The sequence below is a fragment of the Yersinia sp. SCPM-O-B-9106 (C-191) genome (assembly GCF_026183365.1).
GTDB classification, from domain to species: domain Bacteria; phylum Pseudomonadota; class Gammaproteobacteria; order Enterobacterales; family Enterobacteriaceae; genus Yersinia; species Yersinia rochesterensis.
This window is the reverse complement of the sequence record NZ_CP110791.1, coordinates 1,958,115-2,015,785: the sequence shown is the minus strand read 5'-3', so window position 1 is coordinate 2,015,785 and position 57,671 is coordinate 1,958,115. Positions and strand designations below refer to the sequence as shown.

Below are 57,671 nucleotides of genomic sequence, written 5' to 3'. Positions count from 1 at the left end.
CATTCCCGCGATAGCCAAGGGCCTGAACAGTAGCGAGTCACTCATTCAATCCACCATCGCCCTGTTTATTCTGGTGCTGGGTATCGGCCAACTGATCGCCGGGCCATTGGTTGATAAATATGGCCGCAAGCCTATTGCCATCATCGGTATCATCCTTTACATGCTAGGTGCCGCGATGGCCGCACTGGCTGTCAGCCCCTTGATGTTTGTCAGCTCGCGTCTGTTGCAAGGCGTGGCGGTCTGTTGCACGGCGGTGGTGGCATTTAGTGGTGTCCGTGACCGCCTCAATGGCAATGAAGCTGCCCGTGCTTTTGGCTTCCTCAACGGCACATTAAATATCGTCCCGGCGCTGGCTCCCTTATTGGGCGGATTGTTGGCCGAAGCCTTTGGCTGGCGAGCGCCATTCTGGTTCCTGGCCTTGTATGGGTTGTTGGTATTAATCTTGGTGATTTTCTTCCTACCGGAAACCCGCCCAGCCAATACCCAGCCAGTGAAAAGTTTGCCGATAAAAAACTATCTGCGCATTTTACGTGACGACCGTTTTCTGACTTTCGCACTGGTGAATGCCGGCGCGATGGGGATGGCATTAACTTATGTTTCGTTGGCACCCAATGTCCTGATGGTCGGCGCGGGGCTAAGCCCGCTGCAATTTTCCTTAGTCTTCGGGGCGAATGGTTTTTGGATCATGGCCGTCAGCTTTTTGGCGAACCGGATTATCCAGAAAGTGGGCCGCCCGGCCTGCTTGATGACCGGTAGTGTATTGATGGCGCTCGGCTGTTTCGGCCTGCTCTATGGCTTGGGATTATCATCTGAGGTACAGCAACATTGGCTGGTTTACATGTTGCCCGTTGCCAGTGCTTGCGCCGGTTTAGCCTTTATGATGGGCCCGGCCACCAGCTATGCGCTGGAACCTTACGCCAATGAGGCCGGTGTTGCCTCAGCCTTGGTGGGGTTTGTGCAAATGGCGGGCGGTGCTGGATTAGGCCTGTTGGCCATGGCCTTGCCAATTGAACCTAAATTATCATTGGCTATCGTGATGTTAACGGGCTGCCTACTGGCGTGGCAGGCACGCCGAGCCAGTAAACATGTGCGCGGTAACTTGCAGAAAATAAACTAACACGCCACTTCAATGGTAAATAAGAAACCGATTAGCCATATGAATTGGCGTTGTAGCAAGGCAGCAAACGAATGAGACCCGATGAGCTGACATGAGTCAGTGATTCGGGTGACAAATCTGCTGGAAGCAGATTTGAACGCTGCTTGCAGCGGCCTCGCAGAGGCGAGGCCCATGGACGGGCCGAATAATGAGAGCCGCTAACACCGCTACCGAGTCAAGTCAGAAGGGTAACGCGACTTGCCAGCGCACACATCAACTCATATCCCACCGTTCCCGCAGCCTGTGCCACATTATCAATCAACACATTTTCGCCCCATACCTCGACTTTGCTGCCAATCTGCGCTTGTGGGCAGGGCGTTAAATCCACTGTGAGCATATCCATCGAGATAGCCCCCACCGTGTGAGTTACGATGCCGTCCACCATTATCGGGGTTCCACTGGGTGCAAGTCGTGGATAACCATCGGCATAACCACAAGCGACCACCCCAATGCGCTGCGCCCCACTGGTGCAATAGCGGCTGCCATATCCTACACTTTGCCCCACAGATAATGATTGCACCGCAATAATTTCACTGCATAAACTCATCACCGGGCGCAGACCAATACCCGCAATATCCGCAATATCGCCACTGGGTGACGCGCCATAAAGAATAATCCCCGGCCGCACCCAGTCATAATGAGTCTCAGGATTGCGCAATATCGCCGCCGAATTAGCAAAGCATCGAGCCGCCGAAATATGCCCCGTGGCCTGTTGAATCTGAGCAAACTGTTCATCTATGCCGATAGGATTATCTGCATTGGCAAAGTGGCTCATTAATGTCACTTCGCCGACATTGCTAAGGCTTTTCGCCCATTGCCACACCGCCGGTGCTTGCCCAACAGGGAACCCCAAACGATTCATACCGCTATTGAATTTCAAATAAATATTGAGCGGAGCTGTCAGGCGGGCCGCTTTAATGGCTTCCAGTTGCCAATCACTGTGGACCGTCGTGGTCAGACGATAATGATCCAGCAGCACTAAATCTTGCGGCTGGAAAAAGCCCTCCAGCAGTAAAATTGGCCCTTGCCAGCCCTGTTCCCGCAGCAAAATAGCTTCGTTTAAATCCAGTAAAGCAAAGCCATCCGTGCCCGCCAGCCCCGGCCAAATACGTGCTAAACCATGGCCATAAGCATTCGCTTTGACCACTGACCAGATTTTAGCTTTTTTGGCTTGTTGGCGAACAATACTTAAATTATGGTGCAGTGCAGATAAATTCAGCGTGGCAGATATCGGGCGAGGCATGCTTATTCCTTCCAAAACAATATTCAGTTGTTATTATCAGTAAACTATTATCATCAATAGGATTGTATTAGCGCACGGGATGAATATCTTGCAATGGCGTCATATTCAACGGCCGAAAACCGGCGCTATAGCGGAAGACCGAAAGATCATCAGCAAAAATAGCAGGACGCCGACCATACATGATATCGGCCAATAATTGGCCTGAACCGCAGGCCATGGTCCAACCCAAGGTGCCGTGGCCGGTATTGAGGTAGAGATTTTTCAGTGAAGTTCGCCCCACAATCGGCGTACCGTCCGGCGTCATCGGCCGCAGACCGGTCCAAAATGTGGCCTGACTGATATTGCCGCCATCGGGATACAAATCGCCGACCACCATTTCCAGTGTTTCTCGCCGTGCCTGTTCCAGTTGGGTATTGAAGCCCACGATTTCCGCCATGCCGCCCACCCGAATACGGTCATCAAAACGGGTAATGGCAATCTTGTAGGTTTCATCCAGCACGGTAGAAAATGGCGCAGAAGCCGGGTTAGTGATGGGAATAGTTAGCGAGTAACCTTTTAACGGATAAACCGGGATCGACACCAACCCCGCCAGCAGCGCGGTAGAATAAGCGCCAAAAGCCACGACATAAGCATCGGCTGTCATAATATCGTCGCCGCACAACACCCCCGCAATTTGATCGCCATCCACCAGCAATTTATCCACTGAGCGATTGAAGATAAATTTCACCCCCGCCTGCTCGGCCATTTTTGCCAGCCGCTCAGTAAACAATTTGCAGTCGCCAGTTTCATCATTAGGGAGACGTAAACCGCCGGCGAGTTTATGTGAGACTTTTGCCAATGCCGGCTCCACGCTGGCCAGTTGGTCCGCAGTTAATAGTGAATACGGCACCCCCGCGTCATCCAATACCGCAATATCTTTGGCCGCATTATTAAATTGCTGTTCAGTTCGGAATAATTGCAGAGTTCCGCCCTGACGCCCTTCATATTGAATACCTGTGTCTTCGCGCAGATCTTTTAAACAATCTCGGCTGTATTCAGCCAGGCGCACCATCCGACTTTTGTTAATCATATAGTGGGAAGTGTCGCAGTTTCTTAGCATTTGCCACATCCAGCACAACTGGGCGGCGCTGCCATCAAGGTGAACAGCCAATGGCGCATGGCGTTGGAACATCCATTTAATGGCTTTTAATGGGACTCCGGGGGCGGCCCAAGGGGCGGCGTAACCCGGTGATATTTGGCCCGCATTACCGGCGCTGGTTTCCTGAGCTGGCCCGTCCTGCCGGTCAATCACCGTAACATCATGCCCATCTTTCGCTAAGTACCAGGCACTGGCGACACCCACCACACCACTTCCTAAAATGACAATGCGCATATCATCTCCCACACCAAAAATGCATCAAAAGCATAATATTCCGTTGACAGAAAATTAACCCAGCAGAAAAAACTATCCAACATATTAATGATAGATTGTGATTACATTCACAATTAATTTACGCCGCAATAACTTTTCAATTCAATAGCGGGAGGAAAATAGCGATATGATGCTGCTTTTAGCGAGTTATACGAAAGAATGACTGAACAACGCCCTAATTATCCCTATTAACAGCATGAATAATCAGCATGTTGCGGAAGTCAATTTTATTAGTTTTATATTCTAGCCAGGCAGTGGTTGTTCAGAATAATAATCCAATAAAATCTTTTTTAAGATTGTTGATTCTGCCGGTAAAAAATAATCTAAATTAAAATAGATAAGAGTCGTCAAAATACCTGTCGTGTGAAAGATAACGGATATTCATTGACATAAGGTCAAGACAGGCCTCAATTTGTTCATATTGAGCTAGGATTATTGAAGTGACCAGTATTTTGCAGGGTTATAAACCGTGAGGATGCGCTAATGACAACTTCAACATCGAAAAACACCGCGCAGGATAAGCGCCTGACTGACGGCCCGGACTGGACATTTGAACTGTTACAGGTCTATCTGGATCAAATCGACCGAGTGGCAAAACATTACCGGCTTGATACCTACCCCCATCAGATAGAGGTCATCACCTCAGAACAAATGATGGATGCCTATTCAAGTATTGGTATGCCGATTAACTATACCCATTGGTCTTTCGGTAAAAAGTTTATCGAAACCGAGCAAAAATATAAGCACGGCCAGCAAGGCTTAGCCTATGAGATTGTGATTAACTCCAATCCTTGTATTGCTTATTTAATGGAAGAAAACACCATTACCATGCAAGCCTTGGTGATGGCTCACGCCTGTTATGGTCATAATTCTTTCTTTAAGAATAACTATTTATTCCGCGCATGGACGGATGCCAGCTCCATTGTTGATTATTTGCTGTTTGCCCGCCATTACATCAGTGAATGCGAAGAACGCTATGGTGTAGAAGAAGTTGAGCGGCTGCTCGATTCTTGTCATGCACTAATGAATTATGGCGTTGACCGCTATAAACGCCCGCAAAAAATATCATTAGTTGAAGAAACTGCGCGCCAGAAAAGCCGGGAGGAATATCTGCAAAGCCAGGTCAATTCATTGTGGAAAACATTACCACGAAAAGACCGGGAAGAAGTGCAAGCCCAAGCACAGCGCTACCCCAGTGAGCCGCAAGAGAACCTGCTTTACTTTATGGAGAAAAATGCCCCACTGCTCGAATCATGGCAGCGGGAAATACTGCGAATTGTGCGTAAAGTCAGCCAGTATTTTTATCCACAAAAACAGACCCAAGTAATGAATGAGGGCTGGGCGACTTTCTGGCATTACACCATTCTTAACCATTTATATGATGAAGGCCGGGTCAGTGATCGCTTTATGATGGAGTTCTTACACAGCCACACCAATGTTGTGTATCAACCGCCGTATAACAGCCCTTATTACAGCGGTATTAACCCTTATGCTCTTGGGTTTGCCATGTTCCAGGATATTAAACGCATCTGCCAGTCTCCTACCGAGGAGGATTATTACTGGTTTCCGGATATTGCCGGTAAAGATTGGCTGGATACTCTGCATTTTGCTATGCGCGATTTTAAAGATGAAAGTTTCATTAGCCAGTTCTTATCACCGAAAGTGATGCGTGATTTCCGTCTCTTCACGGTGTTAGATGATGACAAGCATAACTATCTCGAAATTTCGGCGATTCATAATGAAGATGGCTATCGTGCTATCCGCAATGAATTGTCTGCTCAATATAATTTGAGTAATCATGAGCCTAATATTCAGGTATGGAATGTTGATTTACGCGGGGATCGCTCTCTGACACTGCGCTATATCCCTCATGACCGCGCACCATTGGATAAAAGCCGCCAGCAAGTGATGAAACATATCCACCGCTTATGGGGATTTGATATCCATATGGAGCAACTCAATGATGATGGCAGTATTGAATTGCTCGACAGCGTCCCACCCAGAGCCAATAAGCTCTAATATTGGCCGTCTTATTGAATAAGAATTGTAAAAAAGGGGCTAATAGCCCCTTTTACTTTTCTGCTTCACCGCGTTTTCGTCTAGCGGCGGACTTCCGTCAAATCACTTGGCATGGTGCTTTGCATACTGTGCCAGATAGCTCCGCTGTCTTTACCGTAAGTTCGTAGGCAGTCCAACACTTGGTCGTAGGCTTTCTCATCACAAAGTGTCGATAACTTGCTATAAAATGTCAGTGCCAACTTACGCGCTTCTGGATTCGAGAAATAATAACGGCCAACACGGGTATAAAGCCCTTTCAAACCATTCAGGATTAAACCATAGATTGGGTTACCCGAAGCAAAAGCTAAACCACGGAAAATACCGTAATCCAGTGCGGTGAAAGACTCAGCGTTATCATCAACTGTTTGCGCTTGCGCCAGAATCTCCTGCGCCTTTTCCGGATGATTGCGAATAGCCGTCCGGACAAAGATGGTAGCGATATTAGTTCGAACAGCCAGTAAGTTGTCTATCAATTGTGGCACGCTGTCGTGGTCAAGCCGCGCCAGTGTCTCTAGAATATTAAGGCCGGATGTTTCCCAAAAGTTGTTTACTTTCGTCGGTTTACCGTGCTGAATAGTAAGCCAGCCATCGCGGGCTAACCGTTGTAACACTTCGCGTAATGTTGTGCGAGTGACTCCAATCAGTTCTGAAAGTTCGCGTTCCGCGGGCAAAATAGTGCCTGGAGGGAAGCGATTATTCCAAATACTTTCAATAATATACTCTTCCGCGAAACCGGCAGGACTTTGCGCCTTTATAACCATATTTTTTGACGTTCCGTAGCGATACATATCAGCAATTTAGTGCGCTCATCATACCAGACGACTGTATTGCGATATAGCTCCAGAGCCGAACAAATGGTGAAAGCAGTCATAAAGTTGCAAAAATGGCGCAGATGTAATGATGAACAGATTATACCTATTGCTTTTAGGCAAATAACGTAAAGTAAAATGTAACATTGGGCAGTAATAACACCATAATAACTTATTAAGGAGACCGTGACTCACAATGGAAATGACCATTAGACAGGCCGTACTGAAAAATTTTCTGGGGAGTGCACCCGATTGGTACAAGCTGGCAATTATAGCGTTTCTCATTATTAATCCGCTGGTATTCTTCTTTGTCAGTCCTTTTGTTGCCGGTTGGATGCTGGTTATTGAGTTTATTTTTACACTGGCAATGGCCCTAAAATGTTATCCATTACAACCCGGAGGCTTATTAGCCATTCAAGCCGTCGCTATCGGGATGACCAGCCCGAATCAGGTAGCCGAAGAAATTGCCAATAACCTCGAAGTCCTGCTGTTACTGGTGTTTATGGTGGCGGGCATCTATTTTATGAAGCAGTTATTACTGTTTATCTTTACCAAACTGCTGCTGAATATCCGCTCAAAAATCGCTCTATCATTAGCATTCTGTGTTGCGGCTGCTTTCCTTTCAGCATTCCTGGATGCGCTGACCGTTATCGCCGTCGTCATTAGTGTCTCCGTTGGTTTTTATACTATTTATCATCACGTTACATCAAATCATTCGGATAAAGACATCAATGATGATAGTTGGATAGACAGTCAGGAAAATCGCAAAACACTGGAACAATTCCGAGCATTCTTGCGCAGCCTCATGATGCATGCTGGCGTGGGGACGGCGCTGGGGGGCGTAATGACCATGGTGGGTGAGCCGCAAAACCTGATTATCGCCAAAAGTGCCGGTTGGAATTTTGGTGATTTCTTTATGCGGATGTTGCCGGTCACTCTGCCAGTGCTGTTTTGCGGACTGTTGGTCTGCGTGTTGGTCGAGCGTTTTAAGCTGTTTGGCTATGGTGCGGAGCTACCTGAGCGAGTACGCCATGTTCTGACGGATTATGACCAACAAGCTAGCGCCAAACGAAATCGGCAGGAAAAAGTGAAGCTGCTGGTACAAGCATTAATTGGCGTCTGGTTGGTGCTCGCGTTGGCATTACATTTAGCTGAAGTGGGCTTAGTGGGGCTGTCGGTGATTATTCTCGCCACCTCTTTCTGCGGCATCACCAGTGAACATGCGCTGGGTAAAGCATTTCAAGAAGCATTGCCTTTCACTGCGTTGCTGACGGTGTTTTTCGCCGTGGTCGCAGTAATTATTGAGCAAAATTTATTCACCCCAATTATTCAGTTTGTTTTACAATCCTCACCGTCAGCTCAATTATCCCTGTTTTATTTGTTTAACGGCTTACTGTCCTCGGTCTCTGACAATGTCTTTGTCGGCACGGTGTACATCAATGAAGCACGGAAGGCATTTGAATTGGGTATTATTTCACTCCAACAGTTTGAATTATTGGCCGTCGCTATCAATACCGGTACCAACCTCCCCTCTGTTGCCACACCTAATGGGCAGGCCGCGTTTTTGTTCCTGTTGACCTCAGCACTCGCCCCATTAATTCGCCTATCCTATGGTCGAATGGTGTATATGGCCCTGCCTTATACTATTGTGATGACAATTGTCGGCCTGCTCGGTGTTGAGTTCTTATTAGTGCCAGCAACAGAGTGGATGGTACAAAGTGGCTGGATAAGTTTGCCTCATCTCGTTGCGGGGGTTAGCATTACACACTGATGACTTAAATTATCGTCTGTACCCGCCCATTCCAATCCCGTATAAAGGGGCTAAAATGGGCGGGTAAAACAAACCAATATCTCACCCAAAGCAAAATTGATGATCGTGATGGCTGATATTCGCGAGAAATAGCTGATTTTTGTCTAATTTTACCTTTGGGTAGCTGGCAGCAAAGATGAATTGGTTTACACTGCCGGTACAATTGCTTACTGCATGGAAAATAAAGATATGTTGCAATTCCTTAACCGCTGCTCTAAAGGGCGCGGTGCTTGGCTGTTAATGGCCCTGACTGCACTTGTATTAGAATTAGTTGCGCTCTATTTTCAACACGTAATGCTGCTTCAGCCTTGCGTAATGTGTATTTATGAACGGGCCGCATTATTCGGTATTCTTGGTGCATCACTGCTAGGTGCTATCGCGCCTAAATCCCCTTTGCGCTATCTGGCTATTTTCATCTGGATTTACAGTGCATGGCGAGGCATTCAGTTAGCTTGGGTACATACGATGCTGCAGTTGCATCCATCACCTTTCACAACCTGTGATTTCTTTGTCAGCTTCCCGTCATGGTTACCGCTAGACAAATGGTTCCCTGCTATCTTTGTTGCCAGTGGCGATTGCGCAGTAAAACAATGGGAATTCCTGTCACTGGAAATGCCGCAGTGGTTAGTCGGCATTTTCGCCGCTTATCTGCTTATGGCAGTATTAGTGCTAATTAGTCAATTTGTTAAGCCGAAAAGACGCGATCTGTTTAGCCGCTAGCTTTTATTTTGACTGACAATTTTTACACATATCTTTATCTATTTAAGGCGCCCAAAATGGGGCGCCTTTTTATATTCTGACCGCCCCAAGCCATTGGGCTAACAGCTTTATTGATTAACGAATAATGCCGCGTGCAGAGCGACTGAAAAATGGCTGATAAGGCAGTAATATTTGCCACTCTCTCGCCAATATTTCAATTTCTTTATTTACCTCTGCCACCCGCTTTCCTCGATGATAAATAAGTTCGTAAGCACCTTTAACCGCCTGCTGATCATTGCTGTCTAGCCAATCATCGCGGACTCCTGTACCTCTTATTCCGACAGGCACTGCGCGATTCCCTTGTGCAATAACATAAGGCGGGACATCCTGCACCACGCAAGCCCCCATATTCACTAAAGCATGAGTGCCAATAACACAAAACTGATGCACCGCACTGCCAGCACTAATAATGGCAAAGTCATCAACTTCGACATGCCCAGCCAATCCCACATTTGATGCCAAGAAACAATGGTCGCCCACAATGCAATCATGTCCAATATGAACATGGCTCATCAGATTATTATCATTACCAATATGTGTAACTCCACCGCCCTGTAAAGTACCGCGATGAATAGTGACATTTTGCTGAATCAAATTGCGACTGCCAATGACAACTCGCGTGCTCTCGCCCTTGTATTTAAGATCCTGACTAACCTCTCCGATGGAGGAAAATTGTCCAACATAATTGTCACATCCAAGCTCGGTAATACCATTAATCACAATATGCGATTTAAGCACCGTGCCGGAACCAATAGTGACTTGAGAACCAATGTAACAAAAGTGACCAATATGTACATTCGCACCAATCACCGCCCCCTCCTCAATGATTGCAGAAGCAGAAATTATCGCGGTGTTATCAATCAAGCTATTTAATTCTCCTGGTGGAGGACTCACTTACTGCTTTGTGGGTAACTTCAAGGCTGCATAAGGACTAATCCATCCATTGGTTTAATCGGATTTACTGGCAAAAAATAGGTAGGAATAAGAGAGTGTGGCCGTCATGCTGACTCAATCGGCCATATAAAAACCCCGGTAATAACCAGGGTTTGAAAGGATGCCGGTACTTTCCCGGCCGTCATGTTATGGTGTAAGCGTCCGTCGTACACTCCAACATTACACAGCCTAAGCACGACCATTGCATAACAGAGAAACACACTGTAAATATCCTTAATGCGCTTTTCTGTTAAACATCTTATCCCGTAACCCACTAACTGTGATAGACAAAAATACTGTCATACTTTAACTTCATACGATTAATAATTATACAGTTTTATAATATTTCATCAAGGGAAATTGAACATAATTTTCCATTTCAGATGAATCTGGATTCTTTATTTCTTGCCAATAAGGAGCAAATAATTAATCTACCCGTGACATAACTAAAAAAGGCCGCCCTATGGCAGCCTTGTTTCAGATTATTATCCCAGTATTACGCTTTGCTATGAGTACAAATATATTGGCTCGCTTGCTCACCATCGACAATCGCCAAACGAATGGGCATGGTGGAGATGTTAAGAGCCGCAATAACATGTTCCTGGTTATTCGACTTCTGGAAGATCAGCGATTCACCCTGACCTTCCGGATTAACTTTAACAAACTGAAATACTGATTTATCGATGGTCAGCTGTTGATTCGGCCCATCCAATACGGCAGAGAGGCTGCCGCCCTCTTTCAATTCGCAGTCAAGATTAATTAATGAAGCCCCAGCGGCCTGAACCTGATGTGAAACACCACCTAATGTGGTGAATATACCGATGATAACAGCGGCTAAAGTAGAATATTTCATTTTTTTAAGTTTCTTGGTTAAATTTCGGCGCTAGTATGCCATATTTGGCTGCTTATCGTGACGAGTTATCTGGCCCACTGTGGTTTATTCAAAATGTGGTCTTGCCAGTCGATCACTTCACTCTCGCGCACCGCAATATGACGTACTGAAATTCGCTCACCGTGCATGGCGGATTTTGAACCCGATAATAATGGGTGCCAATGGGGTAAATCATGACCTTCGCCAATTAAGCGATATGCGCAGGTAGGCGGCAGCCATTCAAAAGTCACCAAGTTTTCGCGAGTTAACTTGATGCAATCCTCTTCTAATTCAAAGCGGCGCTCATAATTACGGCACTGACAGGTTTTGAGATTGAGCTGATCACAGGCCACATTGGTGAAATAGATTTCATCCGTGTCCTCATCAATCAGTTTATTCAAACAACATTGGCCGCATCCGTCGCACAGTGATTCCCATTCACTGTCTGACATCTCAGCAAGTGTTTTTTGTTGCCAAAAAGGAGGTTGTGACATAACGGTATCCGCTGTAATTGAAAAATATAGAGTTGAATGAGCGGGTGTTTATAGACGTTTTGGCTACCAGATGCAAGTTTTGCCGCCCGAGCAATGGCCCAAGCGGCAGACATTCACTTAGATTATGCGGGTGTTCAATGTTTTACCATTTAGCATAATTTTTAGCATATCACCCGACTTCATCGGGCCGACACCTTGTGGTGTCCCAGTCAACACAACATCACCAGGACGCAACGTAAAGAAACGACTGATATAGCTTATCAATGGAATGATAGGCGTTATCATATCGCGGGTATTGCCCTGTTGACGGATTTCATCATTGATGGTCAGGGATAAATCAACCTGTTGTGCATCGCCAAACTCGGCCACAGGGATAAAACCCGAAATCGGGCACGAACCATCAAAGGCTTTGGCTTTCTCCCAAGGCTGCCCCGCTTTCTTCAAACCGGCCTGCAATTCACGCAAGGTTAAATCCAATGCCACACCATAACCCGCAATAGCACGAGCCACTCTATCTTCAGTGGCTTGTTTTAACGGTGTCCCGATCAAAACAGCCAGTTCAACTTCATGGTGTACAGCACCTAAATCTTTCGGGATCGAGACCGGTTGGCGAATATCACACAGGGCTGTTTCCGGTTTCATAAATAGCACTGGCTCGGCTGAGGCTACACTTCCCATCTCTTTAATATGTTCGGCATAGTTACTGCCTACGCAAACCACTTTACTCACTGGGAAATCCAGCAAAGCCCCTTGCCAGTCTCTATGTTGATACATACTGCCTCTCTTGAATTTATATCCTGATAGACACTACACCGCAGGCATTATTGACTAATGCTATCCGCCATCATACCAATGCTGATAGCAAAATAGTAAGAACGGTTCCAGTGCATTATGGTTCGGAAATTATCATAAACCAGAAACGCTCGCCCTTGTACATCATCGGGCACAATCACCCAAGCACGCAAATCAGGGTTAGCCACACTGCCTTTAGGGATAACGCCAAGCTGCTGCCATTGTGCGACTGTCTTGGCTTGGCTATCTTTCAAACCGGCAAGTGCAACATTAAAGCTCTCAGGCAACTGAGCTTCCTGACCCCACTCCATGCCCGGTTTCCATCCCTCAGTAGACAGATAGTTAGCGGTTGAAGCAAACACATCATCAATATTATTCCAAATATCGACTTTCCCGTCACCATCACCATCAGCCCCATAAGTCAGGAAAGAACTGGGCATAAACTGGCTTTGCCCCATGGCTCCGGCCCAAGACCCTTTCAATTGCGGATCTTCCACGCGACCTTGTTGAATTATTTCCAGTGCGGCCATCAGCTCTTTGGTGAAAAATGCCTCGCGCCGCCCTTCAAATGCCAATGTCGACAAAGCCGAAATCACATCTTCTTTACCTTGAATTTTACCAAAGCCACTTTCCATTCCCCACAGTGCCACAATGTAACGTTCCGGCACGCCATAGCGCGCAGCCACGGGCGATAACTGGGGCTGATAGCGCTGATAAATTTCTTTGCCCTGCGCTATTTTACTCGGAGTCAGAACTTTGGCGAGGTAGTCATCCAATGTGACTTTTTTTTCTAACTGGTTACGATCCGATTGAATAACCCTGTCAACAAAATGAATATTGGCGAAAGCGATATCCAGCGTGGCGTCACTGATCCCCTTCGCGCGGGCCTGAGATTTTAATTTTTCAACATAAGCGGGAAATTGCGCCGGATCCCGCCCCTGTTCGGATAACATTTTTTTGCTGTTGGCGGCAGCGGCTGGGCTCGGTGCAGATTGCAATGCAGCAGCTTGTGGTTGCATTGGAGCAGCTGTGTTCTTTTTGGCACACCCCATAGATATTACAGCCGCAATGGCGACTGTAATCATTGACAATTTCATCGACGCGTTCCTTTATAAAGCCATCGCCAGCGAAAAAACTAGGCTTTCGTTTCACCCAAATGCATTTTCAACAAACTTTCTGGTGGTGGCGGGACTTGCAGATAAAAGCCCTGATCAACGAGCGCGTTCTTCACTTTTTCGATATCCGCCGTTGCCAAGCTTTTTCGCTCATTGAGTGAAAGCAGCATCGCAAATTGCGGTTGACCAAAACTGGCGAGTAACTCAGCAGGCACTCTCGAAAAATCATCTTTCTTTTCAATATAAAGGTAAGTTTGATCCCGTTTAGGGCTTCTGTAGATAGCACAAAGCATGTTTTGGACTCTAGTCGATAAATTCAAGGGTAATATACCCTAAATAATTCGAGTTGCAGGAAGGCGGCCAACGCACATGCAGCTTGAAGTATGACGGGTATAGCTGATGATTATAACACGCCAGGCTATATCACATATCTGAGATATCAATAGACGGGGATCTTGACCTCTATCCTGGCAGCACAAGGATCGGGGGTTAAATAGGAATTTCTGGCATTATCCACTCGCGGGCGGGGTTGATGTTCTTGCCGTTGGCATTTCATCTGTTTTTCTTTTTCATCCCTGGCGACATCAGCATCTATTCGTGCTTTTTCCTCATCTAATTTCTGTTGCCATGATTCAGCATCATGAACCGCCCCCCTCAGTGCTTTGCGTTTTTCCAAGTAATCGGTAGAAACCTGACTATCTTTTGGTAATTCAGCGTGATAGCTAAAATCAGCCCCAGCATGAAAAGGGGTTGATAGGGCAATAACACAGATAAATGATAGTGGGACGAAATTCCTTTTCATCATTGACTTCCTTTAGACTAGCTGATGCAGAAAGCACAAAATATCACAAAATAATTATCATTCTCAATAAACAATCATTAAATATAACATTGATTCATGTCGTTTATAGTAAAAGAAAAAACTCCTACGTTTTATGGCTCATCCATTTACTCGGCATAGTGCGCAGATTGACAAAGTATTGAGTGAGATTGCTCCGAAATAATATTGCGCGGTATTTCACTGAACCAATAATAGCCGCATTCCATTTCCCATTTTATCGCCATCTTAAAAGCCATAATAATGGTCTACCATTACCTCATTTTATAAAAAACAACTTCACTTGATAAAAAAATGACCACATTTGATAGAAATTAATGGTTTTTATGGGCGCAGCCGTACTGACATAACGCCAACTTTATTGCTGAAAAAATACACAACTCAATCACCGCAGTGATATACACCAAATATAGGCTGGTCGGGGCTAGCGAATAAGCAGAAGTTATGCTGTAATTTCTGGCAAGTTCGGCGTCATTATGGCGTTATAGTTTCAATATATTGATACGGATAGATTTCTTTTTATATTACCTATAACATGCTTGGGAACATCAGAATATTGTACCCCGGATGATATTTCGGGGATTAACGCAGCTGAAACTGAGTCAGGATAGATGTCACAATCGCCAATTGAGTTAAAAGGCAGTAGTTTTACCCTATCGGTCATTCATTTACATGATTCACGACCGGAGGTAATCCGTCAGGCATTACAGGAAAAGGTAGATCAAGCGCCCGCTTTCCTGAAAAACGCCCCTGTTGTGATTAACGTTGCAACGTTACCTAACGGTGCTAACTGGAAAGATCTCCAACAGGCTGTCACTTCAGCGGGTCTGCGTATTGTTGGCATCAGTGGTTGTCAGGATGAACGTCAAAAACGTGCAATAGCACGGGCAGGTTTGCCGTTACTGAGCGAAGGTAAAGGCCAGAAAGTGGCACCAGAGCCAGTTATCAGCCCGCCGGAAAATGTTCCTACCAAGACACGAATTATCAACACGCCTGTCCGTTCCGGCCAACAGATTTATGCCCGTAATTGCGATTTGATTGTTATCAGTAGTGTCAGCGCCGGAGCTGAATTAATTGCCGACGGCAATATTCACATCTATGGAATGATGCGAGGTCGTGCGCTAGCAGGTGCATCCGGTGATGCGCAGTGCCAGATTTTTTGCACGCATCTGGGTGCTGAACTAGTCTCTATCGCAGGGCAGTACTGGTTGAGTGACCAGATCCCAAGTGGTTATTTTGGTCAAGCTGCGCGTTTGCATCTGCTGGATAACGCATTAACTATACAACCTTTAAATTAAGCCCTTTTGACAAGGAATCCATTTCATGGCACGCATTATTGTTGTTACATCGGGTAAAGGGGGCGTTGGCAAGACCACATCAAGCGCGGCTATCGCAACCGGCTTGGCCCAAAAAGGTAAAAAAACCGTGGTTATCGATTTCGATATCGGTCTACGGAACCTGGATTTGATTATGGGCTGTGAACGCCGGGTAGTTTACGATTTTGTTAATGTGATTCAAGGTGACGCCACCTTGAACCAAGCATTAATAAAAGATAAGCGTACAGATAATTTGTATATTCTGCCCGCCTCTCAGACCCGAGACAAAGACGCCCTGACCAAAGAGGGTGTTGAAAAGATTTTAAACGATCTTGGCGAAATGAATTTCGAGTTCGTAGTGTGTGACTCGCCAGCGGGTATTGAAAGCGGCGCGTTGATGGCGCTGTACTTTGCTGACGAAGCCGTCATCACCACTAACCCTGAAGTTTCCTCAGTTCGTGACTCAGACCGTATCCTTGGGATATTGTCATCCAAGTCACGCCGGGCTGAAAGAGGCCAGGAGCCAATTAAAGAACATCTGCTGTTGACCCGCTACAATCCAGGGCGTGTTAATCGCGGCGATATGCTTAGCATGGAAGATGTCCTCGATATTCTGAGGATCCCACTGGTTGGCGTTATTCCAGAAGATCAGTCAGTACTGCGCGCCTCGAACCAAGGTGAGCCAGTGATTCTGGACAAAGAGTCAGATGCCGGTAAAGCTTATGACGATACCGTTGACCGTTTGCTAGGAGAAGAACGCCCCTTCCGCTTCATTGAAGAAGAGAAGAAGGGCTTCCTGAAACGCCTTTTTGGGGGATAAACCATGGCTTTGTTAGACTTTTTTCTGTCCCGCAAAAAACCGACAGCCAATATAGCCAAGGAACGGCTGCAAATTATCGTCGCTGAGCGTCGTCGTGGGGACAGTGAGCCCCATTATTTGCCTGACTTGAAACGCGATATTTTGGCGGTTATTTGTAAATATATTCAGATCGATCCTGAAATGCTGCATGTGCAATTTGAGCAGAAAGGAGATGATATTTCGGTGCTTGAACTTAACGTGACATTGCCGGAAACGGAAGAAACACCTAAATGATGTCTTCGCAATAACTATCCCCTGTATTTATTTACAGGGGTAGTTTCTTTTATTTGACTGTATATATATCCAGTCACACTCTCGTTATATTCATCCACTATAAATATACCCACCAAGACAAGATCATTCTTCTTCTCTATTTGGGCTATTTATAAACGAGTGATAAATTAAAACTCAAACACCCAGAGTGAAGTCTCCCCCACCCTGAATATCCATTAATATTGCTGTAAAATCTCAGTCAATTCCGGCGACAATAATTCACCGCGCCAACCACTTAATAATTCAGGCTGAGTCTCTGTTAATTTCAATTTCCAATGCCAACTGAGTAATTGGTTTATTTGGCGGCGTGATGCCAGTAACTCACTACTTAGCCCACTGCGCTCACTAACAGATGCAATAAGTGCTTTAATATCTTTAAATACTTTCTTGTAACCCGGCTGGTCAATCAGATTAATAACCGGTGGCGGCAGTTGATCCTCAGGGACGGCATTACCTTCAGCCACCAGCGCCAGTAAGGTGCGGCCATGATAGCGAATCTCTTGCCCACTTAAGCCTAGTGAGTCCAGCTCACCCAGCGAGGTTGGCTGATAACGGGCGACTTGCCATAGGTTTTCTTCGCGAACGACAAAGTTCACCGCCAGATCGCGCTCACGAGCTTGACGTAAGCGCCATGACGCCAGCTTTTGCAGACAAGCCAACTGACTGCCACGCAACTGCCAGGCATTGGTGATTTCGCGATAAGCTAATTCAGGGTCAAGTGTTTCACTGCGACGGCGGCACAGCAGCTCACATTCGTCGATAGCTGCATCCATACGCCCGGCAGCTTCAGTCGCCTCAACCAATTTAGCGGCCAACGGCAACAAATAAAATACGTCCGCAGCGGCATAGTCACACTGTTTTTCACTTAACGGCCGAGCAATCCAATCTGTCCGAGATTCACTTTTATCTAATTCGACACCTTCAAACTCATTCACCAGCATGGCAAAACCGCAAGATAACGTGCGGCCAGAAAATGCAGCCAATATCTGAGTATCAATCATCGGCGTGGGCATTATTTCAAAGGCATTTAAGAATACTTCGAGATCTTCACTACCCGCATGCAGATATTTCACCACATTCAAATCTTGGAGCAACTCACGGAAAGGTTGCCACTGCGTAATGGGCAAAGGATCAATAAGTGAAAGTTGTTCACCGTCATACAGTTGAATCAGGCCCAACTGAGGGTAGTAGGTGCGGGTTCTGACAAACTCTGTATCCAGCGCAACATGGGCATGTGTTCGGGCTTGTTCGCAGACCTGCTGCAAGGCACTGTCGGTCGTGATCAACTGATAATTCAAAACATGATTCTCTATAAGTCGTTAGTGCTATGGCAAACACAACAACGCCGGTGATAACCGGCGTTGTTGATGATGATGGAGTGACTCCCACATTAAGTTAAGCCGCGTTTTGTTCGCTGACTTTGGCCTTAATCTGTTCGTCACGCAGTTCTCGACGCAAAATTTTACCGACATTCGATTTCGGCAACTCGTCGCGGAACTCTACTATTTTCGGTACTTTATACCCTGTTAGGTAGCGGCGGCAATGGGTTAACAACTCTTCCTGCGTCAATGAGACATCTTTTTTCACGACAAACAATTTTACTGTCTCACCGGAGACCTCATTAGGCACCCCTACAACCGCAGACTCCAACACTTTCGCATGTAACGCCACCACATCTTCAATCTCGTTGGGGTAGACGTTAAAACCGGAAACCAGAATCATATCCTTTTTGCGGTCAACAATTCGCAAGAAACCTTGTTCATCTATCGTCGCGATATCACCTGTTGCCAGCCATCCCTGTTTTAGGACTTCATCGGTCGCTTCGGGCCGCTGCCAATAGCCTAACATAACTTGAGGCCCACGCACCCACAGTTCGCCCGGTTCCCCCAAAGCAACATCGTTACCCTCATCATCAACCAGCCGAACATCGGTAGAGGGCACAGGCAGGCCGATACTGCCGCTGTAATGCTTCAAATCATAAGGGTTGCCAGTGACTAACGGCGAACACTCGGTTAAACCATAGCCTTCCAGTAAATGTTTCCCGGTTAGATTTTCCCACTTTTCAGCCACGGCTTTCTGTACTGGCATCCCGCCGCCGACAGAAAGGCGCAAAGTGGAGAAGTCTAATTGGGTGAATTCCTCATTATTTAACAGCGCATTAAATAATGTGTTCACCCCGGTCATCGCCGTGAATGGGTAGCGACTGAGCTCTTTCACCATGCCCGGTATATCACGCGGGTTAGTTATCAATAAACTGCGGCCGCCCAGTTCTATGAATAGTAGGCAATTCATGGTCAACGCAAAAATGTGATAGAGCGGTAGCGCCGTCACCACCAGCTCATGGCCCGGTTGTAACAATGGGGCATAGGCCGCTTTGGCCTGTTCCAGGTTCGATTGCATGTTACGGTGGGTCAACATCGCCCCTTTCGCCACGCCAGTTGTACCGCCGGTATATTGCAAGAATGCCATATCTGTATTGATGACATCCGGCTTCACATATTGCATCCGGCGGCCTTTCTGTAATGCCGTGCGGAATGAAATGGCATCAGGCAAATAGTATTTCGGCACCAGCCGCTTGATATATTTCACCACGAAATTGACCAGTGTCCCTTTTGCCGTCGACAGCTGATCGCCCATACGCGTTAAAATAACGTGCTTAACTTGGGTCTTAAACACGATTTTTTCCAGTGTATGGGCAAAGTTGGAAACAATAACAATAGCCACTGCGCCACTATCATTGAGCTGATGCTCTAGCTCTCGTGGGGTATACAGTGGATTAACATTCACCACAACCATGCCAGCACGCAGAATACCAAATAAAGCAATAGGATATTGCAGCAGGTTGGGCATCATCAATGCAACGCGATCGCCTTTTTGCAATCCCAGACCTTGCTGTAGATAGGCGGCGAAAGCACGGCTACGCTCTTCCAGCTTACGGAAGGTCATCACCTCCCCCATATTGATGAACGCAGGTTGGTCCGCATAACGCAACGCGGCATTCTCAAACATTTCCACCAAAGAAGAATAGCGATCCGGGTCAATTTCTGCGGGGACATCTGCCGGGTATCGCTTTAGCCATACTTTTTCCAAGGTAGCGCTCCTGAAATTATTATTAGTCACCAGATAGGCTGGCAAACTTATTTACACCAGAACTTTAACAATATTTTAACTCAGCTTACCAGTTTGCTTTTAAACAATTTTGAGGTTGGGATATACATCACTATTTTCTGGCGTTGAGATCATAAAAATAATCAAGTCAGTTAATGACTGACAAAAAAATAACATTAAAATCAATTAGTTAAACTAATTTAATGACATTCTCCAATCTAACTAATTGATCATAAATAACTTTTACATACCCGCAGCTTACCGCAAATGTAAAAGGGCGCTGAATTCAGCGCCCTTCTTGATTAACCCTATGGTCTATATATCGCCCAACAGTGATGGAGAATTCTCCCTACTCCGTCACAATGGTTTGTATCGGTGCTGGCCCCGGATTGTACCACCCCCCCCATCCTGGCCCCCACATTCCAGGGTAACGATAACCCCAAGGGTCCATCATAGGTGGCATTAACACTTGCTGTTCAATATGCCAACGCTTATAACCCGTGGCATTCATTACCACGAAATTATAAGGTGTCTGGCCAATTTTACCCGCTTCAACACCGGTAATCGGCCCAACAACAGTGACAAGATGCCCACGGAAATCGGCGGGCTCAAGGAAACCATTCACATAAGCAATGACTCGGCCCTGTGAAGGGTCGCCCAAAATAGGTCTGGCTCCCGAATCTAGCGGTACACTGACAATCTCAAGCCGGGTGCGATGCGCTTCGTTGGTCACATTGATCACTGTTCCGCCAAAACGTGCTTCCTGACCAATAAAGGCCTTGGGATCAGTCCGAACCAAGTTAAGATTTTGCTGCGGTGTCGCGGTGGTGCCCTGAATCGCCGGTGGGATCGTGACACAGCCGGAAAGTAGCAAAGCGCCCAATCCTAGCCAACCACAGCTCCATTTACGACTTCTGTTCTGGGTAGATTGAGTCATTGATGTGTTTATCACCATAGCATGCCACTCCTTATCCTATCGCTATCTTAATATTTTAGACTCTAATCAGGATAATAAGTTATTAAATATTTCAAGCTATCGCGATGTTGGCTAGTTCTAGCGGCCCGGTAGTTTTTTCCAGGTCACTTCATTGCGCAAGTAGACTGGCTCAGCATTTTCTACACGAACAACCTGCCCATTCGCCCATGATGATAACGCCAGCGGCAACATATCTTCAGCATGCGGCAAGGTTATTTCGCCGTCAGTCAGCACCACACCGCTGCCGCTAATCAGGTCAGGATACGTCTGCCAGCCAGTGCCCACAGTGGCCCAAGTGCCACTCAAGGCTTGAGCATGCTCCAGCGCTTGTGGCGGTGTCATCACCGCTTCACTCGCGTCACCGAGCCACTGCCCTTGGTCATTGCGCTCAAACTCGCCCCAATAAACCTCGCCCATGCGCGCATCTATCGCCGCTAAGACGCGGGTGCTACCCGTCAAGCGAAACGCCCCTTGAGCCATGGTTTGCAAGGTGGAAACGCCAATCATCGGTAAGTCAGCGCCCAATGCCAGCCCCTGACCAATCCCAATACCAATTCTTACACCGGTAAAACTGCCAGGACCGCGGCCAAAAGCCAGTGCATCGAGTTGTTGCAGTGATAAACCCGACTCCGCCAGCACTTGCTGCACCATCGGTAAAATTCGTTGGGTATGTTCTCGTGGACAAAGCTCAAATATGGCCTGAACTTCGCCGTTGTTCCAGAGTGCGACAGAACAAGCTTCTGTTGCGGTATCGATCGCTAAAATTCGCGTGGACATGCCAACCTCGGCAGGAAAAGAAGATGAATTCAACACAGGGCGCGCATGATAGCACACCCCTCCTCGCTTTTCCCTCAATCGCGCTGCTTGAGAAAAGCGATAGCTTTCGCCAAATCACGGGTTCGGGGTGCGGGTGGTAAACTATTGAGGAACATCGCGCCATAAGGGCGCATTACCAGCCGGTTATCGCAGATAACCAGCACACCGCGATCATCAATATCACGAATCAAACGCCCGACACCTTGCTTCAGAGTTATCACTGCATCGGGTAATTGCACGTCATTGAACGGATCGCCGCCGCGCAGACGGCAATCTTCAATGCGCGCTTTCAACAAAGGGTCATCCGGCGAGGTAAATGGCAGTTTGTCGATAATAACGCAAGACAGGGCATCACCGCGCACATCGACCCCTTCCCAAAAGCTGCTAGTCGCCACCAATAGCGCATTACCTGCCGCCACAAACTGCGCCAGCAGTTGCCCTTTGCTGGTTTCCCCTTGCACCAATACCGGCAATGTCATGCTGGCGCGGAACTCTTCGGCCAACCCACGCATCATCTGGTGCGAGGTACACAGGAAGAAACATCGCCCTTTGTTAGCATCAATCAAAGGCTTTAGCATCACAGCCAGTTTGCGTGCTGCCCCCGGCTCATTGGCGGAGGGCAAATTCCGCGGCACACACAATAATGCTTGATTGGCGTAGTCAAATGGGCTGGGCAGCAACAGCGTCTTGGCGTTGGTCAGCCCCAGCCGTGAAGTGAAATGTGATAATTGGTCATTCACCGACAGAGTGGCCGAGGTGAAAATCCAGGTTCCAGGTTTTTCTTCGATTAACTCGCGAAAGCGGTCAGAAACGGACAGTGGCGTGAGTGCCAGCACAAAATGCCGTGAATTACATTCATACCAATAACTGTAACCGGGGGTGGTGACATCTTTTAATCGTTTCAGACGGTTGCGATACACCGTCGCCCGCTCAAAGGCCGCATCCAACATGGCGCTGCGCCCCAGTGAAAGCTTCATCACGTCGTAGCACAGTTCCAGCGCATCATCGAGCAACAACAGCGCCCGTTGAATAGCGGGTTGCTCCATCACATCGCGCAGATTGCCGCGATAGCCGGGATCCCCCAGCACCAAACGAAAATCTTGGGTACTTTGTGTCAACCGGTCAGCACTTTTTTGCAATTGCGCCGAGTCACGCACTTCTGTGCGATAAGCAATAATGATGTCTTTCGCCAGATCCATCAGTTGCCTGCTGGTCAATTGCTGGCCGAAATATTGGCTGGCAATATCAGGTATTTGATGGGCCTCATCGAAAATCATCACATCGGCGGTGGGGATAAGCTCGGCAAAGCCGCTCTCTTTCACCACCATATCCGCCAGGAATAAATGGTGGTTAACTACCACCACATCGGCATCCATCGCCCGGCGGCGAGCTTTCACCACAAAGCACTCTTTATACAGCGGGCAATCACTCCCCAGACAGTTATCATTGGTGCTAGTCACTAACGGCCAGACAAAACTGTCTTCTGCAACCTCACCACAAGTGCTGATATCCCCGTCAACGGTTTCTGCCGACCAGCCGCGTAAGCGCACTAAATCCACTAATGTTTCACTGGCCAACTCGCCGCCCGCCAGTGATTGCTGTTCAAGCCGCTCCAGACACAGGTAGTTTGATCGGCCTTTGAGTAACGCCAACTTTCCTTTATATTTTAAGGCGGTAGCGACAGTGGGCAAATCGCGGGAATACAGTTGATCCTGCAATGCTTTGGAGCCAGTGGAGATAATGACTTTGCAATCAGCCCGTAATGCGGGTGCCAAATAAGCAAATGTTTTACCGGTACCAGTACCGGCCTCAACCACAAGTTGTTGTTTGGCATCAATAGATTCACTGATGGCCGCCGCCATTTGGCGCTGAGACTCTCGGGGATTAAAACCTGTAATGGCCTGCGCTAATGCGCCGTCTGTTGCAAAATCGTCTGTCACACTTTCTCTTCCGGGCGAAATCAGCGGTGATTATGCCAAGCCTAAGAGCCCGCGACCACACATTCTCGCGACAAGCTATGCTACCCTGATAGTCATTGACATTTACACAAAGGGGCGAAAATGAGTATTGAGCGTATTAATCCAGAAAAACGGTGGTCAGACGCAGTTGTATTCAACAATACAATCTATTACACCAGCGTTCCAGAAAATCTGGATGCAGACGCCACTGCGCAGACAGCAAACACACTGGCAGCCATTGATATGATGCTGAATCAACTTGGCTCAGATAAAGGCCGTATTTTGGATGCGACTATCTTTTTGGCCGACAAAGCAGATTTCGCGGCAATGAATGCAGCGTGGGATGCTTGGGTGGTGGATGGCAATGCACCGGTACGCTGCACGGTCGAAGCTAAGTTAATGAATCCGAAGTATAAAGTTGAAATCAAAATCATTGCGGCTATTTGATTTTGCGATCTGCTTCAACTAAAAAATGTCACTCGATATACCCAAAGTAATTGGAGTTGCAGGTAGGCGGCCAGCAAACAAATCCCGATGAGCTTACACTGGTAAGTGATTCGGGTTTGCGCGCGCAGCCAACACCCCTGCAACTTCAAGTACAAAGGGGATATCAGGATAGCTTAATCATTACCATGCCGGCCAAGAGCAAGATCAGACCAATCCAACCTTTATAGTTCAGCCGCTGATTGAACAGAATCCAACCCGCGGCCACAGTGGCGGCGATACCGAACCCACCCCATAAGGCATAAGCCACTGATAATTCAATGCCTTTTACCGCTTGCGCCAAAGCACTGAATGCCCCTAGCACTGACAACAATGATAAAATTCCCAACCATACCCGGCGAAAACCATCTGACATTTTCAGCAAAATATTGGCGATTATCTCCAGAATCACCGCCAATATCAGAAAGGCAATATGATAAAACTCAAGCTGTTGCATGATGCTCACCCGAATTTCGGCTCGGACTGTTTGGTTTCTTTGGCTTACGAGTCCCTGATTTCACTAACATTATGCCGCCGATCAAAGTCACTAAACCGGCAATTTTCAGTGGCGATAAGCTTTCATCAAACCACAACACACTGAAAACAGTAATAATCAGGATACCAATCCCTTCCCACAGAGCATAAGCCACCCCTAACGCGACTTTCTTTACCGCCAGCGCCAGCAAGATATATGAGCCGGTTATCATAAAATACATCACGATATGCCCGGTCATCTCACCACTGACACTGGCGTATTTCATTGATAATGTGCCGATAATCTCAGCAACAATCGCTAGACCTAAAAATATCCAATAAATCATCATTCTTCTCCTAACACGCATAAACGCACGCTAAGGTCTATTTGTTACGGTTATCCTCACTCGGCACCCCATTCACAGGGAATAGACGTGCGCAGGCCGTAAGAAATAGAAACTCACTTGGCGTATAAACTTTTTGTTAAATTTATTAACTACGGAAGAAGAAAGGCGCTACAGCTCGCTGCACCAGTGATGCTCACTGGCCAGAATGGCTGACAGGAAGAGTTGGGATGTAGAAGGCTTGAAAGTAATTCCATTAGTTTTCATCATAATATATCTCTTTTTTTTAGCTACACACGTTTTGGTTACATTCTTGTATGCCAAACCCAGTGCGATACGCCTAAAACCCTCATCAAATTGGAATAATTAACTGCTGTATTTTTACCACAGTCAATTTTATAAAGCAAACCATCAATTATATAAATAGTTTATAAAAAGAGATTAAAAAATAATAAGTTAGCCTTTCTAAAAACAACAAAACCCCTGCATTGCAGAGGTTTTGTATTCAGCATAACTGCCGGGTTCTCCCAGCAGTTCATGGAGTTAGAGCAACTTATGCCGTAGCGCCCGCGACAGCTTGTTTGGCTAATTCAGTAATGCGAGCGTAATCACCTTTTTCCAACGCATCAGCCGGAACCAACCATGAACCGCCGATACACAATACGCTTTTCAGCGCCAGGTAATCGCGATAGTTGTTCGGTGTGATACCGCCAGTTGGGCAGAAACGCACTTGAGAGAATGGGCCGCCGATAGCTTGCAAGGCTTTAACACCACCATTAGCTTCTGCCGGGAAGAATTTAAACTCACGCAGGCCATAACTCATGCCGAGCATCAATTCAGAAACTGTGCTTATTCCTGGGATCAATGGAATATCACCTTCGGTTGCCGCTTTGAGAAGTTCATCAGTCAGCCCTGGGCTAATGGCAAATTGAGCACCTGCTTCAACCACGTCAGCCAGTTGCTGCGGATTAAGAACCGTACCCGCCCCCACAATGGCCTCAGGAACTTCTTTGGCAATAGCGCGAATAGCCTCAACAGCACAAGGGGTGCGCAACGTCACTTCCAGCACCCGAACACCACCAGCCACCAAAGCTTTTGCTAGCGGTACCGCCTGCTCGATCTTATTTATCACGATCACCGGGACGACAGGGCCTGCGGTCATTACCTGCTCTGCGCTCATTTTCCAGCTTTTCATTCGTTGTTATCTCCACTTATGCCGGTTGGCATGGACTCACCCGAAGGTGTCAGTTGAAAGATGGCTGGCAAAACATTGACGATGAGGTTCCGCCAGCCATAAAGAATCACAATGCGAGCCAGCTAACGGCTCTTTATTATTGCACCTGAGTGGGCGCTGTTATCGGGCAATATACCCGTCATACTTCAAGCTGCATGTGCGTTGGCTACGCTCAATAACCCGAATCACTTACTGATGTAAGCTCATCGGGACTCTCTCGCTTGCCGCCTTCCTGCAACTCGAATTATTTAGGGTATAGTCATAACCTAAATAGTTATTCGAACTCATTCCATGAACGGCCATCACGAGTAATCATGGCAACAGAGGCTACTGGCCCCCATGTCCCAGATTGATAAGGCTTTGGAGCCTCATTATCAGCAGCCCACGCATCCATGATGGAATCGACCCACTTCCAGGCTTCCTCCACCTCATCACGGCGCACAAACAGGGCTTGAATACCGCGCATCGTCTCCAACAGCAGACGTTCATAAGCATCCGCAATATGCTGTTCGTTAAAGGTTTTGGAGAAGCTGAGATCAAGCTTGGTGGTTTGCAGACGGTGTTTATGCTCAAGACCGGGCACTTTATTCAGCACTTCAATTTCGATGCCTTCATCTGGCTGCAAACGGATGGTCAGTTTGTTCTGTGGTAATTGTTGATAAGACTCACGGAACAGATTCAGCGCAGGGTTTTTAAAGTACACCACCACTTCAGAACATTTGCTTGGCAGACGTTTACCGGTTCTCAGATAGAACGGCACACCGGCCCAACGCCAGTCATCAATATCGACCCGGATAGAAACGAATGTTTCGGTATTGCTGCTCTTATTCGCCCCTTCTTCTTCCAGATAGCCGGGGACTTTATTGCCCTGTACAAAGCCGGCCGTATACTGACCTCGAACCGTGGTTTCGCGGACATTGGTGTGGTCAATACGGCGCAGCGAGCGCAGCACTTTCACTTTTTCATCACGGATACGGTCGGTACTCAAATCTGCCGGTGGTGACATGGCAATCATGGTTAGGATTTGCAGCAAGTGGTTCTGGATCATGTCGCGCATCTGACCGGCCTGATCAAAATAGCCCCAGCGCCCTTCAATCCCCACTTCCTCTGCGACAGTAATCTGCACATGATCAATGGTGCGGTTATCCCAGTTCGACGCAAATAATGAGTTAGCAAAACGCAAAGCCAACAGATTCAATACTGTCTCTTTACCTAAATAATGGTCGATACGGTAAACCTGGCATTCGTTGAAATACTCAGCGACCTGATCATTAATCACCCGTGAGGAAGCTAAATCTTTCCCCAAAGGTTTTTCCATTACCACGCGTGCTGGCTCTTTATTCAGCCCCGCTTCACCCAATCCTTTACAAATTGCGCCAAAGGTATTCGGCGGCATCGCGAAGTAGTTGATGGTTGTGCGATTTTTTTGATCCAACATTTTGCCCAATTTGGCAAAGTGTTTGCTGTCATTGACGTCTAAATTACAGAAATCGAGGCGAGAACTGAGTTTTTGCCACAATTCATCATCCAGCGTCTCTTTCATAAAGGTATCGAGGGCTTCCCTTACCACGGTTGTGTACGCGTCTTTGTCCCAGTCGGCACGGCCTACGCCGATAATCCGAGTATCAGGGTGGATGTGACCCGCTTTCTCTAATTGGTAAAGGGAAGGCAACAGTTTCCGACGCGCTAAGTCGCCCTTAGCGCCGAAAATCACCAGATCACACGCCTGGGCTGCCTGGGCTGTATTAGTTACCGCCATGTTATACTCCTCGTTGCAGGATATTTGTAATTTTCTTACATTACTAATGTACTCTCTTTGACTATAGCCAGTAAACCCAGATAAAAGTGGACCAAAAAAGGTTAAAAAACACTCAATGGAGTGGCAGGCCGCGTCAAATCAGGCGGTGCAACTTTAAAATGTAATTTTATGACGTTTTTGACAACTATTTACCATTATGAAAATTAGACACAGGTCATATTCTGGTGAAAAAGAGTTGTTTCCAACCAGATGTCTCTGCCAACGGGTTCCAGCTCGTAGTATATTTTCATTAAACCGACATAGATTTCTCCTTTAAATGAAATCGGTAAAACCCATGGGTGACTCTCGTTATATGAATACGCTGGAAAATATCCAAAATAATCTGGACCTCCTGAGCAAATCGGAAAGGAAAGTCGCCGAGGTGATCCTCGCTTCCCCACAAACTGCCATCCACTCAAGTATTGCCACATTAGCCAAATTGGCGAACGTCAGCGAACCCACGGTAAACCGCTTTTGCCGTCGACTAGACACCAAAGGTTTCCCTGATTTTAAACTTCATTTGGCACAAAGTCTGGCAAATGGCACACCTTATGTGAATCGGAACGTCGAAGAGGATGATAGTGTAGCCGCTTACACTGGGAAAATATTTGAATCGACCATGGCCAGTTTGGATATGGCGAAAAATAATTTAGATATTGCCGCGATCAACCGAGCAGTGGATTTATTGACACAAGCGAAGAAAATTTCGTTCTTTGGCCTTGGTGCGTCGGCCGCTGTAGCCCATGACGCAATGAATAAATTCTTCCGGTTTAATATCCCGATAATTTACTTCGATGATATCGTGATGCAACGCATGAGTTGCATGAATTCCAATGAAGGTGATGTGGTGGTATTAATATCACACACTGGGCGGACAAAAAGCCTCGTTGAGCTGGCACAGCTCGCGCGTGAAAACGATGCCACAGTGATTGCCATTACCTCGCGTGATACTCCGCTGGCTAATGAAGCAACATTACCTCTGTTGCTGGACGTGCCGGAAGATACTGATATGTATATGCCGATGGTATCGCGAATTGCTCAATTGACCTTAATTGATGTCTTAGCGACCGGTTTTACTCTGCGCCGAGGGGCTAAATTCAGGGATAACCTAAAGCGGGTTAAAGATGCATTGAAAGAATCTCGCTTCGACAAAAACTCTCAACAAATCAATAGTGGTGAGTAAGGTTAGAAAACTAAATGTGTCAAAAAGTAAATGACACGCAGGCCGAAGTCGCTTTGTTTTGTGTTAGCACATCTTCTGCCGTGAAAGTTTGACGTATCATTGAAATATGATACGTGTTTGACTCGATCAATATCCGAGTCAATAAGGAGCCAATAGCTCGCTTTTGTAATGTGGTCATTGATGTAAAAATGGAATCTGCATGGGCCATTTTACGCATCAATTGTTTTACAGTCGCAAGCGGATAACATAAATGACACTATGTTGTTGTAAAACGTTTTGTTGTAAAACGTTGTTAGCGCAAACATAACTGTCACAGATACATCGTCGTAAAATTTGTCACTTACATTAGATTTTACTATCGGATTTATTATCCGCTGTTTTAACAACACCATGCTTCATCAGTCAACGGAGTAAGAGATGTCCAGACGGCTCAGAAGGACCAAGATTGTTACTACACTGGGGCCGGCTACTGACCGCGACAATAATCTGGAAAAGATTATTGTCGCGGGTGCTAACGTAGTCCGCCTGAATTTTTCCCATGGTAGTGCTGAAGATCATATATCGCGGGCCAAGAAAGTCCGTGAGATTGCCGCCCGATTGGGGCGCCATGTAGCGATTCTTGGCGATTTACAGGGTCCTAAGATCCGGGTATCTACTTTTAAGGAAGGAAAAGTCTTCCTTAACGTACACGATAAATTCTTGCTCGATGCCAATATGGCAAAAGGCGAAGGCGATAAAGACAAAGTTGGTATCGATTATAAAGGATTACCGGCAGATGTTGTTCCCGGTGACATCCTGTTGCTGGACGATGGTCGCGTACAATTAAAAGTCATTGAAGTTCAGGGCATGAAAGTGTTCACCGAAGTGACTGTCGGCGGCCCGCTCTCCAACAACAAAGGTATCAACAAGTTAGGTGGTGGCCTGTCTGCTGAAGCGCTGACAGAAAAAGATAAAGCCGACATTATTACTGCCGCCAAAATTGGTGTGGATTTCCTGGCGGTCTCTTTCCCACGTACTGGCGAAGATTTGAATTATGCTCGCCGTTTGGCGCGTGATGCTGGCTGCAATGCGCAAATCGTAGCAAAAGTTGAGCGTGCTGAAGCCGTGGCGACAGATGAAGCCATGGACGATATCATTCTGGCCTCAGATGTAGTGATGGTTGCCCGTGGTGACTTGGGTGTCGAAATCGGCGACCCTGAGTTAGTCGGCATTCAGAAAAAACTGATTCGCCGGGCTCGCCAACTAAACCGCGCTGTTATCACTGCAACCCAGATGATGGAGTCAATGATAACCAACCCAATGCCAACACGCGCAGAAGTGATGGACGTGGCTAACGCCGTATTGGATGGTACCGATGCGGTCATGTTGTCAGCTGAAACAGCAGCGGGCCAGTACCCGGCTGAAACGGTTGCCGCCATGGCTCGTGTTTGTCTGGGTGCAGAAAAAATTCCAAGTATCAATGTGTCCAAACACCGCCTTGATGTGCAATTCGACAATGTCGAAGAAGCCATTGCGATGTCGACCATGTATGCGGCAAACCACTTGAAAGGCATTACAGCAATTATTGCGATGACTGAATCAGGCCGCACGGCGCTGATGATGTCGCGTATCAGTTCCGGCTTGCCAATCTTTGCGATGTCACGTCATGACCATACTTTGAACCTGACGGCCATTTATCGCGGTGTGACACCGGTTTATTGTGATACCCATACTGATGGCATTCTTGCCGCAACAGAAGCAGTTAATCGACTGAAAGATAAAGGTTTCCTGGTATCTGGCGATTTAGTTATCGTCACACAGGGCGATGTGATGGGGACGATTGGTACCACCAATACCAGCCGCATCATCCGCGTTGAGTAATTTTTAATTAGAAACAAAAAGCCCGCTCATTAATAGCGGGCTTTTTTTTGTTGTCTCTATTCAACCACATTCAACTGTCGGCCTTTACTCAATGACCGACCTTAGAGATCCTTACGAACATACGGCTCTATCTCGCCTTCTCGCCGGGTTTTCAGCAGTTTTAGAATCCAGGTATATTGTTCTGGATTCGGTTTAACCAACAACTCAACTTCTTCATTCATTCGGCGCGCGATATAAACATCGTCGGCATCGGCCAAATCATCCATTGGCGGACGAATATAGATATCAAGGCGGTGCTCACGATAATTGTAAACCGGAAACATGGGAACAATGGCCGCACGACAAACTTTCATCAACCGCCCGACTGCCGGTAATGTCGCCTTATAGGTCGCAAAGAAATCAACAAACTCACTTTGCTCAGGGCCATAGTCCTCATCGGGTAAATAATATCCCCAAAAACCCTGACGCACTGAGCTAATAAACGGCTTAATGCCACTTTCACGTGCATGAATGCGCCCGCCAAACCGCAAACGCGCGCTATTCCATAAGTAATCGACTAATGGATTTCGTTGGTGATGGAACATACCAGCAACCGGCTTACCTTGTTCAGCTAACAGCATGGCGGGAATATCAATCGACCATGCATGGGGCACTAACAAAATAACATTGCGCTCCTGCTGCTGTAGGCCGTCAAGAATATCCAACCCGTGCCAGTGAACACGCGATAACACTTTCTTTGGGTCACGAAAACACAGCTCGGCCATCATCATTAAAGGCTGCGCTGCGGTCGCAAACATTTGATCAATAATATGTTCGCGCTCTGCCTCTGGCAGCTCTGGCATACAATAAAGGAGGTTAATGCGGGCACGACGACGGGCACTTTTGGCAAATTTACCCGCAAGACGCCCCACCCCGGCCAATAATGGATCACGGAATTTCGGTGGGACATAAGCCATAGCCGCCATTGCCCCAGCACCTAACCATACCCCCCAAAACCGGGGATGTAGGAAAGATTTCTTAAATACCGGAATAAAACCAGCTGCGTCGTTTTTCTCTTTATGCATGGGAAACTCTTGGAATGGGCGGTGGGATAATAATATACCGCTGGGTATAAACACGCCGGTAGCATAAATTCATGACTACCGGCGAGCTATTAATCCAGTTGCAGCTGCGGAATGACCTGCTTCGCAATAGCCAGATAGTCACTGCGATCTTTGCCGCTCAGCCCTTCTGAACGCGGTAACTTAGCGGTCAATGGGTTAACGGCTTGCTGGTTCATCCAGAATTCATAATGCAGATGCGGGCCTGTGGAGCGGCCGGTGTTACCCGACAAGGCAATACGATCACCACGTTTCACTTTTTGGCCTGGTTTCACCAGTAATTTTTTCAAATGCATGTAACGGGTGGTGTATTGGCGGCCATGACGAATAGCCACATAGTTACCCGCAGCCCCGCTACGTTTAGCAATAACCACTTCGCCATCACCGACAGCAAGCACTGGGGTACCCACTGGCATCGCAAAATCCACCCCTTTATGCGGTGCAATGCGCCCGGTTACCGGGTTAATGCGGCGAGGATTAAAGTTAGACGAGACCCGGAATTGCTTCATGGTAGGAAAACGCATAAAACCACGCGCCAAACCAGAACCAAGCCGGTCATAGAACTTACCGTCATCGGCACGGATGGCGTAATAATCTTTACCACCAGAACGCATACGCACCCCAACCAGTTGGCTTTGCTCACTGCGGCCATCAAGTATTTCACGGGACATCAACACCGAGAACTGATCACCTTTACGCAGTTTGGCAAAATCCAACTGCCATTGTAATGCTTTTGTCACAGCGCGAATCTCTGCGCCCGTCAAACCGGCTTTTTTGGCACTGGTAACAAAACTACCGTCGAGCCGACCGGTGAGAACCGCATTGGTCCACTCGCCTTTCTGTAACTCTTTTGTTTCTTTGAAATTATTACCTACACGGTCATAGGTGCGGGTTTCACGACGAGAAACCTCCCATGTCAGGCGCTGCAAATCACCGGTGTCGTTGACTGTCCAAGAGATTTGTTGCCCGATTTTCAGATTTCGCAAATCACGATTTTGAGTTGCCAACAGCGAAACATCGGAGATATCAATGCCATATTGGGTCAGAATAGTGCTAAGGGTATCGCCGGTCGAGACCACGTACTCATGAACACCACTTTCACTGACATCTTTAGCATCTAATTCGTCTTGTGGGATTTCATCATCAGGGGTTGGCTGATCAATAGGCTCACTGGCTTCGGGGAGTAAAACACGGCTTTGGCTGGTATCTAATACAACACTTTTAGCAACAGGTTCGTGCTCCGAATGATAAACAAAAGGCCGCCAAACAGCTACGGCCAGTGTCATTACAGTCAACGACCCCAGCATAATGCGGTGGGGTCGAGGGAGATTGTTATACGCCAAAGTGATAGTTCGGACTATCTGCTGCACTTATGAGTATCCTTTTAATCTTACTTCAGGCAGCTCACGTATTGGTTCGACAACTGAGACATAAAGTCCACATAGCTGTCCTTGCCTAATACTATGCCACTCCCCAAAGGATCTAAGGTGCCTGAACGCACGTCTGTTCCTTTGGCGACAGCATTAATGACGGCTGGCCTGAATTGTGGCTCAGCAAAAACGCATACCGCTTTATGCTCAACCAACTGTGTTCGAATTTGATGTAAACGCTGCGCACCAGGTTGAATTTCGGGATTGACTGTAAAATGCCCTAATGGGCTCAAGCCAAAATGTTTTTCAAAGTAGCCATAAGCATCATGAAAAACGAAGTATCCCTTACCTTGGGCAGGCTTTAACATAGTAGCAATATTTTTTTCATTTTGCGCTAGTTGATCCTCGAATCGGCGCAGGTTTGCATCTAGTTTGTCCTTATTTTGTGGCATAAGTTCCAATAATCTGTCGTGAATAGCAATTGCCGATTGTTTGGCAATGGTTGGGGACAACCAAATATGCATGTTATATTCACCATGGTGGTGCTCGTCACTATGATTATCTTTCGCATGATCATGATCATGCCTTTCATCTGCCCCTTCATGATCCCCCTCTTCATCACCTTTCATTAACAAAGGTGTAACTGACGGTAGCTGTGCCAAGGCTATCTTTTTATTATCAGCAACTTGCGTTAACGGTTTTGCTAAAAATGCTTCCATTTCCGGCCCAACCCAAATAACCAGGTCAGCGCTGCGTAACCGCTGGACATCTGATGGACGCAAAGCATAATCATGTGGCGATGCGCCATCGGGCAGTAAGACTTCGGTGGGTAATACACCATCAGCAATGGCTGCGGCGATAAAACCTAACGGACGCACTGATGTAACGACCGCAGCGGAGGCAATATTAAATGGACTGGCCGCTAAAATTGCACTGCCCAAAATTGCCCGCTTCAACCACTTGTTTTTATGTAACATAATATGAACTCTCGACGTTTTGATCGCTAAGGCGTAATATTATAACATTCACTCGGTTCTGCAAACGTAATCATAATGCCCACATTGGTCACACTAAATAAAATATCCGTCACTTTTGGTAGTCGGCGGGTATTAAATGATATTTCCCTTTCACTGCGTCCGGGGAGAATTCTCACTCTGCTTGGGCCAAATGGCGCGGGCAAATCAACACTGGTTCGCGTGGTGTTGGGGTTAATTGCCCCCACCAGTGGCACTCTTGTTCGTGAGTCAGGTTTGCGCATTGGCTATGTTCCACAAAAGCTTCATCTGGATGCCACCTTGCCGCTAACAGTCAGCCGCTTTATGCGCTTGAAACCGGGTGTTAAAAAAGCGGATATTTTACCCGCTCTCAAACGAGTTCACGCGGCGCATCTATTAGACCAGCCGATGCAAAAACTGTCCGGTGGTGAAAATCAACGTGTTCTCTTGGCCCGTGCATTATTAAATCGGCCGCAGTTATTAGTGTTAGATGAGCCAACGCAAGGCGTTGATGTTAATGGTCAATTAGCACTGTATGACTTAATTGAACAGTTACGCCGAGAACTCGGCTGTGCCGTCTTGATGGTTTCCCATGACCTGCATTTAGTAATGGCCAAAACTGACGAAGTATTATGTCTTAACCAACATATTTGTTGTTCCGGTGCGCCAGAAGTGGTTTCAACTCATCCTGAGTTTATCGCCATGTTTGGTAATCGCGGAGCAGAGCAATTAGCGGTTTACCGCCATCACCATAATCATCGCCACGATTTGCACGGAAAGATTATTTTGAAAAACAGTGGGAGCCGGGACGCATGATTGAATTATTGTTGCCTGGCTGGTTAGCCGGTGTGTTGCTGGCTACTGCAGCCGGCCCTCTGGGGTCTTTTGTCGTCTGGCGGCGGATGTCTTATTTTGGCGATACCCTAGCGCATGCATCATTACTGGGTGTTGCCTTCGGTTTATTGCTCGATGTGAACCCATTCTATGCCGTGATAGTAATGACCATGGCGCTAGCACTCATTCTGGTGTGGTTAGAACGCCGCCCACAATTAGCTGTCGATACACTGCTCGGGATTATGGCTCATAGCGCATTATCTTTGGGTCTGGTGGTGGTTAGCCTGATGCATAACGTGCGGGTCGATTTAATGGCCTATCTATTTGGCGACCTGCTTTCCGTGACTCTGAGTGATATCTGGCTCATTGCCGCTGGAGTGGTCGTGGTGTTGGGGATATTGTGCTGGCAATGGCAATCATTGCTATCAATGACCATCAGCCCGGAGCTGGCCCATGTGGACGGTGTAAATTTAGAGCGCGTTCGGATGTTGCTGATGCTAGTGACCGCACTGACCATAGGGTTGTCGATGAAATTCGTCGGTGCATTGATTATCACTTCCTTGCTGATAATCCCAGCCGCTGCTGCTCGCCGCTTTGCTCGGACACCAGAACAAATGGCCGGTATTGCAATTGGTATTGGCATTGTCGCGGTGACAGGCGGTTTAACTTTCTCTGCTTTCTATGACACCCCGGCAGGCCCTTCTGTCGTTCTTTGTGCCGCTGTGATGTTCATCCTGAGTCTGTCACAAAAAGCGCGCGGGTAATAATTGCTAAGTGGGGTTTATATTAATAAACCCCATTCTTAACCCCTTCCCCTATTTTGCCCATCACTTCCCATAACCATCAATTCTGTTTTTTATATTTTAATTAGTGTGATCAACCACAAATACAATGTATATGCAGTGTAATACCCTGCATAATACTTCAAACATTGAGCAATATATTGATTATGCCGATTCTTAACTCGTCTCTGCATGGGCTTTGTACGCTCTCAATTTACGCCGAATGACCATTCGCACAGAGGCGACTTATCATGGAAAGATCCACCCCCACAGGTTTACTTCAGCAACCTAAACCGTTCTTTATGATCTTTTTTGTCGAGTTATGGGAGAGATTCGGTTATTACGGTGTACAAGGTATTCTGGCTGTTTTCTTCGTTAAACAGCTTGGGTTCTCGCAAGAACAAGCATTTGTCACTTTTGGTGCTTTTGCTGCTTTGGTTTATGGCCTAATTTCCATCGGTGGATATGTCGGTGACCATCTACTCGGGACTAAACGCACCATGGTCTTGGGGGCGGTAGTGCTGGCGTTGGGATATTTCGCCACCGGTTTATCATTGTACCAACCGAACCTGATTTTCTTTGCTTTAGGAACTATTGCTGTGGGCAATGGTTTATTCAAAGCCAACCCAGCCAGCTTATTATCTAAATGTTATCCGCCGAAAGATCCTCGGTTGGACGGTGCCTTTACTCTATTCTATATGTCGATCAATATCGGCTCCTTAGTGTCACTTTCACTGGCACCGGTTATAGCCGAACGTTTTGGTTATACCGTGACCTATTACTTATGCGGCATTGGTTTGATTTTTGCCCTGCTGGTCTACTTCTGCTGTCGTCATATGGTGCGCCATATTGGTTCTGAACCCGATACAAAACCCTTAAATTGGCGCAATCTGCTATTGGTGCTGCTGGGCAGCGCAGTGATGATATGTGTCTGCGCCTGGTTGATGAATCATGTGTTCATTGCCAATTTGGTGCTAATCGTGTTGTCTCTGGTCGTCGTCTTTATCTTTTTCAGAGAAGCATCGAAGCAGGACCAACTGGGCCGTAATAAAATGTTTGTTGCTTTCATTCTGATGATTGAAGCTATCGTATTTTACGTTTTATATGCACAAATGCCGACTTCGCTTAACTTCTTTGCTATCAATAATGTCCATCATGAGATCCTCGGCTTCAGCATTAATCCAGTTAGTTTCCAAGCGCTTAACCCATTCTGGGTGGTGGTCGCCAGCCCCATTTTGGCCTCAATTTATACTCGGTTGGGCAGCCAAAATCGTGACTTATCCATGCCCGCAAAATTTACATTAGGGATGTTTTTATGTTCGCTGGGTTTCCTGACTGCGGCTGCGGCCGGAATATGGTTCGCTGATGCACAAGGTCTAACATCACCTTGGTTTATTGTTCTGGTTTATTTATTCCAGAGCTTGGGGGAGTTGATGATAAGCGCCCTTGGCTTAGCGATGGTGGCGGCTTTAGTGCCACAATACTTAATGGGGTTTATTCTTGGGATGTGGTTCTTGACTCAGGCTGCCTCATTCCTGATTGGCGGCTACGTTGCAACCTTTACCGCGACACCTGAGGGCATGACTGATCCACTTGAAACCTTACCTATCTACACGGATGTGTTTGGCAAAATTGGCATGGTCACACTGGTAATTGCGCTGGTTATGGCACTACTTATCCCATGGCTTAACCAAATGATTAATACATCGACCACGGAGAAAACAGTCGCCTAAGAATAGCGCGATCAGGGCTGGCACCAGCGCAGCCCTGCATCAAAGAGGCTTACTCTGCGCGGATGATACCAAAATGTTTATAAGCATGATTGGTGGCAATGCGCCCACGGGGGGTTCGCTGGATAAAGCCTTGTTGGATTAAATACGGCTCCAGCACATCTTCAATGGTTTCCCGCTCCTCACCAATTGCCGCCGCCAGGTTATCCAACCCCACGGGGCCGCCCATAAATTTATCGATAACAGCCAGCAAGAGTTTGCGGTCCATAAAATCAAAACCTTCGGCGTCGACATTCAGCATATCCAGCGCTTTCATCGCCACATCGCCGTTGATAGCGCCATCGGCCCTGACCTCAGCGAAATCACGCACGCGCCGTAACAAGCGGTTGGTGATGCGCGGTGTCCCTCGGGAGCGACGGGCTAATTGATGTGCCCCGTCAGGAGTGAGTTCCAGCCCCAAATATTTGGCACTGCGGGTGACGATATGTTCTAAATCAGCAACTTGATAAAACTCAAGGCGCTGCACAATACCAAATCGATCACGCAACGGTGCAGTTAATGACCCCGCACGGGTCGTCGCGCCAATCAAGGTAAATGGGGGTAAATCGAGTTTGATTGAGCGCGCCGCCGGGCCTTCTCCAATCATGATATCCAGTTGATAATCTTCCATGGCCGGATAGAGGATTTCTTCAACCACGGGTGATAAACGATGGATTTCATCAATGAATAATACGTCGTGCGGCTCAAGATTGGTCAGCATAGCAGCCAAGTCGCCCGCTTTTTCCAATACCGGGCCAGAGGTGGTACGCAGATTCACCCCCATTTCATTAGCAACAATATTTGCCAATGTGGTTTTTCCCAGTCCCGGAGGGCCAAATATCAGCACATGATCCAGCGCATCACCGCGCTGTTTCGCCGCCTGAATGAAGATTTCCATTTGCTCGCGGACATGGGGCTGCCCGACATATTCTGCCAACAGCTTCGGGCGGATAGCCCTATCAATACTCTCTTCATCACTGATAACACCCGCAGAGATCAGGCGGTCTGCTTCAATCATTTTAGACCCCTACTTCAATCATCTTAAAACCCTATTCATTCTATAACGCGGCACGCAAAGCATCACGGATCAGGGTTTCACAATCAGCGCCCGGTTTAGCAATTTTGCTCACTAAACGGCTAGCTTCTTGGGGTTTATAACCTAAAGCCACCAGCGCAGAAGCGGCTTCTGCTTCGATATCGGCATCAGAGATTTGTGACGAACTACTGGCAGGTAACTGAATATCACCGGTATTATTGAACAAGTCACCATTGAGACCTTTAAAGCGGTCTTTCATTTCAACAACCAAGCGCTCAGCTGTCTTCTTGCCGACACCCGGTAATTTCACCAGAGTGGTGATATCTTCCCGTTCAACCGCCGCCACAAACTGTTGTGCTGACATGCCGGAGAGAATGGCCAGTGCCAGTTTTGGCCCCACACCATTCACTTTTATCAACTCACGAAACAGCGCCCGCTCTTGCTTATCATTGAAGCCGTACAGCAGTTGGGCATCTTCGCGCACCACAAACTGGGTAAAGATAATGGCTTCCTGCCCCAATTCTGGCAGCTCATAAAAACAGGTCATTGGCAGTTGGACTTCATAGCCAACGCCGTTTGTTTCCAGCAGCACCAAGGGGGGCTGTTTTTCCAGAATGATACCTCTGAGGCGCCCTATCACGTTGACTTTCTCCTCGTTTACCCACATTCGGGTATAAACATAATGCCTGTTTATAGCATAAAAAATGCTGGATGGATATCCAGCCTACAGTAACAGTTAACCTGCTCGCATTAAAATACCAGTCAACGGAGCCTGCCACGAGCCAACACCATTTGGTCATTACCCAATCGCAGGGTATTTTGGCTAAGATGACAATGGGTTATAGCAATGGCCAATGCATCGGCGGCATCAGCCTGAGGGTTCGCAGGGAGTTTCAACAGTGAGCGCACCATGTGCTGAACCTGGCTTTTTTCTGCCGCTCCGGTGCCGACCACAGTCTGTTTAACTTGCCGAGCCGCATATTCGGAAACCGGCAAATTCAGGTTTACCGCCGCGACAATCGCCGCCCCACGCGCCTGACCCAGCTTTAACGCTGAATCCGGGTTCTTCGCCATAAACACTTGTTCGATAGCAAAAAAGTCGGGTTGAAACTGGGTGATAATTTCAGTGACACCTGCATAAATTAACTTCAGGCGAGTCGGCATATCGTCAACGACAGTGCGAATACAGCCGCTACCCAGATAAGTAAGCTGGCGACCTTGTTGGCGAATTACGCCATAACCGGTGACACGAGAACCGGGATCGATGCCTAATACGATCGCCATACCAGTTTATTCACCTTGTTTAGTGCTTCTAATGACACTGGCCACAAAACGCGGCCAGTGTTATACCCGTCATATTTCAAGCGGCAATAGACCTAAAATCACACTGAATTACAGGGTTGCTGCCACTTCATCAGAGATTTCACCGTTATGGTAAACCTCTTGCACATCATCCGAATCTTCCAGCATATCAATCAAGCGCAGCAGTTTTGGTGCAGTTTCTGCATCTAAATCAGCTTTAGTTGATGGGATAAGAGAAACTTCAGCGCCTTCGGCGACTAAACCCGTGGCATCCAGTGCATCTTTCACCGCCCCGAGAGATTCCCAAGCGGTAAAGACATCAATAGCACCGTCATCATAGACCACGATATCATCAGCACCAGCTTCCAGTGCCGCATCCATCACCGCATCTTCTTCTAAACCCGGTGCGTATGAAATAACACCTTTTTTGGTGAATAGATAAGAAACAGAACCATCCGTCCCCAAATTACCACCGGTTTTGGTGAATGCATGGCGAACTTCAGATACGGTACGGTTACGATTATCACTTAGGCATTCAACCATCACGGCAGTGCCGCCTGGGCCATAGCCTTCGTAAATGATGGTTTCCATGTTGTTATCGTCATCACCGCCCACACCACGGGCAATGGCGCGGTTCAGAGTGTCGCGCGTCATGTTATTCGACAACGCTTTATCGATAGCCGCACGCAAACGCGGGTTAGCACCGGGGTCACCACCGCCCAGACGGGCTGCTGTTACCAGCTCACGGATAATTTTAGTGAAAATTTTACCGCGCTTGGCATCCTGTGCCGCTTTGCGGTGTTTTGTGTTGGCCCATTTACTATGACCTGCCATAAGTCTCTCCAAAATAGCCTAATTAGACTGAATAAAGAACGTACTCTTCAATCGCTTGCTGATTGCTCCAGGACTTAGTCAATGCCGCGGCATCCGCAGCATCTAACCACTGGTAAGCAAGATGTTCGGTAATCACCACATCTCGCTCTTCGGGTAACGCCACACAGAACCAATGTTCTTTATTATGTGTAACACCCGGCGCATAGCGACGGCGCAAATGCACAAAGAGTTCAAATTCCACACAGCGCTGGCAGTCGAACAGCTCCAGATTTTCACCCAGTATATCAATGCCGACTTCTTCCTTTACTTCACGCTGTGCAGTTTGCAACGGAGTTTCATCACCTTCCAGGCTGCCGGTGACCGACTGCCAAAAATCAGGATCATCACGCCGTTGCAGCATCAACACCCGACCACTTTTTCTGGCGTAGATGACCGCCAGTATTGATTCGGGGCGTTTATACCCGTCATCTTTCAAACTGCAGGTGTGTTGGCTGCGCTCAATCATCCGAATCACTTATCGGTATAAGCTCATCGGGATTCTCTTGCTTGCCGCCTTCCTGCATCTTGAAATCTATTGGGTATATATAATTCATTACTGACTCTCGTCTTCCGCGCTATCCGTTGCTCCTTTCTTCGCCACAACGCTGATAGACAGCTCTTGCAGTGAAGCAGGATTAGCAAAGCTTGGCGCGTCAGTCATCAGACAAGCGGCCGCCGTGGTTTTCGGGAAAGCAATAACATCGCGGATATTATCAGTACCGGTCAACAGCATAACCAAGCGATCCAGACCAAAAGCCAGGCCCGCATGTGGCGGTGTGCCGTATTTCAATGCATCCAGCAGGAAGCCAAACTTCTCGCGCTGTTCGTGTTCATTAATACCCAGAATACCAAACACTTGCTGCTGCATTTCAGTGCGGTGGATACGCACGGAACCACCACCAACTTCGTAACCATTGATCACCATATCGTAAGCATTGGCGATGGCGTTAGTCGGTGCCGCGGCTAGCTGTTCAGGACTCATGTCTTTCGGCGCAGTGAACGGATGGTGCATTGCAGTCAGACCACCTTCGCTGTCATCTTCGAACATTGGGAAGTCTACAACCCACAGCGGTGCCCATGTCCCCAACTTGGTCAATGCCAAATCGCGGCCCACTTTCAGGCGCAATGCCCCCATGGCATCAGTCACAATTTTGTAGCTGTCAGCCCCGAAGAACAGAATATCGCCGCTTTCAGCCTGAGTACGGGCCAAAATAGCTTCCAACACTTCTGCACTAAGGAATTTTGCGATTGGGCTTTGTACACCCTCAACGCCCGCCGCGCGGTCATTGACTTTTAACCATGCCAAACCTTTCGCGCCATAGATGCCGACAAACTGACCGTATTCATCAATTTGCTTACGCGTTACCTGTGCGCCACCCGGTACACGCAAGGCAGCAACGCGGCCTTTGGCATCATTGGCCGGGCCAGAGAAGACTTTAAATTCAACCTCTTTCACCAGATCCGCAACATCCACTAATTCCATTGGATTACGCAAGTCTGGTTTATCAGAGCCGTAACGGCGCATAGCTTCAGCAAAGGTCATTACTGGGAAATCACCCAGATCCACACCTTTGGTTTCCTGCCACAATTCGCGCACCAGTTTCTCCATCACTTCGCGCACTTGATCGGCGGTCATGAAAGAGGTTTCAACATCTATCTGGGTAAATTCTGGCTGACGGTCAGCACGTAAATCTTCATCGCGGAAACATTTTACAATCTGATAATAGCGGTCAAAACCAGACATCATCAGCAGTTGTTTGAACAGCTGCGGTGACTGTGGCAATGCATAGAATTTGCCTTTATGTACGCGGCTTGGCACTAAATAATCACGAGCGCCTTCTGGCGTTGCTTTGGTCAGCATCGGGGTTTCAATATCAAGGAAACCATGGCTGTCCATAAAGCGACGGACAAAGCTGGTAATTTTTGCGCGAGTTTTCAGGCGGTCGGCCATCTCAGGGCGACGCAGATCCAGATAGCGATATTTCAGGCGCTGCTCTTCACTGTTGGTCTGATTAGAGTCCAGTGGCAACGGCTCTGAGCGGTTAATAATATTCAATGTATTGGCGAAAATTTCCACTTCGCCGGTAGACATATCTTTATTGATTTGGCTGTCAGGACGCGCACGCACGGTACCAGTAATCTGGATACAGAACTCATTACGCAGTTCAGAAGCTTGTTCGTAAGCGGCTTTATGATCGGGATCGAAGAATACCTGAACAATGCCTTCACGGTCGCGCATATCAATAAAAATCAGGCCACCGAGATCACGACGACGGTTAACCCAACCACAAAGTGTCACTTCTTGGCCTACATGGGACAGATTCAACTGCCCGCAATACTCAGTACGCATACGATATCCTTTTACTCAGCCGATGCCGCACGCGTTATGCACTGTCCGTGCGGCTGTTTTCTTAGGTATTCTGGATTAAAAAGTGTTGAAAAAAGTGAGTCATTATAAAGGAAATTCATGGCATAGATAAGAGCGAACGTACCGCTCAGGCACGACAAAATCTCTTTCAACGCTGTTTTCACACATCATTTAACAAAATTATCCCCTCACCGGGGCTACCCGATAACATATGTTGGCATAAACTGGTCAGCAGATTAAGTCTGTCACTCGGAATTTCCCCCAATGATATCGAGGCATAACACCATGAAACTTGATGCAAAAAACACCGCGCTGGTATTGATTGATTTGCAGCAGGGGATCTTACCCTACGCCAAAGGCCCTTACAGTGCCGAACAAGTTATCGCGACCAATGCTCGCCTGGCAGAACGATTTCGTCAGCTCGGTGCCCCAGTGGTTTTCGTGCGCGTAGGTTGGTCAGATTCATTTGCTGAAGCACTGAAACAACCGGTCGACCAGCCAAGTCCAAGCCCAGCCGGTGGTTTACCTGAGTCGTGGTGGACTTTCCCTGAGGAACTCGCGGTCACAGAGAGCGACATTAAAGTGGTGAAACATCAATGGGGCGCGTTTTACGGCACCGATTTGGATTTACAACTGCGTCGCCGTGGGATCAAAACTATCGTGTTAGCGGGAATTGCCACCAATATTGGTGTCGAATCCACCGCCCGCGCCGCCTGGGAACACGGTTATGAACTAGTCATCGCCGAAGATGGTTGCAGCACCGCCAGCAGTGAAATGCAGCAGTTTGCGGTTGAAAAAATCTTCCCGCGTATCTCCCGCGTACGCAGCAGCACGGAAATTATTGCGGCGCTGGGTGCATAACGTTATAAACTCTCTGCCGCTAACAACGCGGCAACGTCAAGTAGGAAGGATATTTGTATATTGGACTGCCGCAATGGCACCACCCAACCTGGAACCGGCTGGGTATCAAGGACTTGGCGGATTATAGCCGCTACTTTAACTGTGTTGAAGGGAACACCACTTTTTATGCATTGCCACGGCTGGAGATTGTGCAACGCTGGCGCGATATGACGCCCGAAAGCTTCCGTTTTTGTTTTAAATTCCCCGCGACAATCAGCCATCAGGCGGCCCTGCGCGATTGCGATAAAGAGCTACAAGCTTTTTACCAATGCCTTTCTCCCCTGCATGGCCGTATTGGCCAATTATGGTTACAGTTGCCCGCAGCTTTCGGACCAAATGAGCTAAGCCGTTTATGGCAATTTCTCGATAAATTACCCGCAGGTTTCCATTATGGCGTGGAAGTTCGCCACCCAGAATTTTTTGCCAAAGGGGATGCAGAACGCGCACTCAATCAGGGTTTACACCAGCGAGCAGTTAACCGAGTGATGCTCGATAGCCGCCCTATTCATGCAGCCAAACCCCACACAGAAGCCATTCGGGATGCACAAAGCAAGAAACCGCGCCTGCCGGTACATGCTATCGTCACCGGCCATCAACCATTAGTGCGCTTTATTGGTGGCGATCAATTAGATGATAATTTAGCGCTATTTGCGCCTTGGCTACAAAAACTGCCACTGTGGGAACAGCAATATCAACCCTATGTTTTCATTCATACGCCAGATAACAGTGACTCCCCCCAGCAGGCGCAAAAGATTTGGCAACAATTAGCCACCGTCATTACCACTTTACCCCCTGCTCCTGACTGGCCAGAGCAAAATACTCTGTTTTAGGTCTGTTTGTACATTTTTCAGCCGAATGCATTACCATCAGCAAGTAATGTCTATCAATTTTTCGCAAGTGCATCTTTCCCAACACTAAACCGAGTATCAAGAAATGTGATTCCCGCCATTTTTCTAGCGACAGTAGCCCGGTAGGCGGTTATCATCATTGAGCCAGTCTATGGTTGGGCAATGGAGTTGAAAATGGTTAGCTCGCTTTATGTTGTGTTGGGCGCACTGTTATTGATCAAGCTTTCATTTGATGTGGTTAAATTGAGACATCAGTACCGAGTCGCTTACGGCGATGGTGGGTTTTATGAATTACAAACTGCCATCCGCGTGCATGGCAACGCCGTAGAATACATCCCTATTGCTGTCATTTTACTCATTATGATGGAAATGAACGGCGCTGAGACATGGATGCTTCATATCTGTGGATTAATGCTGATAGTTGGCCGCCTGCTACATTATTATGGTTTACGTCATCGCGAAATTCGCTGGCGTCGCTCTGGAATGAGTGCCACCTATGTTTCTTTGATTTTGATGATTATTGCGAATATTTATTATTTGCCTTGGGACCAGATTTTCAGTCTGACCTAATCAGCCCGTTGGTGTTGCCTTATCGGTTCCAACAGCCCGATGGCCGGAACCTTGTTTGTTCGGGCGGCTAACTGCCGCCTTCGTGCCCCCTCAGCTATCTGCTATTCACTCGCGCTTTATCCCGCTCATCTGTTCTGTTTTCTGTTATAATATGCGCCTTAAATTTCTTGTTCCTTTCATTCCTTACTTAATGCTAATGACAGCCATGCCAAAACGCGACACTCAATCTTTAAACGATGCGCAGCATCAGTCTGGGCCAGCAGCGCCACAGCGTGATAGCTTGTTTGCTGCCCCTATCGCCCAGTTAGGTGACTGGACTTTCGACGAAAAGGTCGCTGAAGTCTTCCCTGATATGATAAGCCGATCGGTGCCTGGCTATTCCAATATCATCTCAATGATAGGTATGTTGGCGGAGCGTTTTGTGCAGCCCAATAGCCAGATTTACGATCTCGGCTGCTCGCTGGGGGCGGCTACACTGTCAATGCGCCGTAATATTAAAGCTGAAGGCTGCAAAATTATTGCGGTGGATAACTCACCGGCGATGGTCGAGCGTTGCCGCCGTCATATCGATGCTTTCCGCGCCGAAACACCGGTGGAAGTGGTGGAATCCGATATTTTGGATATTCAGCTCGAAAATGCCTCAATGGTGGTGCTTAACTTTACTCTGCAATTCCTTGAGCCAGCAGATCGCCAGCGGCTGCTCAATCAGGTATACCAAGGGCTACGCCCAGGTGGTGCTTTGGTGCTATCTGAGAAATTCAACTTTGAAGATAACGATATTGGCGAGTTATTGTTCAACATGCACCACGATTTTAAACGCGCGAATGGTTACAGCGAACTGGAAATTAGCCAAAAACGCAGCATGCTGGAGAATGTCATGCTGACGGATTCAGTTGAAACCCATAAAAACCGTCTGCACCAAGCCGGTTTCGAACACGCAGAAGTCTGGTTCCAATGTTTTAATTTTGGTTCATTAATTGCCCTGAAAGCGGGAGAGGCTCAATGATTGAATTTGGCGATTTTTACCGGCTGATTGCCAAAGGCCCGCTGAGTCCATGGTTAGATACCCTGCCCGCCCAGCTCAGTGCCTGGCAGCGCGAGTCATTACACGGCAAGTTTAAAACTTGGTTTAACGCCGTTGAGCACTTGCCGCAGCTCACCCCGACCTCACTGGATTTGCGCGAAGGTGTGCGAGCAGAAATGTCGCCACCGATTTCAGCTGGCCAGCGTGAGGGGATGGAAAACATGTTGCGCGCGCTGATGCCTTGGCGCAAAGGCCCATTCTCATTGTATGGGTTAGATATTGACACCGAATGGCGTTCCGACTGGAAATGGCAGCGGGTATTGCCGCACATTAGCCCACTGGCGGGCCGCACTATTCTGGATGTCGGGTGCGGTAGCGGATATCACTTATGGCGCATGATTGGCGAAGGTGCTCATTTGGCCGTGGGTATCGACCCAATGCAGCTGTTTTTATGTCAGTTTGAAGCCATTCGCAAATTGCTGGGCGGCGACCAACGTACCCATGTCTTGCCGCTGGGTATTGAACAATTGCCGGAATTGGCGGCCTTTGATACCGTATTTTCCATGGGTGTGTTGTATCATCGTCGCTCGCCGCTGGACCACCTTTATCAGCTTAAAAATCAGTTGGTCAGTGAGGGGGAGCTGGTGCTTGAGACTTTAGTGGTCGAAGGTGATAGCCAGCAAGTATTGGTGCCCGGTGATCGTTATGCTCAGATGCGGAATGTGTACTTTATCCCGTCAGCCCCGGCCCTAAAAGCTTGGTTGGAAAAATGCGGTTTTGTCGATGTCAGAATCGCCGATATGGCGGTGACCACCACCGATGAACAGCGCCGTACAGATTGGATGACCAGCGAGTCATTAGCTGAATTCCTCGACCCCAATGATCCCACTAAAACCGTCGAAGGTTACCCTGCCCCACTCAGAGCGGTCTTAATCGCCCGTAAGCCATAAAAAAACCCCGGCCTGATTGGCCGGGGCTCTGACAGCTTCATCACTGTAGGTACATAAAAACTATTTAGGTACCTAAATACTAAGCGGGTTGAGACAACGGCACGCGCATCATCTCCAACAAATTCTTCATGTCTTTGACCACTTCACCATCTACACAATAATGAGCAAATTCATCAACATCACTGTCTGCACACATGGTGACGCCCGCTTTGCGGTATTTCATGGTTGAAGGCACCGTTCTGCCGGCAGAACTGTGCAGTTCGCGGATGCCAATATCAATAAATTTTTGTATGTTGGCGGTGCGAACACCGGCTCCAGCCATGATAATCGGCCCTTGATTCTGAGTGGCCAGAACCAAATTTGACAATAACGCCAACCCTAACTCAGCATTCTGCTGCTGGCCTGAGGTTAAAATCCGCGCCACATTCAGATCCGATAATTGCTGCAAGGCAATCATTGGGTTCTGACACATATCAAATGCACGATGGAAAGTGACGGCCAGTGAGCCACTGATGGACATAATTTCTCTCATTCGCGGCAAATCTATGTGGCCGTCAACATCCAGAATGCCCACCACCACACCGGCAAAACCCATATCACGAATGCGCGCAATATCATTCTTAATGGTGGCAAAATCATTATGACTGTAGCAAAAATCGCCGCCACGTGGCCGGACAATCGGATGCACCGGGATGGTGACCGTCTCTCTGACCTGCATTAATGCACCGATACTCGGCGTTAGCCCTCCCTCGGACTGACCGCAGCATAATTCAATCCGGTCGGCTCCTGCCTTTTCTGCTATTTGTGCGCAATCGACGCTATAGCAACATATTTCCAATGTAGTCATTCTCTTCCCCCGTTTGACGGATGCCACTGCGGCAGTCATACCCTAATTATTTCTAGGAATATAAGTGGTAATTTAATAATTCTGCTATTGAATAAATAAAATGCCAAATAATGATCTCAAGCTAAAACAAAATTTAATCAAGCAGGCTAAAGCATTCACTATGGCACTCATTTTGAATCTACAAGTAGATGTCAGTCACAGTGATAACCATAAGTGATAGTCGGTATTGAAATAAATAACCCATATACGTTAGCCATGGCGCTCGCTATCTATAATTTGCCGCAGAGTATAGGGGTGAAACTTAATGGTTACCTCGCCATCACTCACCGCCAATGTCGGATTGGCTAACCGCTCATGCTCCCCTTGTGGAGAGCTGAACTTGATAGTCACTCCATCGGGCAAGGTGGCCGGTAATAGCGCACGGGCGCGCTGCATCAAGCTTTGTGAGTCGCCGGACAGAACCAGCTCCACATGCTCCCATCCTTCATGTGGATAATGTTTTTTCCCCGGATAGGGCAATTCGACACAATCTATTTTCCATGGCCCAACAGTCAATGGTTGGGTTAAATCGAACAGGCAAATTGGCCGACCATTAATTTGTGTCTCGGACATCAAATGGCCACATTGTTGTAAACCACGACGCCAGCGTTGTGCCGTTTCTGTTTGATAACAACGCAATGAAATATGGTCAGCGCTGAATTGTGTCAAATCCAGATTTAATTTAGCCGCGAAAATAACCAATTTTTGTTCAAAGCGCGGCAAGTCTGTTAATAAGTCCGATAATTCAACGATGCTTCTCAGGCTGCTCATTTATTCTCCGGTTAAACGGTTATTCCGCGTATTAAAGCGGACATAATCTACAGTTATTACAGCTAATCAGCCATAATTAATCTAGCAGGTTTGTGGCACCGCCACCGTCATTGCTAATAAAATCGCCAGTTGATTTATTTGCCAGCGAGATTGGTCGCAACCACCTGACGTCGATAGCCAAATATGATATAAATCTTGCCATATTGTGACTTCACTCTGTCAGTTTTCCCGTCACCAGCCATTTTGTCGTCAAAGATCCTGGCTGTGTTTGAATGAACTGATACAGAGATTCTTTTGTGCGTAATTAAGGTAACCCGGTGAATATTCAGGCTCTTCTCTCAGATAAAGTCAGCCAGGCGCTGATTGCAGCAGGTGCTCCAGCAGGGAGCGAACCTCAGGTTCGCCAATCTGCTAAAGCGCAATTTGGCGATTATCAAGCTAATGGCGTCATGGCCGTTGCCAAAAAACTTGGCATGCAGCCCCGACAACTGGCAGAAAAAGTCATTGAGCAGCTCAGCCTTGACGGCATTGCCAGCAAAGTTGAAATTGCTGGCCCCGGTTTTATCAATATTTTTCTTGACAGGCAATGGGTCGCCAGCAAAGTTGAAGAGGCACTGAAAGCCCCGAAATTGGGCGTGCAGCCGGTTGAACCCCAAACTATCGTGATTGACTACTCGGCTCCTAATGTGGCCAAGCAGATGCACGTCGGCCACCTGCGTTCGACCATCATCGGTGATGCAGCGGCGCGGACTTTAGAGTTCTTAGGCCACCATGTTATTCGCGCCAACCACGTCGGCGACTGGGGCACCCAGTTCGGTATGCTGATTGCTTACTTGGAAAAAATGCAAAACGAGAATGCCAGTGATATGGGCTTATCGGATTTGGAGCTTTTCTACCAGCAAGCCAAAAAAACCTATGATGAAGACGAAGAGTTTGCCCAACGCGCCCGCGCTTATGTGGTGAAACTGCAAAGCGGTGACGAATATTGCCGTCAGATGTGGCGTAAATTGGTGGATATCACCATGGCGCAAAACCAGATTGCTTATGACCGCCTGAATGTCACACTGACCAAAAACGATGTGATGGGTGAAAGCCTGTATAACTCGATGTTGCCGGGTATCGTGGCTGATCTGAAAGCCAAAGGGCTGGCAGTAGAAAGTGAGGGTGCAACCGTTGTGTATCTGGATGAATACAAAAATAAAGATGGCGAACCTATGGGCGTCATTATCCAGAAAAAGGATGGCGGCTACCTCTACACCACCACCGACATCGCCTGTGCCAAATACCGTTACGAAACATTGGGCGCAGACCGCGTGTTGTATTACATCGATAGCCGTCAGCACCAACATCTGATGCAGGCCTGGACTATCGTGCGCAAAGCCGGTTATGTGCCAGAGTCTGTGCCACTAGAGCACCATATGTTTGGCATGATGCTGGGCAAAGATGGTAAGCCATTTAAAACCCGCTCCGGCGGCACGGTGAAACTCTCTGATTTACTGGATGAAGCTATCGAGCGAGCAGGTAAACTGATTGCCGAGAAAAACCCAGATATGCCCGCGGACGAACTCAAGCAAGTGGTTAACGCCGTCGGTATTGGTGCCGTGAAATATGCAGATTTGTCCAAAAGCCGCACCACTGACTATATTTTCGACTGGGATAACATGCTGGCATTGGATGGCAATACCGCGCCTTACATGCAATATGCTTATACCCGAGTGGTTTCAGTCTTTAAACGTGCCGGTATTGATGAAAGCAGTCTGACCTTGCCGTTAGTGATTACAGAAGACCGTGAAGCCGCGCTGGCGACCCGTTTGTTACAGTTTGAAGAGGTCATCACCACTGTCGCCCGTGAAGGGACGCCGCATGTGATGTGCTCTTATCTGTATGATCTGGCTGGTTTGTTCTCCAGCTTCTATGAACATTGCCAGATCCTGAATGCTGAAAGCGAAGAGAGCCGTCAGAGCCGCCTAAAATTGGCGATGTTGACAGCCAAAACCCTGAAGCAAGGTCTGGATACCTTAGGTATTCAAACTGTTGAACGCATGTAGCTTTTTATCGCGATAAAATACGAAAGGCCCCATCGGGCCTTTCGTCGTAGTCGCCCCGTCAGTCACTGAGCGATAAAAAAGATGACTGAATCATCCATTGGTTCTACGGGCAAAATCGCGCAATTTAAAGCCCAGTAAGGCGAGTGCTGCAAAGTAGGCAATAACCCCCGCAATAACAACAGCAGAAAGCCGTAGCAGGCGATAAGCCATGCCGCCGACATCCCAGGCAGGCATCACCCACAATAATCCCAGCAACACCACGGACATCACCACCACACCAATCACTAACTTAGTCAGGAACACCGCCCAACCCGGTTGCGGGTGGAAAATTTGCTGCTTGCGTAATTGCCAATATAACAAGCTGGCGTTCAGACAAGCTCCCAAACCAATCGACAGTGATAAACCAGCATGCTTAAGCGGCCCGATGAAAATCAGGTTCATAACTTGGGTTATTATCAGTGTAATAATAGCAATTTTGACTGGGGTTTTAATGTTCTGACGTGAGTAAAAACCGGGAGCCAGCACTTTCACCACAATGAGGCCCATTAATCCAACGGAATAAGCCACCAGCGCACGTTGTGTCATCAGTGCATCGAAAGCGCTGAATTTCCCGTATTGGAATAATGAAACCACCAGTGGCTTGGCTAGAATTCCCAAGGCCACTGCGCTGGGCAATGCCAGTAAGAAACAGAGGCGCAGGCCCCAATCCATCAGTTTAGAGTATTCATCATGGTTACCACTGGAGAAACATTTTGCTAGCGAAGGCAATAAAATAGTGCCCAAGGCCACGCCCAGCACCCCAGAGGGGAATTCCATTAAGCGGTCAGCATAATACATCCATGACACTGAACCTGAGACCAGGAATGATGCAAAAATAGTATTGATAATCAAGGAGATTTGACTCACTGACACCCCAAGGATCGCAGGCCCCATTTGGCGCATCACCCGCCAAACACCGGCATCACGCAATGACAACCGAGGTAACACTAGCATCCCTATTTTTTTCAAATGAGGGAGCTGATAGCCCAACTGCAATACCCCACCGACCACCACCGCCCAAGCCAGCGCCATAATCGGCGGGTTAAAATAAGGTGCGGCGAAGAGTGCAAAGCCTATCATGCTGATATTCAGAAAGGTCGGAGCAAAAGCCGGAATAGAAAAACGGTTCCAGGTATTAAGAATTGCCCCTACCAGTGAAGCTAATGAAATCAGTAAGATATAAGGGAAAGTCACCCGAAGTAATGCTGAAGTTAATGCGAATTTGTCTGGTGTGTCGGTGAACCCAGGCGCAGTAATAAAAATGACCCAAGGTGCAGCCAGCATCCCTAATACCGTGACCACCGCCAAAATCAGCGTTAATAAGCCGGAGACATACGCCACGAATGTCCGTGTTGCTTCCTCACCTTGCTGACTCTTATATTCAGCCAAAATCGGCACGAAAGCCTGTGAGAATGCCCCTTCAGCGAAGATGCGCCGTAATAAATTTGGCAATTTAAAGGCCACAAAAAAGGCGTCCGTTGCCATTCCTGCGCCAAAAACCCGCGCGACAATCGCATCACGAGCAAAACCCAATACACGGGAAAACATGGTCATAGAACTGACGGCTGCCAGTGATTTCAATAGATTCATAGGTTTTTCTGATCTGTTTTCCGATCTGTTTTTTAAAATATGCCATAAATATCAATTCCTGCTGTCAGCAGGCGCGGCCTCTACCCAATGTATACTCGTCATACTCCAAGTTGCATATGTGTTGGCTGCGGTCATTACTCGGCCCGCCCCACGGTCTCGCTTCTGCGAGGCCGCTGCAACTCGAATTATTTAGAGTATCGGTTCATCACAATTGAGATGAACTTGGGAGTGTACCAGCACTGGCAGGTTATTCCGCTACTTGCTGTTGTAACAGAATTTCTATCATTCGTTGCGCGAGGATGGCCTCTTCGCCTGAGACTTGTGGCGCTGTTTGGTTACTAACCGCGCTAATAAAGTGATGAACAGCACCGCTAAACCCTCTTTGTTCCAACGTCGTTTGCCAACCTGGTGTGGGTAAGTTAATCACTTGCCCCTCGGACTCCTGCTGCCACTGGCGCATGTCAGTAATCTGATAGCAGGTGCCCGGACTAACGGCTTGCACACTTTCGCGCTGAGTTCCTGCATGGCGGTGCATACTGGTGGTCATTAGACACTGACCGGCTTGAAAATGGTGTTCAGCATACAACATCTGCCCGAGTGTATTTGTTTGCACCCTGCCAGTGATGAGTTTTGCTGCATCGCCGCCAAGCCACAGCACGGTATCTACGACATGCAGATAATCATCAAGCAAAGTAAAACGGGCATCTTTTGGCCCAATACTGTTCTGCCGGTGCTTCTCCATACGCAGGGACGCCGGGTGAATCATTTGCTGCTTAAGTTGCTGATACAATGGTGCGAAACGGCGATTAAAGCCCACCATTAACGCTAATTTTTGCTTTGCCGCCAGAGCTATCAATTGCTCAGATTGCTCCAACGTTTCGGCCAAGGGCTTATCAACATAAACATGAATACCGGCCTGTAATAGCTCACTCACCACCTGGAAATGGCTGGCGGTACTACTGTGAACAAATATGGCATCACATTCGGCGGCTAATGTATCCAACCGAGAGAAATAACGCATGCGGTAGCTGTCGCATACCGGCTGCGCTTTGACTTGATTGGGGGAAAATGCCCCCACCAATTGCCAGTCTTGCGCTTGAGTCAAAATGGGCAAATAGGCTTTTTGCGCAATACCACCAAGACCCACAATGCCAACACGCAGTTTTTTATCAACACTAAGCTGTTTCATAGCATCCTTATTCAATTAATCGTCCAGCTGTATCAACACTTCGTCTAAGCGGCGAGTCAGTGCAATAACCTGCTGCTCAAGCTGAGCGACTCGGGCTTCAAGGGCACTGTTCCCCTCTGGCACACTTTCTTCTGCCGAAGTGGTTGGCGCAATATCGCCACTGAATAGATGCATAAAGCGGCTCTCTCGTTTCCCCGGTTCTCGCGCTAATCGCACCACAAATGGCCCGTCTTCGCGTAAGGACAACTGAGTCAGAACCTGTTCGGTTTCAGCAACATCTGCAAACTCATACAGGCGGCTGGTGCGAGTGCGCAATTCCCCTGGGGTCTGTGCGCCGCGCAATAATAATGTGGTAACGACAGCAAACTCGGCAGGAGAAAACTTAAGATTGCCAAATTCAGAATTGCAAAAACGGTGCTCATACTTCATCACCCGATTGCCACTTTGGGTGCGGATAAGGTGTTTTTTTAACAAGAAATCGAGCGTTTGTTGCACTTCTGACTCAGATAACTCCATCACCGGTTCACGGTTGGTTTTCTGATTACAGGCAATTGTCACGCCATTGAGTGACATCGGATATTGCTCCGGCGTTGTCACTTGTTTCTCCAGCAAACAGCCAATGACTCTGGCTTCTTGTGCATTTAAACTGTGTTTCATCCTGACCTCAACGAGTTGGCGTCCATTCTTGGTTAGTCAAAGCCGTCAGCACATGATCGCGCCATTGACCGTCAATCAGTAAGTAATCTTTGGCGTAGCCTTCGCGTTCAAATCCAAGGCGTTCAAGCAAATTGCCACTGCGATGATTATGCGGCATATAGTTAGCCATGATGCGGTGCATTCGTTCTTGCCGCTGCATATAACGAATCAAGGGTTGCAGAGCTTCAAACATCAGACCCTGGCCCTGCCAGCGTTCACCTAATGAATAACCGAGAAAACAGGCATGAAAAGAACCCCGCAGCACATTGCTAAAATTCGCCACCCCACGGACTTCTTTTTCTTCTGGATCTAACAAAATAAAATAGTAAGCGCTGCCCTGTTTTTGCAGCTCCATAATCATTCCTAGCCTCGCCTGCCACCCTGATGGCATGCAGTGACTTTGATCGCGCACCGGCTCCCATGGTTTGAGAAACGCCTGATTTTCGGCGTAATACTCCGCCATGCGATAAGCATCACGCTCATTAACCAGCCGTAATGACATACGGTCTGTTGTAAGGCGTATTTTAGGTGTTGCTGAATGATAGCCGAACATCTGCTCCCCTTGGGCTATGCGCTGTACTTAATTTAGCAGCAATTCTTTTATTCAATATACCTGTTGTCTGGATGCCAGGTAAAACTGCAACTGCACTCTTTATTCCCATAAATACAGCAAAATTACGCAACTAAAGAGCCAAAGAAGCATTTTATTATGAAATTGTCTATGGGGTAACGTATTGACGATAAAAAATATTATCAATCTAGCCCCTATCGTTTCTGACAATTTGGGTACAAACTATATCCCCGTCATACTTCAAGCTGCATGCGCATTGGCCGCTTTCCTGCAACTCGAATTATTTAGGGTATGAACGTATTTTCTATTTCCTCTTTTTTGATTTCTGACGGTGAAGCATGGCCTTGGTATCGCAAGCTCGTAGCTTGGGTAAGTACTTTTTATTGCTTGATAACTTATTAGTTGTATTGGGCTTTTTCGTCGTTTTCCCACTTATTTCTATCCGATTTGTCGATCAATTGGGTTGGGCTGCGGTGCTGGTTGGCCTGGCTTTGGGATTAAGGCAGTTGGTTCAGCAAGGGCTAGGGATCTTCGGCGGTGCTATCGCTGACCGTTTTGGTGCTAAGCCCATGATAGTCACCGGCATGCTGATGCGCGCTGCGGGCTTCGCGTTTATGGCGATGGCAGATGAACCCTGGATATTATTGTTGGCCTGCGCACTCTCTGGCTTGGGGGGAACCCTATTTGATCCTCCGCGTACCGCTTTGGTTATCAAGTTAACCCGCCCTCATGAACGTGGTCGTTTCTACTCCCTGTTGATGATGCAAGACAGCGCTGGCGCGGTTATCGGCGCACTGATAGGCAGCTGGTTACTGCAATATGATTTCCATTTTGTCTGCTGGACAGGTGCGTTTATCTTTATATTGGCCGCCGGCTGGAACCTGTGGCTGCTACCGGCTTATCGAATATCGACGGTGCGCGCGCCAATGAAAGAAGGCTTAATGCGGGTGCTGCGTGACCGCCGTTTTGTCACCTATGTACTAACATTGACCGGTTATTACATGCTGTCGGTGCAGGTCATGCTAATGCTGCCGATCGTGGTCAATGAAATTGCCGGTTCACCTGCCGCCGTCAAATGGATGTATGCCATTGAAGCGGCGATCTCACTGACATTGCTGTACCCGATTGCACGTTGGAGTGAGAAACGTTTTCGCCTTGAACAGCGTTTAATGTTCGGCTTGCTGATAATGACGTTAAGTTTGTTCCCTGTTGGCCTGATTACCCATCTGCAAACTTTGTTTATGTTTATTTGCTTCTTCTATATAGGCTCCATTATTGCCGAGCCGGCACGGGAAACGCTGGGGGCTTCATTGGCCGACTCACGAGCACGTGGCAGCTATATGGGCTTTAGCCGCCTTGGGCTGGCGCTGGGTGGTGCATTAGGCTATACCGGAGGAGGTTGGATGTATGATACTGGCCGAACATTGGAAATGCCGGAATTACCCTGGTTCTTGCTCGGCGTCATTGGTTTAATGACACTTATTGGGCTGTATTGGCAATTCAATCAGCGCCGTATTGAATCAGCCATGTTGAGTGGTAGCTAGCCAGTCACTCGTCGGAGCGGCCTTCTCCGGCGAGCCTTCCTATTACCCCACCCGATATTGGATTCAGGGTTATCTGATTGGCAATAAGTAAACTCTGCCGCACTATTCCCTAATCCAAACCGCCGTTGAACAAATGCGGTAAATAATACAAAACAGCAAATTAACCGGTTACTATTAGGCAAATTCATTTTGTTTAATGTTGTTGCACATATTGTTACGAGGCTTTAATGAATAAATTGATGTGGGGCGCGGCGGCGCTGGTGGTGACTGCGACTCTGGTCGGTTGCAACCAACTGACTCAGTACACGCTGAGCGAACAAGAAGTTAATGATTATCTGCAAAAACATAATAACTATGAAAAACAGATTGGTATTCCAGGGCTGGTTGATGCACATATCACCTTGACACAATTGCAAAGTCAGATTGGTCGTGCTGAACCCGGCAAAGTCACATTAACAGGCAATGCCAAAGTGGATATTTCGTCTATTCTTGGCCCACAAACTGCTGATATGACATTAACCTTAAAGGCTCAGCCAACATTTGATCGCGAAAAAGGCGCTATCTTTCTAAAAGATATGGAATTGACTGACTACAGGGTTAAACCAGAGAAAATGGACTCAGTGATGAAAGCACTGACGCCATATT

At 47.6% G+C, this 57,671-nt stretch carries 55 protein-coding genes (2 of these 55 cut by a window edge); 21 read left to right on the top strand and 34 right to left on the bottom strand.

The genetic code is table 11. The features are described 5' to 3' along the window. On the top strand, nt 1-1,117 hold the 3' portion of the coding sequence (locus OP863_RS09310) for a multidrug effflux MFS transporter (RefSeq protein WP_038639545.1). Its footprint begins 74 nt before the window's first position; 1,117 of the gene's 1,191 nt are visible here — the last part of the coding sequence; its start codon lies beyond the left edge, outside the window; it ends in the stop codon at nt 1,115-1,117. A gap of 214 nt (nt 1,118-1,331) precedes the next feature. On the opposite strand, the gene dadX is transcribed toward OP863_RS09310, so the two are convergent. Together dadX and OP863_RS09300 are read right to left on the bottom strand one after the other, a co-directional pair. Beyond that, nucleotides 1,332-2,399, bottom strand: coding sequence for a catabolic alanine racemase DadX (gene dadX, locus OP863_RS09305; protein ID WP_120011238.1), 1,068 nt, complete (start codon nt 2,397-2,399; stop codon nt 1,332-1,334). A 67-nt stretch (nt 2,400-2,466) separates the two neighbouring features. Further along, nucleotides 2,467-3,771 carry a D-amino acid dehydrogenase gene (locus OP863_RS09300; RefSeq protein ID WP_038633291.1) on the bottom strand — a complete coding sequence of 435 codons (1,305 nt, stop codon included), beginning with the start codon at nt 3,769-3,771 and terminating at the stop codon, nt 2,467-2,469. Nucleotides 3,772-4,293: 522 nt separating this feature from the next. Here OP863_RS09300 and OP863_RS09295 point away from each other — a divergent pair. Further along, nucleotides 4,294-5,829, top strand: a complete 1,536-nt coding sequence (locus tag OP863_RS09295; protein WP_038633292.1) for a SpoVR family protein — start codon at nt 4,294-4,296, stop codon at nt 5,827-5,829. Between the two features lie 80 nt (nt 5,830-5,909). On the opposite strand, the gene fadR is transcribed toward OP863_RS09295, so the two are convergent. Further along, nucleotides 5,910-6,629 (bottom strand): fatty acid metabolism transcriptional regulator FadR, encoded by a 720-nt coding sequence (gene fadR, locus OP863_RS09290; protein ID WP_265526159.1) that lies wholly within the window; start codon nt 6,627-6,629, stop codon nt 5,910-5,912. 244 nt (nt 6,630-6,873) lie between these two features. Here fadR and nhaB point away from each other — a divergent pair, with 244 nt between their 5' ends. Further along, nucleotides 6,874-8,448, top strand: a complete 1,575-nt coding sequence (nhaB, locus tag OP863_RS09285) for a sodium/proton antiporter NhaB (protein ID WP_038633295.1) — start codon at nt 6,874-6,876, stop codon at nt 8,446-8,448. Nucleotides 8,449-8,676: 228 nt separating this feature from the next. Next, nucleotides 8,677-9,207 (top strand): disulfide bond formation protein DsbB, encoded by a 531-nt coding sequence (gene dsbB / locus OP863_RS09280; RefSeq protein ID WP_038633298.1) that lies wholly within the window; start codon nt 8,677-8,679, stop codon nt 9,205-9,207. A 114-nt stretch (nt 9,208-9,321) separates the two neighbouring features. Here the strand turns inward: dsbB and lpxA are convergent, their stop codons facing one another. The 7 genes from lpxA to OP863_RS09245 form a co-directional block, all read right to left on the bottom strand. After that, nucleotides 9,322-10,110, bottom strand: coding sequence for an acyl-ACP--UDP-N-acetylglucosamine O-acyltransferase (gene lpxA / locus OP863_RS09275; RefSeq protein WP_038633300.1), 789 nt, complete (start codon nt 10,108-10,110; stop codon nt 9,322-9,324). A gap of 565 nt (nt 10,111-10,675) precedes the next feature. Further along, entirely contained in the window at nt 10,676-11,032 is a 357-nt protein-coding gene (locus OP863_RS09270; protein ID WP_145588650.1) for a hypothetical protein, read from the bottom strand. Between the two features lie 65 nt (nt 11,033-11,097). After that, nucleotides 11,098-11,544 (bottom strand): YcgN family cysteine cluster protein, encoded by a 447-nt coding sequence (locus OP863_RS09265; protein ID WP_038633306.1) that lies wholly within the window; start codon nt 11,542-11,544, stop codon nt 11,098-11,100. Nucleotides 11,545-11,661: 117 nt separating this feature from the next. Continuing rightward, nucleotides 11,662-12,318: a fumarylacetoacetate hydrolase family protein gene (locus tag OP863_RS09260; RefSeq protein WP_038633311.1), complete on the bottom strand. Its 657-nt coding sequence runs from the start codon at nt 12,316-12,318 to the stop codon at nt 11,662-11,664. 47 nt (nt 12,319-12,365) lie between these two features. Further along, a complete protein-coding gene (locus OP863_RS09255; RefSeq protein ID WP_265526158.1) occupies nt 12,366-13,433 on the bottom strand; it encodes a lytic murein transglycosylase in 1,068 nt (355 codons plus the stop codon). A 38-nt stretch (nt 13,434-13,471) separates the two neighbouring features. After that, nucleotides 13,472-13,744, bottom strand: coding sequence for a YcgL domain-containing protein (locus OP863_RS09250; RefSeq protein WP_004393529.1), 273 nt, complete (start codon nt 13,742-13,744; stop codon nt 13,472-13,474). Nucleotides 13,745-13,890: 146 nt separating this feature from the next. Further along, nucleotides 13,891-14,253, bottom strand: a complete 363-nt coding sequence (locus OP863_RS09245) for a hypothetical protein (RefSeq protein ID WP_265526253.1) — start codon at nt 14,251-14,253, stop codon at nt 13,891-13,893. Between the two features lie 647 nt (nt 14,254-14,900). Here OP863_RS09245 and minC point away from each other — a divergent pair. From minC to minE, 3 genes are read left to right on the top strand one after another with little or no spacing between them, the layout of a single operon-like run. Beyond that, nucleotides 14,901-15,587 carry a septum site-determining protein MinC gene (gene minC / locus OP863_RS09240; RefSeq protein WP_038633324.1) on the top strand — a complete coding sequence of 229 codons (687 nt, stop codon included), beginning with the start codon at nt 14,901-14,903 and terminating at the stop codon, nt 15,585-15,587. 25 nt (nt 15,588-15,612) lie between these two features. Continuing rightward, on the top strand, nt 15,613-16,425 hold the full coding sequence (gene minD / locus OP863_RS09235; protein ID WP_004390679.1) for a septum site-determining protein MinD: 813 nt from the start codon (nt 15,613-15,615) through the stop codon (nt 16,423-16,425). Nucleotides 16,426-16,428: 3 nt separating this feature from the next. Next, nucleotides 16,429-16,698 carry a cell division topological specificity factor MinE gene (gene minE / locus OP863_RS09230; RefSeq protein ID WP_002211180.1) on the top strand — a complete coding sequence of 90 codons (270 nt, stop codon included), beginning with the start codon at nt 16,429-16,431 and terminating at the stop codon, nt 16,696-16,698. A 215-nt stretch (nt 16,699-16,913) separates the two neighbouring features. On the opposite strand, the gene rnd is transcribed toward minE, so the two are convergent. From rnd to OP863_RS09205, 5 genes are all read right to left on the bottom strand, one after another. Next, on the bottom strand, nt 16,914-18,035 hold the full coding sequence (rnd, locus tag OP863_RS09225; protein WP_038633326.1) for a ribonuclease D: 1,122 nt from the start codon (nt 18,033-18,035) through the stop codon (nt 16,914-16,916). Between the two features lie 97 nt (nt 18,036-18,132). After that, the gene (fadD, locus tag OP863_RS09220) at nt 18,133-19,827 is read right to left on the bottom strand and encodes a long-chain-fatty-acid--CoA ligase FadD (protein ID WP_038633328.1); all 1,695 of its coding nucleotides are present in this window, start codon (nt 19,825-19,827) and stop codon (nt 18,133-18,135) included. Nucleotides 19,828-20,194: 367 nt separating this feature from the next. Continuing rightward, on the bottom strand, nt 20,195-20,800 hold the full coding sequence (locus OP863_RS09215) for a Slp family lipoprotein (protein WP_038633331.1): 606 nt from the start codon (nt 20,798-20,800) through the stop codon (nt 20,195-20,197). 99 nt (nt 20,801-20,899) lie between these two features. Further along, nucleotides 20,900-21,598 (bottom strand): tRNA (adenosine(37)-N6)-threonylcarbamoyltransferase complex dimerization subunit type 1 TsaB, encoded by a 699-nt coding sequence (tsaB, locus tag OP863_RS09210; RefSeq protein ID WP_038639548.1) that lies wholly within the window; start codon nt 21,596-21,598, stop codon nt 20,900-20,902. A gap of 74 nt (nt 21,599-21,672) precedes the next feature. Further along, nucleotides 21,673-23,577 (bottom strand): ATP-dependent DNA helicase, encoded by a 1,905-nt coding sequence (locus OP863_RS09205; RefSeq protein ID WP_038633334.1) that lies wholly within the window; start codon nt 23,575-23,577, stop codon nt 21,673-21,675. Nucleotides 23,578-23,697: 120 nt separating this feature from the next. Here OP863_RS09205 and OP863_RS09200 point away from each other — a divergent pair, with 120 nt between their 5' ends. Then, nucleotides 23,698-24,042: a RidA family protein gene (locus OP863_RS09200; protein WP_038633337.1), complete on the top strand. Its 345-nt coding sequence runs from the start codon at nt 23,698-23,700 to the stop codon at nt 24,040-24,042. 163 nt (nt 24,043-24,205) lie between these two features. On the opposite strand, the gene mdtI is transcribed toward OP863_RS09200, so the two are convergent. The 4 genes from mdtI to zwf form a co-directional block, all read right to left on the bottom strand. Further along, nucleotides 24,206-24,535 carry a multidrug/spermidine efflux SMR transporter subunit MdtI gene (mdtI, locus tag OP863_RS09195; RefSeq protein WP_005163022.1) on the bottom strand — a complete coding sequence of 110 codons (330 nt, stop codon included), beginning with the start codon at nt 24,533-24,535 and terminating at the stop codon, nt 24,206-24,208. Continuing rightward, on the bottom strand, nt 24,522-24,899 hold the full coding sequence (gene mdtJ / locus OP863_RS09190; RefSeq protein WP_050113509.1) for a multidrug/spermidine efflux SMR transporter subunit MdtJ: 378 nt from the start codon (nt 24,897-24,899) through the stop codon (nt 24,522-24,524). Before mdtJ ends, mdtI begins: the two co-directional genes overlap by 14 nt. 550 nt (nt 24,900-25,449) lie before the next feature. Further along, entirely contained in the window at nt 25,450-26,091 is a 642-nt protein-coding gene (locus OP863_RS09185) for a bifunctional 4-hydroxy-2-oxoglutarate aldolase/2-dehydro-3-deoxy-phosphogluconate aldolase (protein ID WP_038633345.1), read from the bottom strand. 313 nt (nt 26,092-26,404) lie between these two features. Beyond that, the gene (zwf, locus tag OP863_RS09180; protein WP_265526157.1) at nt 26,405-27,889 is read right to left on the bottom strand and encodes a glucose-6-phosphate dehydrogenase; all 1,485 of its coding nucleotides are present in this window, start codon (nt 27,887-27,889) and stop codon (nt 26,405-26,407) included. Nucleotides 27,890-28,223: 334 nt separating this feature from the next. Here zwf and OP863_RS09175 point away from each other — a divergent pair, with 334 nt between their 5' ends. Together OP863_RS09175 and pyk are read left to right on the top strand one after the other, a co-directional pair. Then, nucleotides 28,224-29,111, top strand: coding sequence for a MurR/RpiR family transcriptional regulator (locus tag OP863_RS09175; protein WP_271301877.1), 888 nt, complete (start codon nt 28,224-28,226; stop codon nt 29,109-29,111). A gap of 417 nt (nt 29,112-29,528) precedes the next feature. Continuing rightward, complete coding sequence (gene pyk, locus OP863_RS09170) at nt 29,529-30,971, top strand: pyruvate kinase (RefSeq protein WP_265526156.1); 1,443 nt, start codon at nt 29,529-29,531, stop codon at nt 30,969-30,971. Between the two features lie 101 nt (nt 30,972-31,072). Here the strand turns inward: pyk and lpxM are convergent, their stop codons facing one another. From lpxM to znuA, 3 genes are all read right to left on the bottom strand, one after another. After that, nucleotides 31,073-32,035, bottom strand: coding sequence for a lauroyl-Kdo(2)-lipid IV(A) myristoyltransferase (lpxM, locus tag OP863_RS09165; protein WP_145591675.1), 963 nt, complete (start codon nt 32,033-32,035; stop codon nt 31,073-31,075). 89 nt (nt 32,036-32,124) lie between these two features. Then, nucleotides 32,125-33,441 carry a murein DD-endopeptidase MepM gene (gene mepM / locus OP863_RS09160; protein ID WP_038633355.1) on the bottom strand — a complete coding sequence of 439 codons (1,317 nt, stop codon included), beginning with the start codon at nt 33,439-33,441 and terminating at the stop codon, nt 32,125-32,127. Between the two features lie 20 nt (nt 33,442-33,461). Then, on the bottom strand, nt 33,462-34,418 hold the full coding sequence (znuA, locus tag OP863_RS09155) for a zinc ABC transporter substrate-binding protein ZnuA (RefSeq protein WP_145591674.1): 957 nt from the start codon (nt 34,416-34,418) through the stop codon (nt 33,462-33,464). A gap of 75 nt (nt 34,419-34,493) precedes the next feature. Between znuA and znuC the strand changes: the two genes are divergently transcribed. The 3 genes from znuC (at nt 34,494) to dtpB (ending at nt 37,785) form a co-directional block, all read left to right on the top strand. Beyond that, a complete protein-coding gene (gene znuC, locus OP863_RS09150) occupies nt 34,494-35,252 on the top strand; it encodes a zinc ABC transporter ATP-binding protein ZnuC (protein ID WP_038633361.1) in 759 nt (252 codons plus the stop codon). Next, on the top strand, nt 35,249-36,034 hold the full coding sequence (gene znuB, locus OP863_RS09145; RefSeq protein ID WP_265526155.1) for a zinc ABC transporter permease subunit ZnuB: 786 nt from the start codon (nt 35,249-35,251) through the stop codon (nt 36,032-36,034). The genes znuC and znuB overlap by 4 nt, the downstream gene beginning before the upstream one ends. Before the next feature lie 269 nt (nt 36,035-36,303). Then, nucleotides 36,304-37,785, top strand: a complete 1,482-nt coding sequence (gene dtpB / locus OP863_RS09140) for a dipeptide/tripeptide permease DtpB (RefSeq protein ID WP_265526154.1) — start codon at nt 36,304-36,306, stop codon at nt 37,783-37,785. 49 nt (nt 37,786-37,834) lie between these two features. Here dtpB and ruvB read toward each other — a convergent pair whose 3' ends face one another. The 6 genes from ruvB to aspS all read right to left on the bottom strand — a co-directional run bounded on the left by ruvB (nt 37,835) and on the right by aspS (nt 43,382). Continuing rightward, on the bottom strand, nt 37,835-38,839 hold the full coding sequence (gene ruvB, locus OP863_RS09135; RefSeq protein ID WP_038633370.1) for a Holliday junction branch migration DNA helicase RuvB: 1,005 nt from the start codon (nt 38,837-38,839) through the stop codon (nt 37,835-37,837). 40 nt (nt 38,840-38,879) lie between these two features. Continuing rightward, the gene (gene ruvA, locus OP863_RS09130) at nt 38,880-39,497 is read right to left on the bottom strand and encodes a Holliday junction branch migration protein RuvA (protein WP_038633373.1); all 618 of its coding nucleotides are present in this window, start codon (nt 39,495-39,497) and stop codon (nt 38,880-38,882) included. A 122-nt stretch (nt 39,498-39,619) separates the two neighbouring features. After that, nucleotides 39,620-40,141: a crossover junction endodeoxyribonuclease RuvC gene (gene ruvC, locus OP863_RS09125; protein ID WP_004390700.1), complete on the bottom strand. Its 522-nt coding sequence runs from the start codon at nt 40,139-40,141 to the stop codon at nt 39,620-39,622. A gap of 108 nt (nt 40,142-40,249) precedes the next feature. Continuing rightward, nucleotides 40,250-40,993, bottom strand: coding sequence for a YebC/PmpR family DNA-binding transcriptional regulator (locus tag OP863_RS09120; RefSeq protein ID WP_038633376.1), 744 nt, complete (start codon nt 40,991-40,993; stop codon nt 40,250-40,252). A 22-nt stretch (nt 40,994-41,015) separates the two neighbouring features. Then, nucleotides 41,016-41,498 carry a dihydroneopterin triphosphate diphosphatase gene (nudB, locus tag OP863_RS09115; protein ID WP_042562364.1) on the bottom strand — a complete coding sequence of 161 codons (483 nt, stop codon included), beginning with the start codon at nt 41,496-41,498 and terminating at the stop codon, nt 41,016-41,018. Between the two features lie 87 nt (nt 41,499-41,585). After that, complete coding sequence (aspS, locus tag OP863_RS09110; protein ID WP_038633379.1) at nt 41,586-43,382, bottom strand: aspartate--tRNA ligase; 1,797 nt, start codon at nt 43,380-43,382, stop codon at nt 41,586-41,588. A gap of 303 nt (nt 43,383-43,685) precedes the next feature. On the opposite strand from aspS, the gene OP863_RS09105 reads away from it, so the two are divergent. From OP863_RS09105 to cmoB, 5 genes are all read left to right on the top strand, one after another. Beyond that, entirely contained in the window at nt 43,686-44,261 is a 576-nt protein-coding gene (locus OP863_RS09105) for a hydrolase (RefSeq protein WP_145589059.1), read from the top strand. 53 nt (nt 44,262-44,314) lie between these two features. Beyond that, nucleotides 44,315-45,130, top strand: coding sequence for a DUF72 domain-containing protein (locus OP863_RS09100; RefSeq protein WP_038633385.1), 816 nt, complete (start codon nt 44,315-44,317; stop codon nt 45,128-45,130). A gap of 192 nt (nt 45,131-45,322) precedes the next feature. Further along, nucleotides 45,323-45,718, top strand: coding sequence for an MAPEG family protein (locus OP863_RS09095; protein ID WP_038633388.1), 396 nt, complete (start codon nt 45,323-45,325; stop codon nt 45,716-45,718). A gap of 205 nt (nt 45,719-45,923) precedes the next feature. After that, nucleotides 45,924-46,724, top strand: coding sequence for a carboxy-S-adenosyl-L-methionine synthase CmoA (gene cmoA / locus OP863_RS09090; RefSeq protein WP_038633391.1), 801 nt, complete (start codon nt 45,924-45,926; stop codon nt 46,722-46,724). After that, on the top strand, nt 46,721-47,692 hold the full coding sequence (gene cmoB, locus OP863_RS09085; RefSeq protein ID WP_265526152.1) for a tRNA 5-methoxyuridine(34)/uridine 5-oxyacetic acid(34) synthase CmoB: 972 nt from the start codon (nt 46,721-46,723) through the stop codon (nt 47,690-47,692). The genes cmoA and cmoB overlap by 4 nt, the downstream gene beginning before the upstream one ends. Before the next feature lie 79 nt (nt 47,693-47,771). Here the strand turns inward: cmoB and cutC are convergent, their stop codons facing one another. Further along, complete coding sequence (cutC, locus tag OP863_RS09080) at nt 47,772-48,539, bottom strand: copper homeostasis protein CutC (RefSeq protein WP_038633397.1); 768 nt, start codon at nt 48,537-48,539, stop codon at nt 47,772-47,774. Between the two features lie 249 nt (nt 48,540-48,788). Next, on the bottom strand, nt 48,789-49,349 hold the full coding sequence (locus tag OP863_RS09075; protein ID WP_265526150.1) for a VOC family protein: 561 nt from the start codon (nt 49,347-49,349) through the stop codon (nt 48,789-48,791). A 317-nt stretch (nt 49,350-49,666) separates the two neighbouring features. Here OP863_RS09075 and argS point away from each other — a divergent pair, with 317 nt between their 5' ends. Next, the gene (gene argS / locus OP863_RS09070; RefSeq protein WP_145591671.1) at nt 49,667-51,397 is read left to right on the top strand and encodes an arginine--tRNA ligase; all 1,731 of its coding nucleotides are present in this window, start codon (nt 49,667-49,669) and stop codon (nt 51,395-51,397) included. A 90-nt stretch (nt 51,398-51,487) separates the two neighbouring features. Here argS and murJ read toward each other — a convergent pair whose 3' ends face one another. The 4 genes from murJ to rimJ all read right to left on the bottom strand — a co-directional run bounded on the left by murJ (nt 51,488) and on the right by rimJ (nt 55,464). Beyond that, nucleotides 51,488-53,026 carry a murein biosynthesis integral membrane protein MurJ gene (gene murJ, locus OP863_RS09065; RefSeq protein WP_038633403.1) on the bottom strand — a complete coding sequence of 513 codons (1,539 nt, stop codon included), beginning with the start codon at nt 53,024-53,026 and terminating at the stop codon, nt 51,488-51,490. Nucleotides 53,027-53,273: 247 nt separating this feature from the next. Next, the gene (locus OP863_RS09060) at nt 53,274-54,215 is read right to left on the bottom strand and encodes a Gfo/Idh/MocA family protein (protein ID WP_265526149.1); all 942 of its coding nucleotides are present in this window, start codon (nt 54,213-54,215) and stop codon (nt 53,274-53,276) included. A 15-nt stretch (nt 54,216-54,230) separates the two neighbouring features. After that, entirely contained in the window at nt 54,231-54,872 is a 642-nt protein-coding gene (locus OP863_RS09055) for a YceH family protein (RefSeq protein ID WP_265526148.1), read from the bottom strand. A gap of 7 nt (nt 54,873-54,879) precedes the next feature. Further along, the gene (rimJ, locus tag OP863_RS09050; protein WP_032819891.1) at nt 54,880-55,464 is read right to left on the bottom strand and encodes a ribosomal protein S5-alanine N-acetyltransferase; all 585 of its coding nucleotides are present in this window, start codon (nt 55,462-55,464) and stop codon (nt 54,880-54,882) included. A 356-nt stretch (nt 55,465-55,820) separates the two neighbouring features. Between rimJ and mdtH the strand changes: the two genes are divergently transcribed. Further along, entirely contained in the window at nt 55,821-57,026 is a 1,206-nt protein-coding gene (mdtH, locus tag OP863_RS09045; protein WP_038633413.1) for a multidrug efflux MFS transporter MdtH, read from the top strand. A gap of 227 nt (nt 57,027-57,253) precedes the next feature. Next, nucleotides 57,254-57,671, top strand: partial view of a lipoprotein gene (locus OP863_RS09040; protein ID WP_038633416.1) — the 5' portion only. The gene runs 146 nt beyond the window's last position; the window shows 418 of its 564 coding nt (coding positions 1-418); it begins with the start codon at nt 57,254-57,256; its stop codon lies beyond the right edge, outside the window.

Coding starts and splice junctions, on each gene's coding strand:
- OP863_RS09185 (WP_038633345.1), bottom strand. CDS start 26,091: ATGAAAAGCTGGAAAATGAGCGCAGAGCAGGTAATGACCGCAGGCCCT.
- rimJ (WP_032819891.1), bottom strand. CDS start 55,464: ATGTTCGGCTATCATTCAGCAACACCTAAAATACGCCTTACAACAGAC.
- minC (WP_038633324.1), top strand. CDS start 14,901: ATGTCACAATCGCCAATTGAGTTAAAAGGCAGTAGTTTTACCCTATCG.
- OP863_RS09075 (WP_265526150.1), bottom strand. CDS start 49,349: ATGAGCAGCCTGAGAAGCATCGTTGAATTATCGGACTTATTAACAGAC.
- nudB (WP_042562364.1), bottom strand. CDS start 41,498: ATGATTGAGCGCAGCCAACACACCTGCAGTTTGAAAGATGACGGGTAT.
- mdtI (WP_005163022.1), bottom strand. CDS start 24,535: ATGCAACAGCTTGAGTTTTATCATATTGCCTTTCTGATATTGGCGGTG.
- OP863_RS09270 (WP_145588650.1), bottom strand. CDS start 11,032: ATGAAATATTCTACTTTAGCCGCTGTTATCATCGGTATATTCACCACA.
- OP863_RS09120 (WP_038633376.1), bottom strand. CDS start 40,993: ATGGCAGGTCATAGTAAATGGGCCAACACAAAACACCGCAAAGCGGCA.
- mdtJ (WP_050113509.1), bottom strand. CDS start 24,899: ATGATTTATTGGATATTTTTAGGTCTAGCGATTGTTGCTGAGATTATC.
- OP863_RS09105 (WP_145589059.1), top strand. CDS start 43,686: ATGAAACTTGATGCAAAAAACACCGCGCTGGTATTGATTGATTTGCAG.
- OP863_RS09060 (WP_265526149.1), bottom strand. CDS start 54,215: ATGAAACAGCTTAGTGTTGATAAAAAACTGCGTGTTGGCATTGTGGGT.
- cmoA (WP_038633391.1), top strand. CDS start 45,924: ATGCCAAAACGCGACACTCAATCTTTAAACGATGCGCAGCATCAGTCT.
- minE (WP_002211180.1), top strand. CDS start 16,429: ATGGCTTTGTTAGACTTTTTTCTGTCCCGCAAAAAACCGACAGCCAAT.
- dtpB (WP_265526154.1), top strand. CDS start 36,304: ATGGAAAGATCCACCCCCACAGGTTTACTTCAGCAACCTAAACCGTTC.
- OP863_RS09200 (WP_038633337.1), top strand. CDS start 23,698: ATGAGTATTGAGCGTATTAATCCAGAAAAACGGTGGTCAGACGCAGTT.
- cmoB (WP_265526152.1), top strand. CDS start 46,721: ATGATTGAATTTGGCGATTTTTACCGGCTGATTGCCAAAGGCCCGCTG.
- pyk (WP_265526156.1), top strand. CDS start 29,529: ATGTCCAGACGGCTCAGAAGGACCAAGATTGTTACTACACTGGGGCCG.
- minD (WP_004390679.1), top strand. CDS start 15,613: ATGGCACGCATTATTGTTGTTACATCGGGTAAAGGGGGCGTTGGCAAG.
- OP863_RS09265 (WP_038633306.1), bottom strand. CDS start 11,544: ATGTCACAACCTCCTTTTTGGCAACAAAAAACACTTGCTGAGATGTCA.
- aspS (WP_038633379.1), bottom strand. CDS start 43,382: ATGCGTACTGAGTATTGCGGGCAGTTGAATCTGTCCCATGTAGGCCAA.
- murJ (WP_038633403.1), bottom strand. CDS start 53,026: ATGAATCTATTGAAATCACTGGCAGCCGTCAGTTCTATGACCATGTTT.
- fadR (WP_265526159.1), bottom strand. CDS start 6,629: ATGGTTATAAAGGCGCAAAGTCCTGCCGGTTTCGCGGAAGAGTATATT.
- OP863_RS09250 (WP_004393529.1), bottom strand. CDS start 13,744: ATGCTTTGTGCTATCTACAGAAGCCCTAAACGGGATCAAACTTACCTT.
- nhaB (WP_038633295.1), top strand. CDS start 6,874: ATGGAAATGACCATTAGACAGGCCGTACTGAAAAATTTTCTGGGGAGT.
- dadX (WP_120011238.1), bottom strand. CDS start 2,399: ATGCCTCGCCCGATATCTGCCACGCTGAATTTATCTGCACTGCACCAT.
- znuB (WP_265526155.1), top strand. CDS start 35,249: ATGATTGAATTATTGTTGCCTGGCTGGTTAGCCGGTGTGTTGCTGGCT.
- dsbB (WP_038633298.1), top strand. CDS start 8,677: ATGTTGCAATTCCTTAACCGCTGCTCTAAAGGGCGCGGTGCTTGGCTG.
- OP863_RS09255 (WP_265526158.1), bottom strand. CDS start 13,433: ATGAAATTGTCAATGATTACAGTCGCCATTGCGGCTGTAATATCTATG.
- znuC (WP_038633361.1), top strand. CDS start 34,494: ATGCCCACATTGGTCACACTAAATAAAATATCCGTCACTTTTGGTAGT.
- mdtH (WP_038633413.1), top strand. CDS start 55,821: ATGGCCTTGGTATCGCAAGCTCGTAGCTTGGGTAAGTACTTTTTATTG.
- ruvB (WP_038633370.1), bottom strand. CDS start 38,839: ATGATTGAAGCAGACCGCCTGATCTCTGCGGGTGTTATCAGTGATGAA.
- OP863_RS09295 (WP_038633292.1), top strand. CDS start 4,294: ATGACAACTTCAACATCGAAAAACACCGCGCAGGATAAGCGCCTGACT.
- OP863_RS09300 (WP_038633291.1), bottom strand. CDS start 3,771: ATGCGCATTGTCATTTTAGGAAGTGGTGTGGTGGGTGTCGCCAGTGCC.
- cutC (WP_038633397.1), bottom strand. CDS start 48,539: ATGACTACATTGGAAATATGTTGCTATAGCGTCGATTGCGCACAAATA.
- OP863_RS09175 (WP_271301877.1), top strand. CDS start 28,224: ATGGGTGACTCTCGTTATATGAATACGCTGGAAAATATCCAAAATAAT.
- zwf (WP_265526157.1), bottom strand. CDS start 27,889: ATGGCGGTAACTAATACAGCCCAGGCAGCCCAGGCGTGTGATCTGGTG.
- ruvC (WP_004390700.1), bottom strand. CDS start 40,141: ATGGCGATCGTATTAGGCATCGATCCCGGTTCTCGTGTCACCGGTTAT.
- lpxM (WP_145591675.1), bottom strand. CDS start 32,035: ATGCATAAAGAGAAAAACGACGCAGCTGGTTTTATTCCGGTATTTAAG.
- OP863_RS09095 (WP_038633388.1), top strand. CDS start 45,323: ATGGTTAGCTCGCTTTATGTTGTGTTGGGCGCACTGTTATTGATCAAG.
- OP863_RS09245 (WP_265526253.1), bottom strand. CDS start 14,253: ATGAAAAGGAATTTCGTCCCACTATCATTTATCTGTGTTATTGCCCTA.
- OP863_RS09215 (WP_038633331.1), bottom strand. CDS start 20,800: ATGGTGATAAACACATCAATGACTCAATCTACCCAGAACAGAAGTCGT.
- tsaB (WP_038639548.1), bottom strand. CDS start 21,598: ATGTCCACGCGAATTTTAGCGATCGATACCGCAACAGAAGCTTGTTCT.
- OP863_RS09260 (WP_038633311.1), bottom strand. CDS start 12,318: ATGTATCAACATAGAGACTGGCAAGGGGCTTTGCTGGATTTCCCAGTG.
- znuA (WP_145591674.1), bottom strand. CDS start 34,418: ATGTTACATAAAAACAAGTGGTTGAAGCGGGCAATTTTGGGCAGTGCA.
- OP863_RS09055 (WP_265526148.1), bottom strand. CDS start 54,872: ATGAAACACAGTTTAAATGCACAAGAAGCCAGAGTCATTGGCTGTTTG.